Source organism: Actinosynnema sp. CA-299493 (assembly GCF_050946825.1).
Classification (GTDB): Bacteria; Actinomycetota; Actinomycetes; order Mycobacteriales; family Pseudonocardiaceae; genus Actinosynnema.
Window position 1 is genome coordinate 3,082,695 of record NZ_CP191993.1, and the last position, 56,207, is coordinate 3,138,901.

Annotated in this window: 55 protein-coding genes, 2 pseudogenes and 1 riboswitch (1 of these 58 only partly in view); of the genes and pseudogenes, 33 read left to right on the forward strand and 24 right to left on the reverse strand. The window is 72.3% G+C overall.

The window, feature by feature from the left end:
- Positions 1 to 656: the start of an FAD-binding and (Fe-S)-binding domain-containing protein gene (locus tag ACQPYE_RS14395; protein WP_498722912.1), read on the reverse strand. It extends 1,990 nt beyond the left edge of the window; 656 of the gene's 2,646 nt are visible here — the first part of the coding sequence; it begins with the start codon at positions 654 to 656; its stop codon lies beyond the left edge, outside the window.
- A gap of 90 nt (positions 657 to 746) precedes the next feature.
- Between ACQPYE_RS14395 and fabG the strand changes: the two genes are divergently transcribed.
- From fabG to ACQPYE_RS14440, 9 genes are all read left to right on the forward strand, one after another.
- Positions 747 to 1,451, forward strand: coding sequence for a 3-oxoacyl-ACP reductase FabG (gene fabG / locus ACQPYE_RS14400; RefSeq protein WP_498721673.1), 705 nt, complete (start codon positions 747 to 749; stop codon positions 1,449 to 1,451).
- A gap of 76 nt (positions 1,452 to 1,527) precedes the next feature.
- Positions 1,528 to 2,295, forward strand: a complete 768-nt coding sequence (gene fabI / locus ACQPYE_RS14405; protein ID WP_498721674.1) for an enoyl-ACP reductase FabI — start codon at positions 1,528 to 1,530, stop codon at positions 2,293 to 2,295.
- A gap of 157 nt (positions 2,296 to 2,452) precedes the next feature.
- Complete coding sequence (locus ACQPYE_RS14410; RefSeq protein WP_498721675.1) at positions 2,453 to 3,481, forward strand: ferrochelatase; 1,029 nt, start codon at positions 2,453 to 2,455, stop codon at positions 3,479 to 3,481.
- Positions 3,478 to 3,951, forward strand: coding sequence for a YcxB family protein (locus ACQPYE_RS14415; RefSeq protein WP_498721676.1), 474 nt, complete (start codon positions 3,478 to 3,480; stop codon positions 3,949 to 3,951). The genes ACQPYE_RS14410 and ACQPYE_RS14415 overlap by 4 nt, the downstream gene beginning before the upstream one ends.
- A gap of 32 nt (positions 3,952 to 3,983) precedes the next feature.
- The gene (locus tag ACQPYE_RS14420) at positions 3,984 to 4,781 is read left to right on the forward strand and encodes an Rv1486c family protein (protein WP_498721677.1); all 798 of its coding nucleotides are present in this window, start codon (positions 3,984 to 3,986) and stop codon (positions 4,779 to 4,781) included.
- 460 nt (positions 4,782 to 5,241) lie between these two features.
- Positions 5,242 to 7,035: a glycoside hydrolase family 6 protein gene (locus tag ACQPYE_RS14425; protein WP_498721678.1), complete on the forward strand. Its 1,794-nt coding sequence runs from the start codon at positions 5,242 to 5,244 to the stop codon at positions 7,033 to 7,035.
- Between the two features lie 114 nt (positions 7,036 to 7,149).
- Positions 7,150 to 7,302, forward strand: coding sequence for a hypothetical protein (locus ACQPYE_RS14430; protein WP_498721680.1), 153 nt, complete (start codon positions 7,150 to 7,152; stop codon positions 7,300 to 7,302).
- Between the two features lie 224 nt (positions 7,303 to 7,526).
- Positions 7,527 to 8,912 (forward strand): sigma 54-interacting transcriptional regulator, encoded by a 1,386-nt coding sequence (locus ACQPYE_RS14435; protein ID WP_498721681.1) that lies wholly within the window; start codon positions 7,527 to 7,529, stop codon positions 8,910 to 8,912.
- Positions 8,909 to 10,843 carry a vWA domain-containing protein gene (locus tag ACQPYE_RS14440; RefSeq protein ID WP_498721683.1) on the forward strand — a complete coding sequence of 645 codons (1,935 nt, stop codon included), beginning with the start codon at positions 8,909 to 8,911 and terminating at the stop codon, positions 10,841 to 10,843. Before ACQPYE_RS14435 ends, ACQPYE_RS14440 begins: the two co-directional genes overlap by 4 nt.
- Positions 10,844 to 11,030: 187 nt before the next feature.
- Here ACQPYE_RS14440 and ctaD read toward each other — a convergent pair whose 3' ends face one another.
- A complete protein-coding gene (gene ctaD / locus ACQPYE_RS14445; RefSeq protein WP_498721684.1) occupies positions 11,031 to 12,794 on the reverse strand; it encodes an aa3-type cytochrome oxidase subunit I in 1,764 nt (587 codons plus the stop codon).
- 241 nt (positions 12,795 to 13,035) lie between these two features.
- Between ctaD and mshC the strand changes: the two genes are divergently transcribed.
- Positions 13,036 to 14,274: a cysteine--1-D-myo-inosityl 2-amino-2-deoxy-alpha-D-glucopyranoside ligase gene (gene mshC, locus ACQPYE_RS14450; RefSeq protein ID WP_498721685.1), complete on the forward strand. Its 1,239-nt coding sequence runs from the start codon at positions 13,036 to 13,038 to the stop codon at positions 14,272 to 14,274.
- Positions 14,275 to 14,357: 83 nt separating this feature from the next.
- Here the strand turns inward: mshC and ACQPYE_RS14455 are convergent, their stop codons facing one another.
- Positions 14,358 to 16,163 (reverse strand): S8 family peptidase, encoded by a 1,806-nt coding sequence (locus ACQPYE_RS14455; RefSeq protein ID WP_498721687.1) that lies wholly within the window; start codon positions 16,161 to 16,163, stop codon positions 14,358 to 14,360.
- 184 nt (positions 16,164 to 16,347) lie between these two features.
- Complete coding sequence (locus tag ACQPYE_RS14460; RefSeq protein WP_498721688.1) at positions 16,348 to 16,869, reverse strand: GbsR/MarR family transcriptional regulator; 522 nt, start codon at positions 16,867 to 16,869, stop codon at positions 16,348 to 16,350.
- Positions 16,870 to 16,962: 93 nt separating this feature from the next.
- On the opposite strand from ACQPYE_RS14460, the gene ACQPYE_RS14465 reads away from it, so the two are divergent.
- From ACQPYE_RS14465 to ACQPYE_RS14480, 4 genes are read left to right on the forward strand one after another with little or no spacing between them, the layout of a single operon-like run.
- Positions 16,963 to 17,880, forward strand: coding sequence for an ABC transporter ATP-binding protein (locus tag ACQPYE_RS14465; protein WP_498721689.1), 918 nt, complete (start codon positions 16,963 to 16,965; stop codon positions 17,878 to 17,880).
- Positions 17,877 to 19,469, forward strand: a complete 1,593-nt coding sequence (locus ACQPYE_RS14470; RefSeq protein ID WP_498721692.1) for an ABC transporter permease — start codon at positions 17,877 to 17,879, stop codon at positions 19,467 to 19,469. Before ACQPYE_RS14465 ends, ACQPYE_RS14470 begins: the two co-directional genes overlap by 4 nt.
- 52 nt (positions 19,470 to 19,521) lie before the next feature.
- Positions 19,522 to 20,079, forward strand: a complete 558-nt coding sequence (locus ACQPYE_RS14475) for an ArsR/SmtB family transcription factor (protein WP_498721693.1) — start codon at positions 19,522 to 19,524, stop codon at positions 20,077 to 20,079.
- Positions 20,076 to 21,308: an MFS transporter gene (locus ACQPYE_RS14480; RefSeq protein WP_498721694.1), complete on the forward strand. Its 1,233-nt coding sequence runs from the start codon at positions 20,076 to 20,078 to the stop codon at positions 21,306 to 21,308. Before ACQPYE_RS14475 ends, ACQPYE_RS14480 begins: the two co-directional genes overlap by 4 nt.
- 246 nt (positions 21,309 to 21,554) lie before the next feature.
- Here the strand turns inward: ACQPYE_RS14480 and ACQPYE_RS14485 are convergent, their stop codons facing one another.
- Entirely contained in the window at positions 21,555 to 22,451 is an 897-nt protein-coding gene (locus tag ACQPYE_RS14485) for a PAC2 family protein (RefSeq protein WP_498721695.1), read from the reverse strand.
- A 489-nt stretch (positions 22,452 to 22,940) separates the two neighbouring features.
- Here ACQPYE_RS14485 and ACQPYE_RS14490 point away from each other — a divergent pair, with 489 nt between their 5' ends.
- A complete protein-coding gene (locus ACQPYE_RS14490; RefSeq protein WP_498721697.1) occupies positions 22,941 to 23,606 on the forward strand; it encodes an HAD family hydrolase in 666 nt (221 codons plus the stop codon).
- Here ACQPYE_RS14490 and ACQPYE_RS14495 read toward each other — a convergent pair.
- The 3 genes from ACQPYE_RS14495 to ACQPYE_RS14505 form a co-directional block, all read right to left on the reverse strand.
- The gene (locus ACQPYE_RS14495) at positions 23,595 to 24,326 is read right to left on the reverse strand and encodes a CbtA family protein (RefSeq protein ID WP_498721698.1); all 732 of its coding nucleotides are present in this window, start codon (positions 24,324 to 24,326) and stop codon (positions 23,595 to 23,597) included. The two genes, ACQPYE_RS14490 and ACQPYE_RS14495, sit on opposite strands and share 12 nt — an antisense overlap.
- A gap of 11 nt (positions 24,327 to 24,337) precedes the next feature.
- Positions 24,338 to 24,523 carry a CbtB domain-containing protein gene (locus ACQPYE_RS14500; RefSeq protein WP_498721699.1) on the reverse strand — a complete coding sequence of 62 codons (186 nt, stop codon included), beginning with the start codon at positions 24,521 to 24,523 and terminating at the stop codon, positions 24,338 to 24,340.
- 31 nt (positions 24,524 to 24,554) lie between these two features.
- A riboswitch (cobalamin riboswitch) is annotated at positions 24,555 to 24,738 on the reverse strand.
- Between the two features lie 45 nt (positions 24,739 to 24,783).
- Entirely contained in the window at positions 24,784 to 25,434 is a 651-nt protein-coding gene (locus ACQPYE_RS14505) for a (2Fe-2S)-binding protein (RefSeq protein ID WP_498721700.1), read from the reverse strand.
- 33 nt (positions 25,435 to 25,467) lie between these two features.
- On the opposite strand from ACQPYE_RS14505, the pseudogene ACQPYE_RS14510 reads away from it, so the two are divergent.
- Positions 25,468 to 25,680 (forward strand): annotated as a pseudogene (locus tag ACQPYE_RS14510) (nucleotidyltransferase domain-containing protein); the annotation flags it as partial.
- A gap of 82 nt (positions 25,681 to 25,762) precedes the next feature.
- On the opposite strand, the gene ACQPYE_RS14515 reads toward ACQPYE_RS14510, so the two are convergent.
- A complete protein-coding gene (locus ACQPYE_RS14515) occupies positions 25,763 to 26,938 on the reverse strand; it encodes a GNAT family N-acetyltransferase (protein ID WP_498721701.1) in 1,176 nt (391 codons plus the stop codon).
- Between the two features lie 85 nt (positions 26,939 to 27,023).
- On the opposite strand from ACQPYE_RS14515, the gene ACQPYE_RS14520 reads away from it, so the two are divergent.
- Genes ACQPYE_RS14520 through ACQPYE_RS14535 form a run of 4 tightly spaced genes read left to right on the forward strand, consistent with a single transcriptional unit; the run spans position 27,024 to position 28,459 of the window.
- Positions 27,024 to 27,476 (forward strand): N-acetyltransferase, encoded by a 453-nt coding sequence (locus ACQPYE_RS14520; RefSeq protein WP_498721702.1) that lies wholly within the window; start codon positions 27,024 to 27,026, stop codon positions 27,474 to 27,476.
- A 10-nt stretch (positions 27,477 to 27,486) separates the two neighbouring features.
- On the forward strand, positions 27,487 to 27,867 hold the full coding sequence (locus tag ACQPYE_RS14525; RefSeq protein WP_498721703.1) for a hypothetical protein: 381 nt from the start codon (positions 27,487 to 27,489) through the stop codon (positions 27,865 to 27,867).
- 44 nt (positions 27,868 to 27,911) lie between these two features.
- A complete protein-coding gene (locus ACQPYE_RS14530; protein WP_033434999.1) occupies positions 27,912 to 28,175 on the forward strand; it encodes a phosphoribosyl-ATP diphosphatase in 264 nt (87 codons plus the stop codon).
- A complete protein-coding gene (locus ACQPYE_RS14535; protein WP_498721704.1) occupies positions 28,172 to 28,459 on the forward strand; it encodes an antibiotic biosynthesis monooxygenase family protein in 288 nt (95 codons plus the stop codon). Before ACQPYE_RS14530 ends, ACQPYE_RS14535 begins: the two co-directional genes overlap by 4 nt.
- Here ACQPYE_RS14535 and ACQPYE_RS14540 read toward each other — a convergent pair.
- The 4 genes from ACQPYE_RS14540 to ACQPYE_RS14555 are packed head-to-tail and all read right to left on the reverse strand — an operon-like array spanning position 28,447 to position 31,153.
- Positions 28,447 to 29,076, reverse strand: coding sequence for a phosphoribosyltransferase (locus ACQPYE_RS14540; RefSeq protein ID WP_498721705.1), 630 nt, complete (start codon positions 29,074 to 29,076; stop codon positions 28,447 to 28,449). The two genes, ACQPYE_RS14535 and ACQPYE_RS14540, sit on opposite strands and share 13 nt — an antisense overlap.
- A 38-nt stretch (positions 29,077 to 29,114) precedes the next feature.
- Positions 29,115 to 29,891, reverse strand: coding sequence for a thioesterase family protein (locus tag ACQPYE_RS14545; RefSeq protein ID WP_498722913.1), 777 nt, complete (start codon positions 29,889 to 29,891; stop codon positions 29,115 to 29,117).
- A gap of 43 nt (positions 29,892 to 29,934) precedes the next feature.
- Positions 29,935 to 30,801 carry a RecB family exonuclease gene (locus tag ACQPYE_RS14550; RefSeq protein WP_498721706.1) on the reverse strand — a complete coding sequence of 289 codons (867 nt, stop codon included), beginning with the start codon at positions 30,799 to 30,801 and terminating at the stop codon, positions 29,935 to 29,937.
- Positions 30,802 to 30,856: 55 nt separating this feature from the next.
- Positions 30,857 to 31,153 carry a hypothetical protein gene (locus ACQPYE_RS14555; RefSeq protein WP_498721707.1) on the reverse strand — a complete coding sequence of 99 codons (297 nt, stop codon included), beginning with the start codon at positions 31,151 to 31,153 and terminating at the stop codon, positions 30,857 to 30,859.
- Positions 31,154 to 31,173: 20 nt separating this feature from the next.
- On the opposite strand from ACQPYE_RS14555, the pseudogene ACQPYE_RS14560 reads away from it, so the two are divergent.
- Positions 31,174 to 31,584 (forward strand): annotated as a pseudogene (locus ACQPYE_RS14560) (TetR/AcrR family transcriptional regulator C-terminal domain-containing protein); the annotation flags it as partial.
- A 104-nt stretch (positions 31,585 to 31,688) separates the two neighbouring features.
- Positions 31,689 to 32,819: a site-2 protease family protein gene (locus tag ACQPYE_RS14565; RefSeq protein ID WP_498721708.1), complete on the forward strand. Its 1,131-nt coding sequence runs from the start codon at positions 31,689 to 31,691 to the stop codon at positions 32,817 to 32,819.
- On the opposite strand, the gene ACQPYE_RS14570 is transcribed toward ACQPYE_RS14565, so the two are convergent.
- Positions 32,794 to 33,471: a response regulator gene (locus tag ACQPYE_RS14570; RefSeq protein WP_498721709.1), complete on the reverse strand. Its 678-nt coding sequence runs from the start codon at positions 33,469 to 33,471 to the stop codon at positions 32,794 to 32,796. The two genes, ACQPYE_RS14565 and ACQPYE_RS14570, sit on opposite strands and share 26 nt — an antisense overlap.
- Positions 33,468 to 34,589, reverse strand: coding sequence for a sensor histidine kinase (locus tag ACQPYE_RS14575; RefSeq protein WP_498721710.1), 1,122 nt, complete (start codon positions 34,587 to 34,589; stop codon positions 33,468 to 33,470). The genes ACQPYE_RS14570 and ACQPYE_RS14575 overlap by 4 nt, the downstream gene beginning before the upstream one ends.
- Positions 34,590 to 34,697: 108 nt before the next feature.
- Here ACQPYE_RS14575 and ACQPYE_RS14580 point away from each other — a divergent pair, with 108 nt between their 5' ends.
- Positions 34,698 to 35,276: a hypothetical protein gene (locus ACQPYE_RS14580; protein WP_498721711.1), complete on the forward strand. Its 579-nt coding sequence runs from the start codon at positions 34,698 to 34,700 to the stop codon at positions 35,274 to 35,276.
- Positions 35,277 to 35,477: 201 nt separating this feature from the next.
- Positions 35,478 to 36,305 carry a tRNA (adenine-N1)-methyltransferase gene (locus ACQPYE_RS14585; RefSeq protein ID WP_123742247.1) on the forward strand — a complete coding sequence of 276 codons (828 nt, stop codon included), beginning with the start codon at positions 35,478 to 35,480 and terminating at the stop codon, positions 36,303 to 36,305.
- A 71-nt stretch (positions 36,306 to 36,376) separates the two neighbouring features.
- Here ACQPYE_RS14585 and ACQPYE_RS14590 read toward each other — a convergent pair whose 3' ends face one another.
- Positions 36,377 to 37,168, reverse strand: a complete 792-nt coding sequence (locus ACQPYE_RS14590) for an Rv0361 family membrane protein (protein WP_498721712.1) — start codon at positions 37,166 to 37,168, stop codon at positions 36,377 to 36,379.
- Positions 37,169 to 37,407: 239 nt separating this feature from the next.
- On the opposite strand from ACQPYE_RS14590, the gene arc reads away from it, so the two are divergent.
- Positions 37,408 to 39,207, forward strand: coding sequence for a proteasome ATPase (gene arc / locus ACQPYE_RS14595; RefSeq protein ID WP_498721713.1), 1,800 nt, complete (start codon positions 37,408 to 37,410; stop codon positions 39,205 to 39,207).
- 640 nt (positions 39,208 to 39,847) lie between these two features.
- Here the strand turns inward: arc and ACQPYE_RS14600 are convergent.
- Together ACQPYE_RS14600 and ACQPYE_RS14605 are read right to left on the reverse strand one after the other, a co-directional pair.
- Positions 39,848 to 40,492, reverse strand: coding sequence for a response regulator (locus ACQPYE_RS14600; protein WP_498721714.1), 645 nt, complete (start codon positions 40,490 to 40,492; stop codon positions 39,848 to 39,850).
- Positions 40,489 to 41,595, reverse strand: a complete 1,107-nt coding sequence (locus ACQPYE_RS14605) for a sensor histidine kinase (RefSeq protein ID WP_498721715.1) — start codon at positions 41,593 to 41,595, stop codon at positions 40,489 to 40,491. Before ACQPYE_RS14605 ends, ACQPYE_RS14600 begins: the two co-directional genes overlap by 4 nt.
- A 113-nt stretch (positions 41,596 to 41,708) precedes the next feature.
- Between ACQPYE_RS14605 and ACQPYE_RS14610 the strand changes: the two genes are divergently transcribed.
- The 3 genes from ACQPYE_RS14610 to ACQPYE_RS14620 all read left to right on the forward strand — a co-directional run bounded on the left by ACQPYE_RS14610 (position 41,709) and on the right by ACQPYE_RS14620 (position 44,803).
- The gene (locus ACQPYE_RS14610; protein ID WP_498721716.1) at positions 41,709 to 42,617 is read left to right on the forward strand and encodes an ABC transporter ATP-binding protein; all 909 of its coding nucleotides are present in this window, start codon (positions 41,709 to 41,711) and stop codon (positions 42,615 to 42,617) included.
- A complete protein-coding gene (locus ACQPYE_RS14615; protein ID WP_498721717.1) occupies positions 42,614 to 43,381 on the forward strand; it encodes an ABC transporter permease in 768 nt (255 codons plus the stop codon). The genes ACQPYE_RS14610 and ACQPYE_RS14615 overlap by 4 nt, the downstream gene beginning before the upstream one ends.
- Before the next feature lie 501 nt (positions 43,382 to 43,882).
- Entirely contained in the window at positions 43,883 to 44,803 is a 921-nt protein-coding gene (locus ACQPYE_RS14620; RefSeq protein WP_498721718.1) for an aldo/keto reductase, read from the forward strand.
- On the opposite strand, the gene ACQPYE_RS14625 is transcribed toward ACQPYE_RS14620, so the two are convergent.
- Entirely contained in the window at positions 44,775 to 45,071 is a 297-nt protein-coding gene (locus ACQPYE_RS14625; RefSeq protein ID WP_498721719.1) for a DUF6191 domain-containing protein, read from the reverse strand. The genes ACQPYE_RS14620 and ACQPYE_RS14625 overlap by 29 nt on opposite strands.
- Positions 45,062 to 45,556, reverse strand: coding sequence for an NUDIX hydrolase (locus ACQPYE_RS14630; RefSeq protein WP_498721720.1), 495 nt, complete (start codon positions 45,554 to 45,556; stop codon positions 45,062 to 45,064). The genes ACQPYE_RS14625 and ACQPYE_RS14630 overlap by 10 nt, the downstream gene beginning before the upstream one ends.
- A 104-nt stretch (positions 45,557 to 45,660) precedes the next feature.
- Here ACQPYE_RS14630 and ACQPYE_RS14635 point away from each other — a divergent pair, with 104 nt between their 5' ends.
- The 5 genes from ACQPYE_RS14635 (at position 45,661) to prcA (ending at position 51,705) form a co-directional block, all read left to right on the forward strand.
- Positions 45,661 to 48,138, forward strand: a complete 2,478-nt coding sequence (locus ACQPYE_RS14635) for an FtsX-like permease family protein (protein WP_498721721.1) — start codon at positions 45,661 to 45,663, stop codon at positions 48,136 to 48,138.
- Positions 48,139 to 48,190: 52 nt separating this feature from the next.
- Positions 48,191 to 49,684 (forward strand): depupylase/deamidase Dop, encoded by a 1,494-nt coding sequence (gene dop, locus ACQPYE_RS14640; RefSeq protein WP_498721722.1) that lies wholly within the window; start codon positions 48,191 to 48,193, stop codon positions 49,682 to 49,684.
- 84 nt (positions 49,685 to 49,768) lie between these two features.
- Entirely contained in the window at positions 49,769 to 49,963 is a 195-nt protein-coding gene (locus ACQPYE_RS14645; RefSeq protein ID WP_053716644.1) for a ubiquitin-like protein Pup, read from the forward strand.
- A gap of 34 nt (positions 49,964 to 49,997) precedes the next feature.
- Positions 49,998 to 50,846 carry a proteasome subunit beta gene (prcB, locus tag ACQPYE_RS14650; RefSeq protein WP_498721724.1) on the forward strand — a complete coding sequence of 283 codons (849 nt, stop codon included), beginning with the start codon at positions 49,998 to 50,000 and terminating at the stop codon, positions 50,844 to 50,846.
- A gap of 55 nt (positions 50,847 to 50,901) precedes the next feature.
- Complete coding sequence (prcA, locus tag ACQPYE_RS14655) at positions 50,902 to 51,705, forward strand: proteasome subunit alpha (RefSeq protein WP_498721725.1); 804 nt, start codon at positions 50,902 to 50,904, stop codon at positions 51,703 to 51,705.
- Between the two features lie 146 nt (positions 51,706 to 51,851).
- On the opposite strand, the gene ACQPYE_RS14660 is transcribed toward prcA, so the two are convergent.
- Genes ACQPYE_RS14660 through ACQPYE_RS14675 form a run of 4 tightly spaced genes read right to left on the reverse strand, consistent with a single transcriptional unit; the run spans position 51,852 to position 56,108 of the window.
- Positions 51,852 to 52,304, reverse strand: coding sequence for an acyl-CoA thioesterase (locus tag ACQPYE_RS14660; protein WP_498721726.1), 453 nt, complete (start codon positions 52,302 to 52,304; stop codon positions 51,852 to 51,854).
- Positions 52,305 to 52,344: 40 nt separating this feature from the next.
- Positions 52,345 to 53,886: a glycerol-3-phosphate dehydrogenase/oxidase gene (locus ACQPYE_RS14665; protein WP_498721727.1), complete on the reverse strand. Its 1,542-nt coding sequence runs from the start codon at positions 53,884 to 53,886 to the stop codon at positions 52,345 to 52,347.
- Positions 53,879 to 55,384, reverse strand: coding sequence for a glycerol kinase GlpK (glpK, locus tag ACQPYE_RS14670; RefSeq protein ID WP_498721728.1), 1,506 nt, complete (start codon positions 55,382 to 55,384; stop codon positions 53,879 to 53,881). Before glpK ends, ACQPYE_RS14665 begins: the two co-directional genes overlap by 8 nt.
- 13 nt (positions 55,385 to 55,397) lie before the next feature.
- Complete coding sequence (locus ACQPYE_RS14675; protein WP_498721729.1) at positions 55,398 to 56,108, reverse strand: MIP/aquaporin family protein; 711 nt, start codon at positions 56,106 to 56,108, stop codon at positions 55,398 to 55,400.
- Between the last annotated feature and the right edge of the window lie 99 nt (positions 56,109 to 56,207).

The window sequence follows — 56,207 nt, forward strand, 5'->3', positions numbered from 1 at the left end:
GTGCCCTCCGAGCCCACCAGCGCCCTGGTCAGGTCGGGCAGCGCGTCCAGCCGGTAGCCGGACACCCGCCGGTCCAGCGCGGGGAACCACGCCGGGTCCACCTCCGGCAGGTCCAGCGGCGGGGGAGTGCGCGTGTCGAACCGCCGGCCGTCGGCCAGCAGCACGTCCAGCGCGTGCACGTTGTCGCTGGTCTTGCCCCAGGCCACCGAGTGCGCGCCGCACGCGTCGTTGCCGATCATGCCACCGAGCGTGCAGCGGGAGTGGGTGGACGGGTCGGGCCCGAACACCAGCCCGTGCGGCCGGGCCGCGTCGTTGAGCCGGTCCAGCACCACCCCGGGCTGCACCACCGCGACCCGCTCGACCGGGTCCACCGAGATCACCCGGTCGAGGTACCGGGAGAAGTCGATCACCAGGCCCGCGCCCGCCGAGTTGCCCGCGACCGAGGTGCCCGCGCCCCGGTTGGTGATGGGCACGCCGTGCTCGACCGCCACCCCGACCGCCGCCACCACCCCGTCCACCGAACGGGGCCGCACCACGACCACCGGCACGTGGCGGTAGTTCGACGCGTCGACGGAGTACAGCGCGCGGTCGCCGGGGTCGGCGAGCACGTCGCCCTCCACCACGGCCCGGAGTTGCTCGACGAAACCGGTCACCACCCGATTGTGATCCACCTCCGGCCAATGGTGGCGTACTTCGGGGTAGGGGATAGCCTCGCCCGGCATCAACCAGCAGCGATGGGAGCAAGCGTGTCGAGGTCCGTTCTGGTCACCGGCGGCAACCGGGGCATCGGTCTGGCGATCGCGCGGGCGTTCGCGGCGCAGGGCGACAAGGTCGCCGTGACGCACCGCGGGTCCGGCGCGCCCGAGGGCCTGCTCGGCGTGAAGTGCGACGTGACCGGCTCCAGCGAGGTGGACGCGGCGTTCGCCGAGGTCGAGGCCGCGCACGGGCCGGTCGAGGTGGTCGTGGCCAACGCGGGCATCACCGACGACACCCTGCTGCTGCGGATGACCGACGAGCAGTTCACCCGGGTCCTCGACGCCAACCTGACCGGCGCGTTCCGGGTCGCCCAACGCGCGTCCAAGGGCATGCTGCGCAAGCGCTACGGCCGCATCGTGTTCATCTCGTCCGTCGTCGGCCTCATGGGCGGCGCGGGCCAGGTCAACTACGCGGCCAGCAAGGCGGGCCTGATCGGCGTCGCCCGGTCGATCGCCCGCGAGCTCGGCACCCGCAACATCACCGCGAACGTCGTCGCGCCCGGCTTCATCACCACGGACATGACCGACGCGCTGCCGGAGGACCGCAAGAAGCAGATCCTCGCCCAGGTGCCGTCGGGCCGGTACGGCACGACCGACGAGATCGCCGCCGCCGTCACCTTCCTGGCCTCCGACGCCGCCGCCTACATCACCGGCGCGGTGCTGCCGGTCGACGGCGGCCTCGGCATGGGCCACTGAACCGCCGGACCACGGTGCCGCCGAACCACCGGGCGGGCACCACTACCAAGCACAACACCTCGGAGGACGGGTTTCAGTGACGGGACTGCTCGAAGGCAAGCGGCTGCTGATCACCGGCGTGATCACGGACGCGTCGATCGCCTTCCACGTGGCCAAGGTCGCCCAGGAGCAGGGCGCCCAGGTCGTGCTCACCGGCTTCGGCCGGATGAGCCTCGTGGAGCGGATCGCCAAGCGCCTGCCGCAGGCCGCGCCGGTGGTCGAGCTCGACGTGCAGAACCAGGAGCACCTGGACACGTTGGCGGACCGGCTGCGCGAGCACGTGGACGGCCTGGACGGCGTGGTGCACGCGATCGGCTACGCCCCGCCGTCGTGCCTGGGCGCGCCGTTCATGGACGCGCCGTGGGAGGACGTGGCCACGGCCATGCACGTCTCGGCGTACTCGTACAAGGCGCTGGTGAGCGCCACCCTGCCGCTGCTGGGCAGCGGCGCGTCGGTGGTCGGCCTCGACTTCGACGCCCGCCAGGTGTGGCCCGCCTACAACTGGATGGGCCCGACGAAGGCGGCGTTCGAGTCGATCAACCGCTACCTGGCCCGCGAGCTCGGCCCGAAGGGCATCCGGATCAACCTCGTCTCGGCGGGTCCGGTGCGCACGATGGCCGCCAAGTCGATCCCCGGCTTCCCGGCCCTGGAGGCCATGTGGGGCGAGAAGGCCCCGCTGGGCTGGAACGTGGACGACCCCGAGCCGGTCGCCAAGTCGGTGTGCGGCCTGCTGTCCGACTGGTTCCCCGCCACCACCGGCTCGATGGTGTTCGTCGACGGCGGCGTGCACTTCCTGGGCCTGTAGGCCCCTCCCCGGTAGCCGACTCGCGCCTGTTCGACATGGCTTCGGCCAGCGTGGGGTGCCCGTAAGGGGCCCATGTCAAACAGGCGCGAGCCGGCGTGCGCTCGAATCACGCCGACCCGGTTGTGCGGCCCGGCCCCGGCGGCGCGAGGATGTCCGGGTGAGTTACGACGCGCTGCTCTGGCTGTCCTTCGGCGGACCGGAAGGACCCGACGACGTCCGCCCCTTCCTCGAGAACGTGACCCGTGGCCGCGGCGTCCCGCCCGAGCGGTTGGACGAGGTCGAGCAGCACTACCAGCACTTCGGCGGCGTGTCGCCGATCAACGCGCTCAACCGCGCCGCGATCGAGGCCGTGCGCGGCCTGGTCGACCTGCCGATCTACTTCGGCAACCGCAACTGGCACCCGATGGTCGAGGACACCCTGGCCGAGATGAAGGCCGCCGGCGTCCGGCGCGCCCTCGTCTTCCCGACCAGCGCCTACGGCGGCTACTCCGCGTGCCGCCAGTACGACGAGGACATCCTGCGCGCCCGCGCGGCGGTCGAGGACGCGCCCGAGCTGGTCAAGCTGCGCCAGTTCTTCGACCACCCGCTGTTCGTGGCGTCGTTCGCGGACGCCGTGCGCGCCGCCGCGGCCGAACTGCCCGGCGACGACTACCGGGTGGTGTTCACCGCGCACTCCGTGCCGGTGTCGGCGGACCGGGCGGCCGGACCGCCCGAGGACGGCGGCCACCTCTACTCCCGCCAGGTCGCCGAGGCGTCACGGCTGGTCGCGGAGGCCGTCGGCGTCGCCGACCACGACGTGGTGTGGCAGTCGCGGTCCGGGCCGCCGCAGGTGCCGTGGCTGGAGCCGGACATCGTGGACCACCTCGACACCCTCCACGACAAGGGTGTGCGCAACGTGGTGGTCTGCCCGATCGGGTTCGTCAGCGATCACCTGGAAGTGGTGTGGGACCTCGACACCGAAGCCCGTGAACGCGCCCAGGAGCTGGGCATGGGCTTCGCCCGCGCGGCCACGCCCAACGACGACCCCCGGTTCGCCGAGCTGGTGGCGGAACTCGTCGCCGAGCACGTGGCGGACGCCCCGGCGCGCAAGCTCTCGGACTTCCCTACCCGCGGCTGCACGGTCGACGGGGCGTTCTGCGCCACCCGGTGCTGCGAGCCCGTGAAGCGGCCTGGTGCGGGCCGGTGAGCGTGGACTTCAGCTGGTCGCCGCGGCCCGCCGACTGGCGTGACGCGCTGCGCACCTCCGTGCCGCTGTACCGGTGGGCGCCGTGGTTCGCCGCGGCGCTCGGCGCGCTGGGCGTGGTCGTGCTGGTGATGGGCATGACCTGGGCGGGCGTGTTCGGCCTCGCGCTCGCTGTGATCATCATCGCACTCGTCCCGGTGGGCACCGCGGTGAACTTCCACAACCACCCGCTGGCGGCCAAGGCGGTGACCGGCACGGCGGACGCGCACTCGTTGCGGATGTCCGTCGGCGAGGCCGCGCGCAGCGAGCTGAGCTGGGCCGAACTGCCCGGTTGGGTGGAGACGGCGCGTGGCTTCGTGCTCCGGACCGGCACCACCGCCGTGTACGCCGTGCCGCACCGCGCGTTCGCCGACGCCGAGGCGGTCGAGGAGTTCCGGTCCCTGCTGGTGGAACACGTCGGCCCGGCGGCCTGAGCCGGCGGAGGGCCCGCGTACCCTCGGCAGGCGTGTCTTGTGCGAGTGCGACGCTGGTGGTCTGGACGTCAGCCTGGCTGCATGGTGCGGCCGCGGCCGACGACGTCCTCGACGCCCTGGGGTTCTGGGCCGGGCTGCACGAGGTGGTGGCCGATGACGACGGCACCGCGACGGCGCTCGACCTGCCCGGTCCCGACGAGGCCCCGGTAGGCCCCGCGCTGCTGCTGGCGTCGTTGCGCCGCGCGTCCGCGACCACCGCCCGGCTGGTCATCCCCGTGCCCGGTGACGTGCGCGGGCTCGGCGCCAACGGGCCGCTCGGCAAGTCCGCGTTGCGCGCGGGCGAGGCCGCCGTGCTGCCGGAGGTGGGCGTGGGGCTGGTGCCGAAGCTGGTGGCCGACGGCGTCGTGCGGTGGACGGTGTTCGACCTGCCCGGCGCGCCCGCCGGCGAGCACGTGCCGATCGGCGAGGCCGAGCACGGCCTGTCCTCGGCGATGCGCGAGGCGGCCACCGCGCTGGTGACGTTGGACGTGGCGCGGCACCGGCCGAACGTGCGGACCGAGATCGCCGCGCTGGCCGCGGAGCACACGGCGCTGGAGTGGCCCGCCGGGATGCCTCCTCGTGCCCTGCGCGTGCTCCAGCGCGCCTCCGAGGTCGCCGCGATCCTCACCGTGGCGGCGTCCGACGCGCCGGGCGGCGCCGTGTCGGCGACCGCGACGAGGGCGCGGGACGAGGCGCTGCGGCCGCTGTCCGAAGCCGTGCGGCTGGCTCGGCTCGCGGCCGTGGACGAAGCCGTGCGAGTGCTTTCGGATCAGGGCGCCGGCCGCCATTAGGCGGCATCCGCCGTCGAATATTCGACAGCTATTCGGTGACCTTCGAAATAGCGGGTAGTCCCGTTGTGGGCGACCCAATCGAATATTCGACTGTGAACGTACGACCGAACCGCGCCGACCCTGGGCTGAACAGGCGATCAGGATGACGACCGTTCGCGGTCCGAATCGATTCCGGCCGATCGGGAAGCGACAAATCCGGCGGCTGTCCGAGTACCGTTAGCGCAGCTCAGCGGCTTGGAGCAGGGTACGTGCCCGGGTATAGCGGCGGATTATGTCCAGGTCAACCCCTCGTCAACACGAGGTGTCGTGCGTTACGGTACGTCTGGGAGCGCTCCCAGGCAGCTGTTTCGGTCTCGCGTCGAATCCCGATTCGGCGAAATCGCTGGGAGCGCTCCCAGATGGCGGGTTGCTCGCAAGGAGGCGATGCATGAGTCTGCGCACATTCGTACGCTCCCGGAAGTTGACCGGGGCATTGGCGGTGACCTCGGTGGCGGCGTTGTCCGTTGCCGGGGTGGTGGCTTCGACCGCCACCGCCAACGCCGCACCCGGTTGTCGGGTGGCGTACCAGATCACGAACCAGTGGCAAGGCGGATTCGGCGCCAACGTCACGGTCACCAACCTCGGTGACGCCATTTCCGGCGGTTGGACGCTGGAGTGGGACTTCGCCGCCGGCCAGCGGGTCCAGCAGGGGTGGAGTGGCACGTTCTCCCAGTCCGGGACGCGCGTGACGGTCCGCAACCCCTCTTGGGCCGGCAACCTCGGAACCGGCGCGTCGGTGACGCCGGGCTTCAACGGCTCGTGGACCGGGTCCAACCCGGTGCCGACGCAGTTCAGGCTGAACGGCACGGTGTGCACGGGGTCGGTCGACACGACGACCACGACCACCACCACCAGCACGACGACCAGCACCACGACCAGCACGACGACGAGCACGACGACCACCACGGGCAACCCTGGCGGTCCGAAGGTCGACAACCCGTACGTCGGCGCGGGCGTGTACGTCAACCCGCAGTGGTCGGCTCGCGCCGCCGCCGAGCCCGGTGGCTCGCGGATCGCGAACCAGCCGACGGGTGTGTGGTTGGACCGGATCAGCGCGATCGCCGGCAACGGCTCGCCGACCACCGGTTTCATGGGTCTGGCGGACCACCTGAACGAGGCCGAGAAGCAGCGCGCGGCCCGTTCGGACGGTCAGCTGGTCTTCCAGTTCGTCGTCTACAACCTGCCCGGCCGCGACTGCGCCGCGCTGGCCTCGAACGGTGAGCTGGGCCAGACGGAGATCGGTCGCTACAAGACCGAGTACATCGACCCGATCGTGAGCATCGTGTCGCGGCCGGAGTACGCGAAGCTGCGCATCGTCCCGGTCATCGAGATCGACTCGCTGCCGAACCTGGTCACCAACGTTTCGCCGCGCGCCACGGCTGTGGCGAACTGCGACGCGATGAAGGCGAACGGCAACTACGTCGAGGGCGTGTCCTACGCCATCGGCAAGCTCGGCGCGGTCGCCAACGTCTACAACTACATCGACTCCGGCCACCACGGCTGGATCGGGTGGGGCGACACGGTGCCGGAGTACGACAACTTCTACGCCGCCGCCAAGCAGTTCGCGGCCCTCCTGGGCAAGAACGGCGCCACGAAGGACAAGATCCACGGCTTCGTCACCAACACGGCGAACTACTCCGCGCTGGAGGAGCCGTACTGGACGGTCGACGACCTGGTCGGCGGTCGCCCGGTGAAGGAGTCGGCGACCTGGGTCGACTGGAACGACTTCAACGGTGAGCTGGGCTTCGCCACGGCGATGCGCGCCGAGCTGGTCAAGCAGGGCTTCGACAGCAGCATCGGCATGCTGATCGACACCTCGCGCAACGGCTGGGGCGGCCCCAACCGGCCCACCGCCAAGTCGACCGCGACCAACGCGAACGACTACGTGAACCAGTCTCGCATCGACCGTCGTGCCCAGAAGGGCAACTGGTGCAACCAGGCCGGTGCCGGTCTCGGTGAGCGGCCGAAGGCCGCGCCGAAGCCGAACATCGACGCCTACGTCTGGATCAAGCCGCCGGGTGAGTCCGACGGTTCGAGCACCCAGATCCCGAACGAAGAGGGCAAGGGCTTCGACCGGATGTGCGACCCGACCTACGGTGGCAACATCCGCAACGGCAACAACCCCTCGGGTGCCCTTGCCAACGCGCCGCTCTCGGGCCACTGGTTCTCGGCCCAGTTCCAGGAGCTCATGGCCAACGCCTACCCGGCGCTGTGACCATCGGCTGACTGGCACGACAACTGAATAGCTCTGCACACCGTAGGCGGCGTCCGTTCCTGGGCGCCGCCTACGGGCGTTCATCCATTTGTGGTCGTCTTCACCGTGGCACGGGTGGACGTCGAGGAGATCACCGGTCGGTTGTCCCTGCGGTTCGGCCCGGCGGTGGCCGAGTGGTGCGCGCGCGGTGCCCTGGCCCCGATGGTCGCCATCGCCCACCTGGACGACGACGCGGCCAGGACGGACCTGCTGACCCTGGCCGCCTGACCACCGACCTGCGCCCACCGACCTGCGCCCGGTCATCGCCGACCGCTCTGCCGGGTCCCGCCCGGCCGTCGATGCTGCGCAGGGGTCCCCGCCCAAGGGACCCCTGTTTTCATTCTCCCAGAGGGGTCCGACAATTCTGGCCCCGTCGGGGCGTTCCGGCGGAAAACCCGAGGTGGAGTGGCTTCACGTCGACCGACGGCCGATCAGTGCGTAACTTCGGTGGAGTGACCTCTGACCTTCCCACCACCGCAGGCGCCCTCCGCGAGGCCGGTTACGTGCCGCGCGGGGTCAAGGCCGAGATCCGGGAGAACCTCCTGGCCGCCCTTCGCGACGGCCGCGACCCCTGGCCCGGCATCGTCGGCTTCGACCGCACCGTCCTGCCGCAGCTGGAGCGAGCCCTCCTCGCGGGGCACGACGTGGTGCTCCTCGGCGAACGCGGGCAGGGCAAGACGCGCCTCCTGCGCACCATCGTCGGCCTGCTGGACGAGTGGACCCCGGTGATCGAGGGCGCCGAGCTGAACGAGCACCCGCTCGACCCCATCACCCCCGAGTCGAAGCGCCGCGCGAAGGAGCTCGGCGACGAGCTCCCCGTCACCTGGAAGCACCGCGACGAGCGGTTCGCCGAGAAGCTCGCCACCCCGGACACGAGCGTCGGCGACCTGGTCGGCGACGTCGACCCGGTCAAGGTCGCCCAGGGTCGCAGCCTCGGCGACCCGGAGACCATCCACTACGGCCTGCTGCCCCGCTCCCACCGCGGCGTCATCGCCGTCAACGAGCTCCCCGACCTGGCCGAGCGCATCCAGGTCGCCCTCCTCAACGTGATGGAGGAACGCGACATCCAGATCCGCGGCTACACGCTGCGGCTCCCGCTGGACGTCCTCCTCGTCGCCACCGCCAACCCCGAGGACTACACCAACCGCGGTCGGATCATCACGCCGCTCAAGGACCGCTTCGGCGCGGAGATCCGCACCCACTACCCGCTGGAGATCGAGGCCGAGGTCGAGCTGGTCCGCCAGGAGGCCCACCTGGTCGCCGAGGTCGGCGACCACCTGCTGGAGGTCATCGCCCGGTTCGTGCGGCACCTGCGCGAGTCGTCCTCGATCGACCAGCGCTCCGGCGTGTCGGCCCGCTTCGCGGTCGCGGCGGCGGAGACGGTGGCCGCCAGCGCCCTGCGCCGCAGCGCGCTGATCGGCGAGAACCCGCCCATCGCCCGCCCGATCGACCTGGAGTCGGTGACCGAGGTGCTGCGCGGCAAGCTGGAGTTCGAGGCCGGCGAGGAGGGCCGCGAGCAGGAGGTGCTGGTCCACCTGCTGCGCCGCGCGGTCGCGGACACGGCGCGGTCCACGTTCGCGGGCATCGACTTGAGGCCGCTGGCCGAGCTGGTGTCCGACGGCCACCCGGTGGCCACCGGCGAACGGGTGCACCCCGGCGACCTGCTGGCCGCGCTGCCGGAGCTGCCCGTGCTGCACGACGTGGCGCAGCGGGTCGGCGCGGGCCCGAAGGACCCGGCGGGACGCATCGCGTCGGCCGTCGAGCTGGCGCTGGAATCGCTCTACCTGACCCGTCAGCTGTCCAAGGACAGCGACGACGACCGAACGGTGTACGGATGAGCAGCTACCGGTACGGCCGGTACGTCGACGGGCCAGACCCGCTCGCCCCACCGACCGACCTGCGCGCGGCCATGGACGAGATCGGCCGCGAAGTCATGGAAGGCGCGTCACCCGACTCGGCGCTGCGCGAGCTGCTGCGCCGGGGTCTGCCCGGTACCCGCGGCCTGGACGACCTGACCGCGCGGCTGTGGCAGAAGCGCGCCGCCCTCACCCGCCGGCACCGACTGGACGGCACGTTGCAGGAGGTCCAGCGGCTGCTGGAGGAGGCGTTGGCCGCCGAACGGGCCGCGCTGTTCCCCGACCCGGACGACGACGCGCGGTTCCGCGAGGCCCAGCTGGACGCGTTGCCGCAGTCGACCGCGGCGGCCGTGAGCGAGCTGGGCGAGTACGACTGGCGCTCGCCGCAGGCCCGCGAGTCCTACGAGGAGATCCGCAACCTGCTCGGCCGCGAGCTCATGGACCAGCGGTTCCAGGGCATGAAGCAGGCCATGGAGAACGTCCGGCCCGAGGACGTCCAGCGCATCCAGTCGATGCTGGACGACCTCAACGCGCTGCTCGCCGCGCACGCCGCCGGTGAGGACACGGCCGAGCCGTTCGAGCGGTTCATGCGCGAGCACGGCGAGTTCTTCCCGGAGAACCCGGGGTCGGTGGACGAGCTGATCGACGCGCTGGCCGCCCGGTCCGCCGCCGCCCAGCGCATGATGAACTCGATGTCCGAGGAGCAGCGCCAGGAGCTGTCGACGTTGTCGCAGCAGGCGTTCGGCAACTCGGGCGTCGGCACGCAGCTGTCCCAGCTCGACGCCCTGCTCCAGGGACTGCGGCCGGGCGAGGACTGGAACGGCTCCGCGAGGTTCCGCGGCAACAACCCGCTGGGGCTGGGCGAGGGCGCGCAGGCGATGGCGGACCTGGCCGAGCTGGACGCGCTGGCCGAGCAGCTCTCGCAGGGCTACCCCGGCGCGCGGCTGGAGGACATCGACCTGGAGGCGCTGGTCCGGCAGCTCGGCGGCGAGGCGGGCGTCGACGCGCGGCGGCTGGCCGAGCTGGAACGCGAGCTGCGGTCGCAGAACCTGCTGGAACGCGCGCCGGACGGTTCGCTGCGACTGACGCCGAAGGCGTTGCGGCGGTTGGGCGAGACGGCGTTGCGCGGCGTGATCGACAGCGCCCGCGAGCGGGGTCAGCGGGACAACTCGTCGGCCGGCGCGGCCGGTGAGCTGATCGGGTCGACGCGGCCGTGGCAGTTCGGGGACACCGAGCCGTGGAACGTGCCGCGGACCGTCACGAACGCCGTGCTGCGGTCGGCGGGCGGCCCGGTCCGGCTCGACGTGGTCGACGTCGAGGTGAGCGAGACCGAGCAGCGGTCACGAGCCGTCGTCGCGTTGTGCGTGGACACGTCCTGGTCCATGGTGCAGGACGGCCGGTGGGTGCCGATGAAGCGCACCGCGCTGGCGCTGCACCACCTGGTGCGGACCCGGTTCCGCACCGACGCGCTGGAGCTGATCACGTTCGGCCGGCACGCCGAGACCGTCGACATCGGGCAGCTCACCGCGTTGGAAGGGGTGTGGGAGCAGGGCACGAACCTGCACCACGCGCTGCTGCTGGCCGGTCGGCACGTCCGCAAGCACCCCGACGCGCAGCCGGTGGTGCTGGTGGTCACCGACGGCGAGCCGACCGCGCACCTGGAGGCGACCGGCGACGCCGAGTTCCACTACCCGCCGCTGCCGCGGACCATCGGCAAGACCCTGGTCGAGGTCGACGCCCTGGCCCGGCTGGGTGCGGCGATCACGGTGTTCCGGCTGGGCGACGACCCGAGGCTGACCCGGTTCGTCGACACGGTGGCCCGGCGGTCCGGCGGCCGGGTCGTCGCGCCCGACGAGGACGGCCTCGGCGCGGCCGTGGTGAGCGATTACCTGAGGTCCCGCAAGCGCCGCTGACGGCGTCCGCGCGGGCCACGGCGGCTCCGCGCTCCACCTGGTCGTGGAGCGCGGAGCCGCCGTGGCCCGGAAACCGGCTCAGCCGGACAGCGACAGGTCGGTGGAGTCGGCCAACGCCCGATAGTCCGCGTCGTCGCCCGCGTGGACGACGAGCGGGCCACGTCCACCGGCGATGAGCAGAGCGGGCTCAGTCGTCCTTGCGCTCGCGGTCGGTCGACGCCAGTGCCGTCTCCGTCGCCTTGTCCGGGGGAACCTGGCGCTTGCCCGGTCGGGTGAGCGAGAAGTGCGACTCGTCCCGCATCCGCTCCACCATGTGCGGGTAGTGCAGCTCGAACGCGGGCCGCTCGGACCGGATGCGGGGCAGCTCGGTGAAGTTGTGCCGCGGCGGCGGGCACGACGTCGCCCATTCGAGGGAATTGCCGAAGCCCCACGGGTCGTCGCGCCCGGCCGGGTCGCCGAACCGGTAGCTGCGCAGCACGTTCCACACGAACGGCAGCACGGACGCGCCCAGCAGGAAAGCCCCGATCGTGGAGATCATGTTCATCAGGGTGAAACCGTCGCTGTGCAGGTAGTCGGCGTAGCGGCGGGGCATGCCGACGTTGCCGAGCCAGTGCTGGATCAGGAACGTGCCGTGGAAGCCCAGGAACGTGGTCCAGAAGTGCAGCTTGCCCAGCGGCTCGTTCAGCATCCGCCCGGTCATCTTGGGGAACCAGAAGTACAGGCCCGCGTAGGTGGCGAACACGATCGTGCCGAACAGGACGTAGTGGAAGTGGGCCACCACGAAGTACGTGTCGGTGACGTGGAAGTCCAGCGGCGGCGAGGCCAGGATGATGCCGGTCAGCCCGCCGAGCAGGAACGTGACGAGGAACCCGATGCTGAACAGCATCGGCGTCTCGAACGTCAGCTGCCCCTTCCACATGGTGCCGATCCAGTTGAAGAACTTGATGCCCGTCGGCACCGCGATCAGGAACGTCATCAGCGAGAAGAACGGCAGCAGCACCGCGCCGGTGGCGAACATGTGGTGCGCCCACACCGCCACCGACAGCGCCGCGATGGCGAACGTGGCGTAGACCAGCCCTTTGTAGCCGAACAGCGGTTTGCGGCTGAACACCGGGAAGATCTCCGACACGATGCCGAAGAACGGCAGCGCGACGATGTACACCTCGGGGTGGCCGAAGAACCAGAACAGGTGCTGCCACAGGATCACGCCGCCGTTGGCGGGGTCGAACACGTGCGCGCCCAGGTGTCGGTCGGCGGCCAGGCCCATCAGCGCGGCGGTGAGGATCGGGAACGCCAGCAGGATCAGGATGCTGGTGACGAAGATGTTCCAGGTGAAGATCGGCATCCGGAACATGGTCATGCCGGGCGCGCGCAGGCAGCACACCGTCGTCACCATGTTCACGCCGCCCAGGATCGTGCCGAGGCCGGACACCGCCAGGCCCATGATCCACAGGTCGGGTCCGACGCCCGGCGCGTGCACCGCGCTGCTCAGCGGCGTGTAGGCGGTCCAGCCGAAGTCCGCCGCGCCGCCCGGCGTGAGGAACCCGGCCATCACGGTCAGCCCGCCGAACAGGAACAACCAGTAGGACAGCGCGTTGAGCCGGGGGAACGCCACGTCCGGCGCGCCGATCTGCAGCGGCAGGATGTAGTTGGCGAACCCGAACAGGATCGGCGTCGCGTACAGCAGCAGCATGATCGTGCCGTGCATGGTGAACAGCTGGTTGTACTGCTCGTTGGACAGGAACTGCAGCCCCGGCCGGGCCAGCTCGCCCCGGATGAGCAGCGCCATCACGCCGCCGACCATGAAGAACACGAACGACGTGCCGAGGTAGAGCAACCCGATCTGCTTGGGGTCCGTCGTGCGGAACAGACCCAGCAGCACCGAGCCCTTCGACCGCCGCCGAGCCGCGCCCGGGTGGGCGATCACGGGTTCCGGCTTGAGCGCGGTCATGCCGCCTCCCTCGTCCGACGACGTGAGCCAGACCACATCGTCCCCCCGTCCGCCGCACGGGGCAAACGCACGGCCCCGCTCGACGATGCGCGCTGCCCGCGGGGCCGGGTGCCGGCACGCCCGGCGCGCCGAGGGTCATGTCCAGGCTCGTCGCGACCCCTTCCCAGGTCGGAGGGCACGCCCGCGTTCCGGGGCGTGGACGTTTCGTCCCCGGTCCGATCGGCGAGTTAGGGTCGGTCACATGCAGACCTGGTCATCCACTCCTGTCCCGCGGGTAGCGGGGGAGCCGCGTCCGTTGCGGCTGTTCGACACCGCCACCGGTGAGGTGCGCCCGACCGCCCCCGGCGCCACCGCCAGGCTGTACGTCTGCGGCATCACCCCGTACGACGCCACGCACCTGGGCCACGCGGCCACCTACCTGGCGTTCGACCTGGTCCACCGGGTGTGGCTGGACAACGGCCACGACGTGCACTACGTGCAGAACGTGACCGACATCGACGACCCGCTGCTGGAGCGGGCCGAGCGGGACCAGGACGACTGGGTGGTCCTCGGCATGCGGGAGACCGCGCTGTTCCGCGAGGACATGGTGGAGCTGCGGGTGCTGCCGCCGCGCGACTACGTGGGCGCGGTCGACGCGATCCCCGAGGTGGTCGAGGTCATCGGGAAGCTGCTGGCCGGTGGCGCGGCGTACCGGGTCGACGACCCCGAGCACCCGGACGTCTACTTCGACCACACGGCGACCGGGCGGTTCGGCTACGAGTCGAACTACGACCTGGAGACGATGGGCAGGTACTTCGCCGAGCGCGGGGGCGACCCGGACCGGCCGGGCAAGCGCCACCCGCTGGACGCGCTGCTGTGGCGCGCCGCCCGGGAGGGCGAGCCGTCGTGGCCGTCGGAGCTGGGCCCCGGCAGGCCCGGCTGGCACATCGAGTGCAGCGCCATCGCGCTGAACCGGCTGGGCACGTCGTTCGACGTGCAGGGCGGCGGGTCGGACCTGATCTTCCCGCACCACGAGTTCTCCGCCGCGCACGCCGAGGCGGTGACCGGCGAGCACCCGTTCGCGCGGCACTACGTGCACGCGGGCATGATCGGGCTGGACGGCGAGAAGATGTCCAAGTCGCGCGGCAACCTGGTGTTCGTGTCCAAGCTGCGCGCGCAGAAGGTCGACCCGAACGCGGTGCGGCTGGCGTTGTTCGCGGGCCACTACCGCACCGACCGGCCGTGGAGCGACGGCCTGCTGGCCGAGGCGGAGGCGAGGCTCGCGACGTGGCGGCTCGCGGCGGCGTTGTCGACGGGGCCGAGCGCGCTCGCCACCGTGGCCCGCCTGCGCGACCACCTCGGCGACGACCTCGACACGCCGAAGGCGTTGGCGGCGATGGACGCGTGGGCGGCCGAGGCCCTGTCGACCGGCGGCTCGGACCAGGAGGCCCCGACCCTCTTCCGCGACGCGGCCGACGCGCTGTTGGGCGTGGCGCTCTAGCCTTCCTCGGCCGTGGTGCACGGGGCCGCCTCCTGGGAGGCGGCCCCGCCGCGTTCAGAACCGTTCAGAGCCGTTCAGAGCGCTCAGACGTCGAGCGTCCAGCTGTTGATGTAGCCCGTGTCCAGGGACGCCGCGTCCCGGACGCGCAACTGCCACGTGCCCGCGGCGGCCTCGGAGGAGGCGTTCACGGTGAAGGTGCGGTTGATGTTGTCGGCGCTGCCGCCGCTGCGGTTGTGCAGGTTGTAGACCGAGCCGTCCGGCGCGACCAGGTCGACGACCAGGTCACCGATGTAGGTGTGCACGATGTTCACGGCCACCGAGGTCGTGGCGGAGGCGTTGGTCGCGCAGTTCACCGCGATCGTGCTGCTCACGGTCGAGTTGTCGCCGATCGCCACGTCGGTGTCGTTGGTCACCGCGTCGCAGGACCCGCCGGTGGACGTGACCGTCCACGAGAACGCGGTGCTGCCGGTGCGCGACGCCGCGTCGGTCGCGGTCACCGTCACCGAGGACGTGCCGGTGGCCGTCGGCGTGCCGCTGATCAGGCCCGAGGAGCTGATCGACAGGCCGGCGGGCAGGCCCGTGGCGGTGAACGCGTACGGCGCGGTGCCGCCGCTCGCGGACAGCTGGAGGCTGACCGGCGTGCCGACGACGGTCGACTGGTTGCCCGGGTTGGTCACCGACGGGCCGCCGGGGGTCGACGTGCCGGTGAACAGCAGCTTGTTCGGCGAGCCGGTGCCCGGGCTGGTGATCTTGTCGGCCGTGGCGGCGGCGATGATCGCCGACTGCACCGCCGGCGGGGTCGCGGTCGGGTTGTCCGCCAGGTACAGCGCGGCGGCGCCCGCCACGTGCGGCGACGCCATCGACGTGCCGCTGATGGTGTTGGTGGAGGTGTCGTTGGTGTTCCACGCCGACGTGATGCCCTCGCCGGGCGCGAAGACGTCGGTGCAGGTGCCGAAGTTCGAGAACGACGCGCGCCCGTCGGTGCGGGTCGAGGCGTTCACGCTCAGCGCCTCGGCGACCCGCGCCGGCGAGTAGTTGCACGCGTTGGCGTTGGAGTTGCCCGACGCCACCGCGTAGGTGACGCCCGCCGCGATGGAGTTGCGCACCGCGGTGTCCAGGGCGGTGTCGACGCCGCCGCCGAGCGACATGTTCGCGACGGCCGGCTTGACGGCGTTCTGGGTGACCCAGTTGACGCCGTTCACCACGCCCGCCGTGGTGCCGGAGCCGGCGCAGTTGAGCACCTTGACCGCGATCAGCTGCACGCCCTTGGCGACGCCGTGCGCGGTGCCGCCGACCGTGCCGGCGACGTGGGTGCCGTGGCCGTTGCAGTCGGTGTTGTTCGTGTCGACGGTGTTGGTGCCCCAGGTCGCCCGGCCGCCGAAGTCGGAGTGGGTCGTCCTGATGCCGGTGTCGATGATGTACGCCCGCACGTTGCTCGCGGTGGTGGCGTAGTTGTAGGCGCTGTCCAGCGGCAGGTTGCGCTGGTCGATGCGGTCGATGCCCCAGGACGGCGGGTTCGGCTGGGTCGCGTCGACCGAGATCGGCAGGTCGGCCTGCACGAACGCGACGCGCGGGTCGGCGGCGAGGCGCCGGGCCTGCGCCGCGGACATGGAGGCGTGGAAGCCGTTGAGCGCGTGCTGCCAGGCCACGCGGACCTGGCCGCCGTACTTGCCGACCAGAGAGGACGCGGTCGAGGCGGACGCGGACCTCGGCGAGGCCGACTCGTGCAGGGCCACGATGTAGGAGCCGGGGACGGCGTCGGCGCGCTCCGCGCCGAGCACGTCGCCCTCGGCCGCCGCCACTCCGACGTTCGAGAAGGCCAGCGCGGCCGCCGACACGGCGGCTAAGCCGAGCACGGCCAGTCTTCTGGTGGTACGGGCGTCTCCCATGGAGGGTTCTCCCTTGTGGGCAGGGCTGCGCGGCCGTGCCGGGCGGGTGCGCCGGTCGGCCGTGCGATGCAGGGGATGGGACGTCCGCGCGAACGGGGTGGAGCGACCTGGTCACATGCATGGTCGGGAGAAAACCGACCCTCCAGTAGCGCCGATAGTCGTAACTACGTCGAATCGGGACCGATCAGTACGGTTCGGAGGGCCGGTCGGGTGAACCCGGCGCGCCCAGACGCTCGTCCCGGTACGTCCGCCAGTGCCGGAGCATGTTCGGCAGCTCGGCGTGGAAGAACTCGAAGAACATGAGGGTCTCGGAGATCCGCCTGCCGGCGGGCGTGTCGGCGCCGAGCGCGCTGATGCCCTCCCGGAGGGGGCCGGTCATGCGGCGGAGCATCTCGTCGCGGCGGAACAACGCCTCGTACCAGAGGTCGTCGAGCACGCGGTAGATGTCGCGGCGCGTGCCCGTCTCCCGCTCCCGGCTCACGAGGCCGACCTGGGTGAGGTAGCGGACCGCGCCGGAGATGGCGGCGGGGGAGACGCGCAGCAGCTCCGCCAGCTCGGCGGAGGTCAGCTCGCCGGAGTCGGAGGCCAGCAGCGCGACGAACACCCGGGCGGGCATCCTCGCCATGCCGGACTCGGTGAACACCGAGGAGAAGCGCTCGATGAAGCGCAGCACCGCCTGATCGTCCCGCTCGCCCACCTGTGCCACCGCCGGATCATCCCTTCGGGTCCGCTGATCGGGTGGCAGTTTATACGCTTCCTTAACTTCACGACTTTGTGAAATCACTGTAACTTTCCGCGCATGACTGCTGCGATATCCGTGTCGGGCCTGGTCAAGACCTTCGGCCCGACGCGAGCACTGGACGGTCTCGACCTGACCGTCCGCGAGGGGGAGGTGCACGGCTTCCTCGGCCCCAACGGGTCGGGCAAGTCGACCACCATCCGGGTCCTGCTGGGTCTGCTGCGCGCCGACGCGGGGTCCGCGTCGCTGCTGGGCGGCGACCCGTGGCGCGACACCGCCGAGCTGCACCGCAGGCTGGCCTACGTGCCCGGCGACGTGAGCCTGTGGCCGAACCTGACCGGCGGCGAGGTCATCGACCTGCTCGGCAGGCTGCGCGGCGGGCTGGACGAGAAGCGCCGCGCCGACCTCCTGGAGCGCTTCGAGCTGGACCCGCGCAAGAAGGGCCGCGCCTACTCCAAGGGCAACCGGCAGAAGGTCGCCCTGGTCGCGGCGCTGGCCTCGGACGTGGAGCTGCTGATCCTGGACGAGCCGACCTCCGGGCTGGACCCGCTGATGGAGGCCGTGTTCCAGGAAGCGGTGCACGAGCTGCGCGGCGAGCGGACCGTGCTGCTGTCCAGCCACATCCTGGCCGAGGTCGAGGCGCTGTGCGACCGGGTCAGCATCATTCGCAACGGCCGCACGGTCGAGACCGGCACGTTGGCCGAGCTGCGCCACCTCACCCGCACCAGCGTCTCCGCCGAGCTGGTCGGCGTGCCCGCCGGCCTGGCCGGGCTGCCCGGCGTGCACGACCTGGTGGTCGACGGGAACCGGGTGCGGTTCGAGGTCGACACCGACCACTTGGACGCGGCGCTGCGCGCGCTGGTCGGCAGCGGTGTGCGGACGCTGACCAGCCAGCCGCCCACGTTGGAGGAGCTGTTCCTGCGCCACTACGAGGACGAGCTGCCCGCCGGGCAGGCCGAGGGGGCGGTGTCGTCGTGACCGGCCTCGGCTCGCTGGTGCGCCTGGCGCTGCGCCGCGACCGGCTGCTGCTGTCCGCCTGGGTCATCGGGCTGGTCGGCATCACGCTGTCCACCGCGTCGACCGTCGGCGAGCTGTACGGCTCGGTCGAGTCGCGGCAGCAGCTGGGCGCGACCGCCGGCGGCAACCCGGCGTTCCTGGCCATGCTCGGCCCGCTCTACGACGCGTCGACCACCGGTGGCGTGCTGGCCTGGCGGTGGGGCGTGTTCGGCGCGCTGCTGGTCGGCTTGATGTGCGTCTTCCTGGTCACCCGGCACACCAGGGCGGAGGAGGAGACGGGCCGGTTGGAGCTGATCGGCTCGGGCGTGGTCTCCCGGCACGCGCCGCTGGCCGCCGCCGTGGTGGTGGCGCTGCTGGCGAGCACGGTGATCGGCCTGCTCGTCGCGCTCGGCCTGACCGGTCTCGGCGAGTCGGCGTCCGGGTCGTTCGCGCTCGGCCTCGCGTTCGCGTCCGTCGGCTGGGTGTTCACCGGTGTCGGCGCGGTCGGCGCGCAGCTGTCGGAGAGCGCCCGCACGGCCAACTCGATCTCCGGCGCGGTGCTCGGCGTCGCCTACCTGCTGCGCGCCGTCGGCGACGCGGCGGGCGACGAGGGTCCGACGTGGCTGACCTGGCTGTCGCCGCTGGGGTGGCTGGAGCGGACGAGGGCGTTCGCGGGCGACCGGTACTGGGTGCTGGTGCTGCCGGTGGCGACGTTCGCGGTGCTGGTCGCGGTCGCGGCCGTGCTGGTGACCAGGCGCGACCACGGCGGCGGCCTGCTGCCGACCCGGCTGGGCCCGGCCCGCGCGCCCAGGTCGCTGGGCAGCGCGTTCGGCCTGGCCTGGCGGTTGCAGCGGGGCGCGCTGCTCGGCTGGACGCTGAGCCTGTTCGTGCTCGGCGCCGTGTACGGGTCGGTCGCGCGCGGCGTCGAGCAGATGCTGGAGGCCAACCCGGCGTTGCGGAAGATCATCGCGCAGATGGGCGGCGCGGGCGCGGTCGTGGACGTCTACCTGGCGTCGATCATCGGCATCATCGCCCTGTTCAGCGCGATCTACGGGGTGCAGTCGACGTTGCGGCTGCGCACCGAGGAGACCGCGTTCCGCGCCGAGCCGGTGCTGGCCACGCCGGTCAGCCGGTTCGCGTGGGTGGGCGGCCACGTGCTGTTCGCCACCGTCGGCACGGCCGTCGTGCTGGCCGCCGCGGGGTTGGGCGCGGGTCTGGTGCACGGCGCGCGCGTCGGTGACGTCGGCGGCCAGGTCGTGCGGCTGATCGGCGCGGCGTTGACGCACGTCCCGGCGGTGTGGGTGGTCGCGGGCCTGGCGCTGGCGCTGTTCGCGCTGGTCCCGAAGCTGGCGTCGGCGAGCTGGGCGGTGATCGTGGTGTTCCTGGTGCTCGGCCAGCTCGGGCCGCTGCTCCAGCTCGACCAGTGGGCGATGGACCTGTCGCCGTTCACGCACGTCCCCAAGGTGCCGGGCGCGGAGGTGACCGCGACCCCGTTGCTGTGGTTGACGCTGGTCGCGGCGGCGCTGGTGGCGGTCGGGTTCGCCGGGTTCCGCAGGCGGGACGTCGGCTGATCATCTGAAAGAATCCTTTCGAAAGAACTCTTTCAGGTATACCGTCGGGGCCATGGATCTCCCCGGGCCCCGACGGGTCACCGATGTCGACGCGTTGAAGGCGCTGGCGCACCCGCTGCGCGTGTCGTTGCTGCACCACCTGCTGGCGGTCGGCCCGCGCACGGCGAGCGAGTGCGCCGAGGCGGTCGGGTCGACCGCGTCCAACTGCAGCTGGCACCTCCGGCAGCTGGCGAAGTCCGGTTTCGTCGAGCGGGTCGAGGCGGGCGACGGGCGGGAACGGCCGTGGCGGGCCACCTCGGTCGGCTACGACGTCGGCGCGTTCGACGACGACCCCGAGGTGCGCACCCAGCAGGACGCGCTGATCGCGATGGGGCTCAACGAGGACAACCGGCTGGTGCGGCGGTTCCTGGACCGGCAGCACGAACTGCCGGCCGAGTGGCTGGCGGCGTCCGCGATGCACGGCTACACGGTCACCGTGACCGCCGAGGAGCTGTCCGGCCTGCTCGGCTCGATCGACGACCTCCTGCGGCCGTACCTGGCGCCGGTGCGCCAGGACGTGCCCGAGGGCGCGTTGCCCGCGCACGTCGGCATCCGGGCGTTCCCGCGATGAGCGGCCCGACGACCGGCCTGGTGAACGGCCGGGTGAACGGCCCGCTGGGCGTGCCCGCGTTCCGCCGGCTGTGGGTCGCCGGGTTCGTCTCCGAGATCGGCGACTGGGTCCTGCTGGTCGCGCTGCCGGTGTACGTGTACCAGCGCACCGGCTCGGCGGCGGCGACCGCGACGACGTTCGTGGTGGCGTTGCTGCCGAGCCTGGCGCTGTCGCCGCTGGCCGGCGTGCTGGCCGACCGCTGGGACCGGCGCAAGCTGATGCTGCTGGTCAGCCTCGCGCAGGCGGTCTCCCTGCTGCCGCTGCTGACCGGCGACCTGGTGCTGGTGAACGTGGTGACGGCGGTGCAGGCCGGGTTGGCGGCGTTGTTCGAGCCAGCCAAGAACGCGTTGCTGCCGACGTTGGTGCCGCGCGACCAGGTGCCGGCGGCCAACGGGCTGGTGGGCTTGAACGCCAACCTGGCGCGGCTGGTCGGCGCGTCGCTGGGCGGCCTGCTCCTCGGCTGCACCGGGCTGCCCGGCGTGGTGCTGGCGGACGTGGCGTCGTTCCTGCTCGCGGCGGCACTGCTCGCGACGCTCGGCACCGCGGACCCCGTCCGGCCGGCCGGGAAACCCGCGTGGCGCGCCTGGCTGGACGGCCTGCGCGAGATCCGCGGTCCGTTGCGGCCGATGGTCGCCGTGGTCGGGTCGATGGCGATCGGCCAGGGCCTGTTCGTGGTGCTGTTCGTGGTGTTCGTGACCGACCGGCTCGGCGGCGGCGCGACCGAGGTGGGCCTGCTGCGCGGCGTCCAGGCGGTCGGCGGGCTGCTCGGCGGCCTGCTGGTCGGCGCGCTGGCCCGCCGGCTCGCGCCCGGCAGGCTCCTCGGCGTGTCGCTGGTCGGCTTCGCCCTGGTCGCCGCGCTCGGCTGGAACGGGCCGCACGTGACCACCGCCCTGGTGTTCTACCTGGCCGCGTTCGTGGTGGTGGGCGTGCCGGGCGTGGTCGCGGGCGCCGGGATGATGTCGGTGCTCCAGCTGCACGCGCCCGACGAGGTGCGCGGCCGGGTGATGGCGACGTTCGTCAGCCTCTACGACGGAGGTCAGGCGCTCGGTATGGTGCTCGCCGGCGCCCTCACGCCCGTGCTCGGCCTGTCCGTGCTGCTCAACGGCCAGGCCGCCTTCTACCTGGTGGCCGGTGTGCTCGCGCTGGCCACCCTCGACACCCGGACCCCGGTCAGCCCTCGAAGAACGTGATGGCGAGCCGGGCCGGCCGGTCCGGCCCGCGCGAGCTCTCCAGCACGATGATCCGACCGCCCACGACGGTGAACACCGCCACGGAGACCACCTCGCCGCCCACCGAGCACCACTTCCTGCTCGGGCGTGGCGCCGTCGGCCTGCTCGGGCACGTGCGCGTCGACCGGCCGAGCTGGAACGGCTGAGCCGCGCTCATCGAGGTGACCGGCGGCCGAGCAGCAGGACGGGCGGCCCGGCCGAGCCGGGTCACATCCCGGTCGGCCCGCGTCCCGGGCCGCGACCACGCCGCCGCAGGTACCGCTCGAACTCGGCGGCGATCGCGTCACCGCTCGCCTCGGTGATCTGGATCTCCGCGTCCCCGCGCTCCTCCAACGCCCGCACGTAGTTGCGCACGTCCTCGTCCTCGTCGGCCATCTCGCTGACCGTCCGCTCCCACTCCTCGGCCTGCTCGGGCAGCGCGCCGAGCGGCACCTCGACGTCCAGCACCTCCTCGACCCGGTGCAGCAGCGCGAGCGTCGCCTTCGGCGAGGGCGGCTGGGAGACGTAGTGCGGCACGGCCGCCCAGAACGACAGCGCGGGCACCCCCGCCTGCACGCACAGGTCCTGGAACACGCCGACGATCCCCGTCGGGCCCTCGTACCGGGACCGCTCCAACCCGTACTTCGCCGCCGCCGCCTCGTCGTACGCGGTCCCGGTCACGGGCACCGGCCGGGTGTGCGGGGTGTCCATCAGCAGCGCGCCCAGCGTGACCACGGTGGTCACGCCCAGGTCCTCGATGTGGCCGAGCAGCTCGGCGGCGAACTTCCGCCACCGCATGTTCGGCTCGATCCCGTGCACCAGCACCACGTCGGTGGACGACCCGGGCGGGCGGCAGACCGACAGGCGCGTCGTCGGGAATTCAACCCGTCGGGTGACGCCGTCCACCATGCGGACCGTGGGCCGGGTGACCTGGAAGTCGTAGTAGTCGTCCGGATCGATCTCCACCAACGGCGTCGCGTCCCACGTGAGCTGCAGGTGTTCGATCGCCGTGCTGGCGGCGTCGCCTGCGTCGTTCCAACCCTCGAACGCCGCCACCATGATCGGGTTGGTGAGCGGCTCGCTGGGGTCGAAGGGGCTCTGGGCGGCCTGGTCCGGATCGGTCACGCGGCCAGACTACGACCACCGCCGCGGACCCGACGCCGTAGGCTTGGCGCATGTCGGTTCGTGTCACGCAGCCTCTCCGGGGCGCGCCGGCCGACTGCCTCCGCGTCGCGGACCGCGCGCCGGGTGCCGGCCGACGGTCAGACGCTCCGATCCCGGACGATTTCGCAGGTCACCGGGGTCGCGTCAAGATCCTGTACGTGACGTGGCCCGACGCCGCGCGCCAGGCGGGGCGGGCCGCCACGGAGCCGGCGCGGCCGTCGTGGAGGCCGACACCTTCGGGGCCGATCGCCTGGACCTGGTCAGGTGCGGCGGCCCGGAAATGAGCCGCGGCGGCCCGGAGGAAGATCACCTCGGGGTGCCGAACCCGCCTGTGACGCCCGCCTCCGATCACACTCCGTGCCCACCGCTGCGGGATACTTACGTCGAACAGGTGAACGGCGTGGTCGTGGCGCCCGCCCGGGAGCGAAGTACTTTCAACGAAGGACGCACATGACGGTCGAGGCTGTGCTGTGGGACATGGACGGCACGCTGCTGGACTCCGAGAAGCTGTGGGACATCCCGCTCTACGAGTTCGTCGAGAAGCTGGGCGGCACGCTGTCGCTCGCGACCAGGCAGGCGATGGTCGGGTCGAGCGTGCCCCGGACGATGTCCATGCTGTTCGCGGAAGTGGGCGTCGAGCGACCCTCCGAGGCGGAGGTCGCCGACGGCGCCGCGTGGATCATGCGGCGCACCGAGGAGGTGTTCCGCGCCGGCCTGCCGTGGCGGCCGGGCGCGCGTGAGGCGTTGCGCGCGGTCCGCGACTCGGGCGTGCCGATGGCCCTGGTGACGTCGACCGAGCGGCAGTTGACCGAGGTCGCGCTGGACACCATCGGGCGCGACCTGTTCGACGCCACGGTGTGCGGCGACGAGGTGGACCGCCGCAACAAGCCGCTGCCCGACCCGTACCTGAGGGCCGCGCGGCTGCTCGGCGTCGACCCGACCCGGTGCGTCGCGGTCGAGGACTCGCCGACCGGCGTCGCCTCCGCCGTGGCCGCCGGCTGCACGGTCCTGGTCGTGCCCTGCGACGTGCCGGTGGAGCAGGGCGAGCGCCGCGTGTTCCGCGAGTCCCTGGTGGGCGTGGACCTCGGGACGCTCGCCCCGCTGCTAGACCGCTGACACCCGCTTCGCCCGACGCGTGGCCGGGTCGACGAGCAGGCCGAACACGACGCCGAGACCGAGCCACAGCGTGGCCGTCTCGGCGAGCGACGCCAGCCGGAACTCCCACAGCACGCTGCCCGGCACGTCCGACGGCACCGCGTCCGGCGTCGCCGGGAACACGACCAGCAGCACGACCACCGCCGCCACCACGGCCGACGCCACGGCGGTGGCCCGGACCGGCGCGCCGAGGTGGCCCAACCGGGACGCCAGCAGGCTCGCGCCGACCGCCACCAGCAGCCCGGCCGCGATCAGCCCCAGGTAGAGCACCGTGCGGTACTCCACCGTGCCCGGGTCGCCCACCGCCGGCGGGTTCGCCGGGTACTTCACCGCCGGCAGCAACGCCGCCGCGCCGAACGCCGCCGCCGACAGCGCCACCGCCCGGACGAACGGCGCCTTCGACGTGAACCAGCGCCGCGAGCCCGCGTAGGCGGTGGCGAACAGCGCGCCGACGGCGACACCCACCACCACCGCGGCGATCACACCGCCGACCACCTGCGTGCCGCGGCTGAACAGCTCGCCGTGCCCGTGGCCCGCGTCGGGCCGCGCCCGCTCGACGGCCAGCGCCGCCCGGATCGGCGCCTCGACCACCAGCACCCCGACCAGGCCCGCGAGCAGCCCGGCCACCGCGCCCGCGCCGACACCGCGCAGCAGCAGGCCTTTGTAGGTGTTCGTCGACATGTCGGCCGCGCCTAGTGGCACGGGACGCCGAGCGCGTGGCGCCCGTCGTGGAAGAACTCGTGCACGGTCTCGGCGGCGTGGCCGAGCGCGATGCCGTTCTCCTGCAGGACCAGCCAGGTCACGGTCAACGCGACCAGTGCGACGGCGTAGGCCCACCTGGGGAGGGGAGTGGGAAGGGGGTGCGCGGGGCTCGTCATGACGGCCTCCTCCATACCTCGTGGAAGGTCAACAACAACTCGTGCCGCAGCCGGTCTCCTGACTCCCGGATCGACGCCGTCCCCGCGTCTTCCCAGCCGCTGCGCGCGGCCAGTGACGTTCTCGGCGGGTTGGCTCCCCGGTCACAGTGGCGAGGACCGCGCCGGATTCACACCGGCTTCCCGTCCACTGCGGCGCTGCGACCGTAGAGGCGGAGCGCGGGCCGGCACAACCGACCAGACGAGTTGTCGTGTTCCGCGCCTCAGCGCGGCGGCAACGGGCAGTCCCCGCACGTGCCGCCGCCGTCGAGCCGGTAGTACAGGCAGCAGCTGCGCCGCCGGAACGCGATCTCGCCGGGGAACGGGATGAACTCGCCGGTGCCCTTGAGCGGCGGGTCGGCGAACAGCTCGTCGACCAGCGCGGCGCAGTCCACGCCGCTGCGGCTGATGGTGCGCAGCGCGCCCGCCATGGACGACCCCGCGTTGCCCCACAGCAGGCCGCGGGCCACCGACGTGACCGCGTGCACCGCCTCCACCACCGGCTCCAGCGACTCGGCGACGCCGACGCCGCCGACCGGGTCCTTGAGCCGGACCTGGAACCCCTCCGGGGTGTAGCGCCACCACAGGTTGTCGGGGCGGATGTCGGGCACGACTCCGCCGACCGCGCGCGCGGCGACGACCGGGCTCAGCAGCCGCGCGGTGTAGCCGAGGAAGAACAGCGACGCGGCCACCCGCCGCTCCCGGGTGCGGTACCGGGCGGAGATCAGGTCGAGGGTGTCGGGCAGGGCGGTGCCGTGCGACAGGGCCGCGCCGTCGTGCCAGGTGTCGTCGGGGCGGCCGACGTCCAGGGCGAAGAACGGGCTGAGGCCGCGGATCTGCCGCAGGGTGGCCAGGACTCGGGCGAACTCGGACACGTGTCCTAGTCTGCCGTGGACGCACTGGGGTGCGGATCGCGCGCCCAGGGCACCCACACCCCGGACAGCGACTGGGACCTCGCCGTCTGCTACCGGGGCGACTTCGACCCCGCCTACCTGCGCGCGATCGGCCGGCAGGGCGAGGTCTCGGAGATCGGCGGCTGGGGCGGCGTCTTCAACGGCGGCGCCTGGCTCACCGTCGACGGCCGGCGCGTCGACGTCCACTACCGCGACCTCGACGCGATCGTGGCGGGACTGCGGCCGGAGCCCGAGGCGTTGGCGCGGTCGATCGCGCGAGCGCGGGAGCTGTTCCGGGCCGCCACCTGACCTACACCAGGTAGAACGTCATCAGGTCGCCGCGCACCGGCGGGAACAGGGCGTGCACCAGCTCGGCGTCCGGGCCCGGGTACACGTCCGGGAAACGCGCGGTCAGGCCCTCGATCCCGTGCGGGCCGAACAGCAGCGACGCCAGCAGGTCCGGCGCGACCCCCGCGCCACCGGCCGCGCCCGGCGCCTGCATCCGCCCACCCGCCACCACCGGACCGACCTCGCCCGCCGCGAACGGCAGCCGCACGTGCGACCGGTAGAACGAGACGACCGCCTCGCCCTCCCGATCGGCGAACCCGGCCGCCGCCAGCCGCCGCCCGAACACCGGCCGCAAGCGCTCCAGCACCGCGATCGGGTCGCCGACGCGCACGTAGTACGAGTTCGCCTCCGCTGCGGCTGGCCCGAGGAACGGCTCCAGCGCCTCACCCGCTACCGACCCCGGCCGCTCGGTCACCTCGGCGGCCTCGGTCAACGCGAGCAGCGCGTGCGCCGCCGCCTCGTCCACGGCCGCCACCTCGCCCAACCGCCCGCCTTCCTCCGGCGGGGTGGTGCGCCCCGTGGCGACCGGCACGCCGTCGCGCTCCACCAGCCACTCGGTGCTGCCGTCCCGCGCCACCAACCACCGCCACAGGGCGGGGGAGTGCGGCATCCGCAGGTCGGCCCGCGCCTGCTCGGCGTCCTGGAGCCGGGCCATCGCCGGGATGTCCTCGACACCGGCCTCGCGCACCGCGTGCCCGCCGCCGTCGGGACGGCTCGTCACCGGCCGGGTGGCGGAGATCGGGATCGCGTAGGTGTAGCCGAACTGGCGGTAGAAGTAGGGGATGCCGAGCATCACGTTCACCAGTTGGCCGCGCGCGGCGGACCGTTCGTGCGCCCAGCCCATCAGCGCGCGCACCAGCCCGCGGCCCTCGTAGTCGCGGTGGGTGGCGACCAGCTCGACCTGACCCGCCGGGAGTTCCACCCCGTCGAGAACCAGCGTCTCGTCCAGCAGGGTCGCGGTGGACACGACCCGGTCGCCGTCCACGACGACCGCGCACGCCTCCCAGCCCGCGTCCGGGTCCTCGACCACCAGGCGGTGGTCGACGGCGTCCTCCGGCTCACCCCGGTCGGCCAGCAGCGCGCCGATCTGGTCGAGGTCTTCCGGGCGCGCGGTCCGCAGCACCAGCCCACCGGTCATCGGTGCAGTGTGTTCGGTGTGCCCGAAATCGCGCCATCGGTTTTTCGGTGGCGGTCGCGCCCCCGGCCGACGCAGAATCCGCGCCATGCCGTGGCTCCCCGCTGACTTCGCCCACCCCACCCACGTCCCGCTCGACGACGAACACCACCTGCGCCCCATTCGCGAGTCCGATGTGGACGTCGACTACCCCGCCGTGATGGGCTCGCGGCAACGGCTGTGGTCGCTCTACGGCGAGCAGTGGGGCTGGCCGCCCGCCCACATGACCCACGAGCAGGACCGCGTCGACCTCGCCCGGCACGAACGGGAGCAGGACGCGCACCAGTCGTTCAACTACGCCCTCTTCAACGCCGACGAGACCGAGCTGTTCGGGTGCGTCTACATCGACCCGGTCGAGGACGAGGAGCACGTCGACGCACGGATCTCGTGGTGGGTCGTGGACGACCGCGTGGGCACCGACCTGGAGCGCGCGCTGGACGCGTTCGTGCCGAGGTGGATCGCCGAGGTGTGGCCCTTCACCGGCCCGCACTACGGGATCTAGGGTTCGCCCGGTGACGCCGTTGGCGAAGTGGACCATCGTCTCGATCTGCCTCACCGTGCTGGCCGCGCTCGTGCCGTGGGCGACCTACGGCGACGTCGACGTCGAGCTGTCGCGCCTGCCGCTGTGGTGGGCCTACCTCGGCGCGGCGGTCGTGGCGCACGCGTCGGCGAAGGTCGCCTGGCCGGTATCGGCGGTGTTCGCCGTGGTGGCGGTGGTGGCGGCGGCGGTCGTCGCGACCGGCTACGACGAGGCGTCCCACGTCTTCGGGCACGTCGCGCCGATGGCCGGGCCGCGTCCCGGGCCGGGCGTGGTGTTCGCGGTGGCGTCGGCGGTGGCCCAGGCGGCGGGTCTGCGGGCGCGGGTCCGCGCCGCGCGGTCGGTGCACGCCTGACCTGGGTGCCTGCGGCCGTTCGGGGGATGGGAGGATCACACCCCGTGAAGACCTTCGACGAGCTGTTCGCCGAGCTGAGCGAACGCGCACGCACCCGCCCTGAGGGCTCCGCCACCGCCGCGGCTCTGGAGGCCGGGGTGCATGCGCAGGGCAAGAAGGTGCTGGAGGAGGCGGGCGAGGTCTGGATCGCCGCGGAGCACGAGTCCGACGAGCGCTTGGCCGAAGAGGTCTCCCAGCTGCTGTACCGGGTGCAGGTGCTGATGCTCGGCCGCGGCCTCACCCTCGAAGACGTCTACAAGCACCTGTGATCCTGGAAGTCGCCGCGCTCGACGTCCGCCCCGGCCTGGAGGCGGACTTCGAGCGGGCCTTCGACCAGGCGCGGGAGGTCGTCGCGAGGTCGCCCGGGTTCGTCTCGCTCGACCTCCAGCGGTCGGTCGAGCACCCGTCCCGGTACCTGCTGCTGGTGCGGTGGGAACGGTTGGAGGACCACACGGTCGGCTTCCGCCAGGGTCCGCTGTACCCGCGGTGGAAGGCGTTGCTGCACCACTTCTACGACCCGTTCCCGACCGTCGAGCACTATCACGCGGTCTGACGGCGCAGCAGTTCGACCACCTGGTCGTCGGTGGTCTGGTCGAAGTGGCCGTAGAACCGGCCGACCGCCCGGAAATCCGTCCGCGGGTGCGGGCAGACCACCAGGTCGGCGTCCGCGCTCACCGCGCGGATCCCGTCGGCCGAGCCCACCGGCACCGCGAGCACCAGGCGGCGCGGGTCCTGCTCGCGGGCTTCGCGCAGCGCGGCGCGGGCCGTGACGCCGGTGGCCAGGCCGTCGTCCACGACCAGCACGTCACGGCCTTCGAGCCGCACGGGGCCGTCGCGGTACAGGTCCAGCCGCCGTCGAGCCTCCCGCCGTTCGGCCTCGCACGTCTCGGCCAGGTCCTCGCGGGTGAGGCCGAGCGCGCGCAGCGCCTCGTCGTCGAAGATCGGCTCACCGGCCGCGGTGACCGCCCCGATGCCGTACTCGGGGTGGCCGGGCGCGCCGATCTTGCGCGCGACGGCCACGGCCAGCTCACCGCCCAGCGCCGAGGCGACCTCGAACGCCACCGGCACGCCACCCCGGGCGAGCCCGAGCACCAGGGGATCGGTCCACGACTCGCCGGCCAGCGCCCGGGCGAGCACCCGTCCGGCGTCGAAGCGGTCCGCGAACCTCATCCCCCCATGGTGCTCGCGTCACGTGCCGGTGGCGACTGTCAGCGCTCCCGCACGAACAGCGACTGCGCGCTGCGCCCCACGGGCCCGTGCTCGTCGTGCAGGACGCTGCTCGCCACGCCGACACCCGACGGTCCGATCACCGTGCGCGCGTCCAGGGCGAACCACTCGCCGACCGGTTCGCGGTGCAGGTGCACGGTCAGGTCGGTGTTGATCGCGTACCACGTGCGGAGGTCCAGCCGGCTGGACACGCCGCTCGCCGAGTCGGCCGCGGTGAACAGGCGTTGCGCCGGGGTGGGTTCCTCGCCGGCCACCACGCGCACCCGCGACCGCGCCCACACCACCGCGTCGCCGGGCGTGAAGACGCCGCCGCTGACCGAGCGCCACTCCATCGCGGCCAGGTAGCCGCTTCGCCAGTGCTCCGGGACGTCCATCGGCTCGCACCCGGCCGGCGGGACCGGCGGCGCACCCGCGTCGGACGCCACCGCCGCCGTGTCGCCCGCCACGATCCGCCACGCGTTCGCCCGCAGCGCCGGGCGGCCCTCGTGGGCCAACTCCGCCGACAACAGCTCCACCGAACGCCCCGGCCGCACCACCGACGCGGTCACCGTCAGCTCCGCCACCGGCACCGGGCCGAGCACCTCGAACGCCACCCGGGACAGCACCGCCTCCGGCCGCGGGGCGCACCGCTCCAGCGCCCGCACCAGCAGCGCCGACGGCGGCCCCAGGTGCTGGCTGCCGTTGCCCCACGGACCGGTGGTGTGCCCGGTGGAGGCGAACCGGTCGTCGTCCAGTCGTTCGTAGAACGCGTCCATCAGCAGAACCCCATCAGCGTCGAACCCGCGGCGGTCGCGGCTTTCGTCAGTCGGCCCGGTCCAGCGCGGTCTCCGTGCCGGCGTCCGGCTCCGGCCAGCCCGGGTACGGCGGCGGCGTGCCGTCGAACGCCGGGCACAGCGCCTTGTGGTCGCAGTAGTCGCACAACCGACCCGGGTTCGGCCGGAAGTCGCCGGACTTCGCCGCGCGCAGGATGGCGTCCCAGATCGCCTCCAGCGTGCGCTCGAACCGGGTCAGCTCCGCCTCGTCGGGCTGGTAGGCCAACGCCTGCCGGTCGGCCAGGTACATCAGCCGCAGCTGCCGCGGCACCACGCCGCGCAGCCGCCACAGCACCAACGCGTAGAACTTCATCTGGAACAGCGCCTTGGCCTCGCCGACCTCGCGCGGCGCGGCGCCCGTCTTGTAGTCGACCACCCGGATCTCGCCGGTGGGCGCCACGTCCACGCGGTCGACGTACCCGCGCAGCAGCACCCCCGAGGGCAGCTCCCACTCCACCAGCAGCTCACGGGCGTCGGCGTCGAACCGGCGCGGGTCCTCCAGCCCGAAGTAGCCGTCCAGCAGCTCCTCCGCCGACGCCAGCCACCGCTCCTGCTCGGGATCGCCCTCGGCGAACAGCTCGGCGAACTCCGGCCGCTCGGCCCGCACCCGGTCCCACGCCGGACCGACCAGCGCCCGCGCCGTCTCCGGCAGCCGTTCGTCGGCGGGCAGGCCGAACAGGTCCTCCAGCACCGCGTGCACCACCGTGCCGCGCACCTGCGCCCTGGTCGGCTTCTCGGGCAGCCGGTCGACGGCGCGGAAGCGGTAGAGCAGCGGGCACTGCTTGAAGTCGCCCGCTCGCGAGGGCGACAGCGCTGGCCTGCGCACGGGGCGCTCGGTGATCGTCGGCACTGCCATGGCCCAGAACCATAGGCCAACCCCCCGACAAGATCAGGTCCGAACCGCGCGGGAGCTACCCGGCGGCGTGCGCGTAGTCCGGCAGGTCGATCTTGTTCGTGATGCCCTTGCCCGCCTTCGGCATCAGGCCGAGCAGGAACTCGTTGCCCAGCAGCCCGTTGCGCGCGCGCAGGGCGAACCGGCTCGCCGGCGCCAGGAACCTCCCCGTCCGGTCGCCGCCCTTCTGGCACCGCCGGGCGTAGTCGCCCATCCGGTCCTCGTAACGCCGGAACGCCGCCTCGTGGTCGCCGTTCGCCGTGGCCGGCTCGCCGGCGAGCACGTACGCGCCGACCACGGCGGTGCCCGTGCCCATGCCGCCGGTGGTGGCGCCGCAGGCGGACGTGGGCGCTCGCGCTGCTGCCGGGCTTCGTGCGCCACCCGTGGGTGCTGGAGGCCACCATGGGTCCGCGCGTGGTCGGTCCGAACGAACTGGCCTGGATGGAGACCGCCCTGGCCGTGCTCGACGGCGCCGGCCTGGGCGGCGCCGAGCGGATGGACGTGCTGGCCGTCCTCGCCGGGCACGTCCGCAACATCGCCCAGCAGGGCGCGACGACACCGGACGGCGACGCGGGCACGCGGTTCGGCGCGATCCTGGTCGAGGTGGTGCGCGAGCGCGGCGACCGGTACCCGGCGGTGCGGGCCGCGCTGGCGGAGGCCGCCGGGGGAGGGGAGGACGAGGCGCTCGGCTTCGGCCTCGACCTCATCCTCGACGGCCTGCGCGCCCGGCTCGGCGACCTGTCCTGACCTGAGCCGGCCCGCCCCCCGTTCGACCTGATCCGACCCGACCCGCCCGACCCGGCCGCTGATCCAACACAGTCCTGATACACCCGGCCGCCTAGGCTCTGCACGTGGCGACGACGGGTGGTTGGCGACGGCAGGTCGGCCGGGACGGTGGGCTGCCGCTGTTCCGCGTGGCCGGCATACCGGTGCTGCTCGCGCCCTCGTGGTGGCTGGGCTCGGCGGCCATCGTGGTGCTCTACGCGCCGCTGGTCGGCCGCATCGCGCCCGGCACGGGCGGCCTCACCGGCGTGCTCCTCGCCGCCACCTTCGCGATCTTCCTCGGGCTCTCCGTGCTGGCGCACGAGCTCGGCCACAGCCTGGTCGCCCTGCGCCTGGGCCTGCCGGTGCGCCGGCTGCGCCTGTTCCTGCTCGGCGGCGTGTCCGAGGTGATGCGCACGCCGACCCGCCCCGCCCACGAGGGCGCCATCGCCGCCGCCGGCCCGATCGTCTCCATCATCCTGGCGGGCGCGTTCGCGGTGGCCGCCTCCACGATCCCGCAGCCCGACGCGGCCTGGCTGCTGATCGCCCAGACCGCGTTCGCCAACGCCGCCGTCGCGGTGTTCAACCTGCTGCCCGGCCTGCCGCTGGACGGCGGCCGGATCCTGCGCGCGGGCGTGTGGGCCGTCACGGGCCGCCGCGCGACCGGCACCAAGGCCGCCGTGATCGGCGGCGGCGTGGTGGCCGCGCTGCTCGTCGTCTGGGCGGTCTGGGGCGTGCTCGACGGCGCCGAGGACCGCTGGCTGCGCTTCGGCGTGTGCCTGCTGACCGCGTGGTTCGTGGTGGCCGGCGCGCGCGGCGAGTTCACCGCCGAACGCCGCAGCACCTGGCCGGACGGGCTCACGCTGGGCGAACTCGTCCGACCCGTGCTCCAACTGCCCGCCGAGAGCCCGGTGTCCGGCGCGCTCACCGCGTCCGCCGGCCGGGGCGTGGTCCTGGTCCGCGCGGACGGCGTCGCCGCCGGCCTGCTCGACCGCGAGCTGGCCCGCCGGCTGGCCAGCACCTCGCCGCACGCGCCCGCCGAGCAGGCCGCCGTGCCGATCCGGCCGGAGACCGTGCTGCTGGAGAACGAGACCGGCGCCGAGGTGGTCGAACGCGTGCACGGCACCGCCGCCTGGGAGTACCTGGTCGTCGACCTTGAGGGACGGCCCGCGGGCGTGCTGCGCCGCGAAGACCTCAAGGCCGCGCTGCACCGCCGCTGACCTGGCCGTCCTCGCCCTGGCCGCCGATCAACCCGGCCTCCTGCGCCAGGATCGCCGCCTGCACCCGCGACCGCAGGCCCAGCTTCGTCAGCACCCGCGACACGTGCGTCTTCACCGTCGTCTCGCCGATGTGCAGCTTTCGCCCGATCTGGTGATTCGACAGCCCTTCACCGAGGCAGTGCAGCACCTCCACCTCGCGGTCGGTCAACGCGTCCAACCCGGCCGGTCGCGCCCGCGGCACGGCCGAGGCGAACTCCCGCATCACCCGCCGCGTCACGCTCGGCGCCAGCACGCCGTCACCGGCCGCGACCTGCCGCACCGCGTCCACCAGCGCGGACGCCTCCACCGACTTGAGCAGGAACCCCGCCGCGCCCGCCCGCAGCGCGCCGCGCACGTACTCGTCCAGGTCGAACGTCGTCAGCACCAGCACGTCGCACACGCCGCTGAGCTGCCTGGTCGCCTCGATGCCGTCCACACCGGGCATCCGGATGTCCATCAGCACCACGTCCGGCGCCAGCCGCTTGGCCAGCCGCACCGCCGTCGCGCCGTCCGCCGCCTCGCCGACCACCTCGACGCCGTCCGCGTCGCCGAGGATCATCACCAGGCCGGCCCGGATCGCCGCGTGGTCGTCGGCCACCACCACCCGGATCACAGCGGGAACTCCGCCCGCACGACCCAGCCGCCGGCCCCGTCGAGACCCGCGGTGAACACCCCGCCGACCAGGTGGGCGCGTTCCGCCATGCTCACCAACCCCGTTCCCGTCCCCGTGCCGCGCGGACCGTCCACCACGTCGTTGCGCACGACCACCACCAACCGCATGACCTGCCGTTCCAGCGCCACCGACGTGCGCGCGCCCGGCGCGTGCTTCACCGCGTTGGTCAACGCCTCCTGCACGATCCGGTACGCCGCGACGTCCACGCCCACCGGCAGCTCGCCCACGTCCGCGCCGCGCAGCTCCACGTCCAGCCCCGCCGCGGCGGCCGACTCGACCAGCCTGCCCGCGTCCGCCAGCCGCACCGCCACCGGCTCGTCCACCGGCTCGTCGGCCCGCAGCACGTCGATCATCGTCCGCATCTCCGCCAGCGCGCGCACGCTGTTCTCCCGGACCGACTTCAACACCGCGCGGGCGGTCTCCGGGTCGCCCGAGCGCAGCGACAGCACGGCCTCGGACTGGATCGCGATCGCGGACATGTGCCCGGCCACCACGTCGTGCAGGTCGCGGGCCATCCGGTTGCGCTCGGCGTTCACCGCGGCCCGCCGGTCCAGCTCGGCGATGCGGGCGACCTGCTCGGCGCCCTCCCGGTGCCGCCGCACGTTCGTCGCCCACCACACGGGCACCACGAGCAGCGAGAACACCTGCAACCCCGTGTAGAACGACAGCCGCCAGTCGCCGATCACCGCGACCGTCGCCGTGACGCCGACCGTCGCCGCCGCGACCAGGCCCACCAGCACTAGTCGCAACCTGCGCGAACCGTCCAGGGCGGCGACGAACAGCACGTCGATGCCGACCATCATCACGGGCATGCTCACCCCGAGGTGGAGGTCCGCCGCCGCGGCCGCGCCGACCACGCCCAACGCCGCCACCGGCGCCCGGTGGCGGAACAGCTGGCCGACGCACGCCACCGCGAGCACCGCCACCCGCAGGCCGATCGGGGTGTGCGCGTCCCGGTCGCCCGTCACCTTGTCCAAGCCGAGCACGTAGGCCAGCAGCCCCACCGCGAAGAAGGCCGCCACGACCAGCGCGTCGCGGCGGTTCGGGCGGAGCTCCACCCCGTCATCACAGCACAGGGCCGGGCCCGGGGCGTCCTACGAACTGATGACCCGGGATCGGTCGGCCCGCCGACGCGCGCAAGATCCGCGGACGGCAGCATTGAGGACGTGGTTGAACCGTTGGTCGTCCTCATCGTCGCGTGTGAGATCGGGTTCTGGGTGGTGCTGGGCGCGGGGTTGCTCGCCCGGTACGTGCTGCGGATGCGCAGGTTGGGGGCGGTGCTGCTGGCCTGCACACCCCTGGTGGACGTGGTGCTGCTCGTCGCGACCGTGTTCGACCTGAGGTCCGGGGGCGAGGCGTCGAGCGTGCACGGGCTCGCCGCGATCTACCTGGGGGTGAGCGTGGCGTTCGGGCACACCATGATGCGGTGGGCCGACCAGCGCGTCGCCCACCGGTTCGCCGGTGGTCCGCCGCCGGTGAAGCCGCCGAAGCACGGCCTGGCGAGGGTGCGCCACGAGTGGCGCGAGTGGGGCAAGTTCGCGGTGGCGTGGGCGATCGCCTGCTCGGTGATGCTGCTGCTGATGTACGTCGTGGGCACGCCGGAGCGCACGCAGGCGCTGTGGGGGCAGATGGGGAGCATCACGCTCGTCGGTGTGATCTGGCTGGTGGGCTGGCCCGCGTACCACACGGTGACCGAGCTGGTGAAGGGCCGGCTCACGCGGGAGGTCGCCGACAAGGGGGAGTGAACGCGTGGCCGCACGCTGGTGGGCGGCCACCGGAACGCGTGGCGCGCGCTGGTGGCCGGCTACCCGGCACGCGTGCGCGCGCTGGTGTGGCGAGCTACCGGAACGCGTGGCCGGGCGTCGGTAGGCCGCTACGGGCCGTGTACGGCGCCCGTGCGACCATCGTGCGCTGTTGACACGCGTTTAAGCAGGAGGTTCGCCGCGGTGAGCACCGCCAGTGGTCCGTTCCAGCCGGGAGACCGGGTGCAGTTGACCGATCCGAAGGGACGGCACTACACGATCGTGCTCGAACCGGGCAAGGAGTACCACACGCACCGCGGCGCGTTGTCGCACGACAAGCTGATCGGGCAGCCCGAGGGGTCCGTGGTCGTCTCGGTGGGCGGCACGTCGTTCCTGGCGCTGCGCCCCCTGCTGTCGGACTACGTGCTGTCCATGCCGCGCGGCGCCCAGGTGATCTACCCTAAGGACGCCGCCCAGATCGTCATGTACGGCGACGTGTTCCCCGGCGCGCGGGTGCTGGAGGCCGGTGCCGGCTCGGGTGCGCTGACCTGCTCTTTGTTGCGCGCGGTCGGCGAGAAGGGCAGCGTGACGTCGTACGAGGTCCGCCAGGACCACGCCGACCACGCCATCCGCAACGTCGAGCAGTTCTTCGGCGAGCGGCCGGGCAACTGGTCGCTGACCGTGGCCGACGTGAACGAGCACGAGGGCGAGGTGGACCGGGTCGTCCTGGACATGCTCGCGCCGTGGGACGTGCTGCCCGCCGTGTCGCGCAGCCTCATCCCCGGCGGCGTGCTGGTGGTGTACGTGGCGACCACGACGCAGCTGTCGAAGGTCACCGAGGCGATCCGGGAGCAGCAGCACTGGACCGAGCCGCACGCGTGGGAGACCCTCGTGCGGCCGTGGCACGTGGTGGGCCTGGCCGTGCGGCCGGAGCACCGGATGATCGGGCACACCGCGTTCCTGCTGACCACCCGCAGGCTCGCCGACGGGGTCACGCCGCCCCGGCCGCAGCGCCGGCCGTCCAAGGGCTGACCACAGGGTTCTGACCAGCGAGAACGGCCCCGCGCTCGGCTGAGCGCGGGGCCGTCGTGCGACTGGGGGCGTTACTCGCAGGCGACCCAGCCGTCGTCGGTCTTCGTGAAGTCGATCTTGGTTTCCTGGTCCTTCATCATCGTCTTCATCTCGTCCGGCACGTTCTCGTACTTGATGAGGACGTTGGCCACCGCCGCGGTGTCGGACTTCTCCTCGACGCTCTGCACGGAGAGGGTGATCTTCACGTCCTTCGCCGCCTCGATCGACTTCTTGGCCTCTTCGCGCATCTCCTCCGGCAGGCCCTCCAGCTGCTTCTCGATCTCCGCGCCGAGGGTCGCCGGGTCGTAGAGCTTCTTCATGTCGTCGACCTCGTCCTGCTTGTCGGCGCAGGTCAGGGCGCGGACCTTCTCGAAGTCCTTCGCCGTGACGGCGGCGGCGAACGAGTCGGCGGCGTCCTTGGCCGTGCCGTTGCCGCCACCGCCCATCGTCACGACCAGGACGACCACGACGGCGATCACGGCCACCGCGCCGACGGCGCCCAGGATCCACGGGAGGGGGCTCTTCTTCGGCGGCGTGCCGTAGGGGTCGCCGAAACCACCCGGTTGGCCGTAACCGGGTTGGTTGAACTGGCCGGGTGGGCCGTACGGCGGCTGGCCGGGGCCGGGCTGCCCTTGCTGCGGGTAGCCGCCGGGCGGCGGGCCGTAGCCCGGTTGCTGCCCACCCTGTGGGAACCCCTGGGCAGGCGGCGGGTACCCGCCGGGCTGCTGGCCGTACCCCGGCTGCTGGCCGAATTGGCCTGGTTGCTGGCCAAATTGACCCGGCTGCTGACCGTACGGACCCGGCTGCTGCGGCGGGACGGACATCACGTTCTCCTAGAACTTTCCGCTGGTGGCAGTGGACACTGCCCGGACTGCGCGCGTGCGACTCGTTATGGGACGCACGGTAGCGGGTAGGAGGTTCCGGCAGACACCGGTATGGAGCAGTTGATCCGGCCGAGCGGGCGGTTGTGTGATCACACGACGCTCGGGAACCCGCTGGGTGGCGGCTTTTGTCGGTGATCGCCGGTACCGTTGTCGTACGAACACGGGAGGAGGGTGCCGACATGCAGCACGGTCATCCCGGCAGCCAGCCCGATGAGGGTGGCGAGCTGAACAAGGGCAACAACTCTGGTGAGCTGACAGCGCAGATCAGGTTCCTGGAGGACGAGATCGCGTTGCTGCGCCGCAAGTTGACGGAATCCCCACGACACGTCCGCCTGCTGGAGCAGCGGTTGGCGGAGGCGACGGAGCGCGTCAGCCAACTGACCGAGCGCAACACGAAGCTCATCGACACCCTTCGAGAAGCGCGGAGCCAGCTGCTCGCGCTGCGTGAGGAAGTAGACCGCCTCGCGCAGCCGCCCAGTGGCTACGGCGTGTTCCTGGCCAGGTTCGACGACGGCACGGTGGACGTGTTCACCTCGGGCCGCCGCATGCGGGTCTCGGTATCGCCCGCGGTCGAGACGCCGTCGCTGGTCCTCGGCCAGTCGGTGCGCCTGAACGAGGCGTTGACCGTGGTCGAGGGCGGCGACTTCGAGCGCACCGGCGAGGTCTGCACGCTGCGTGAGGTGCTGTACTCCGAGATCGCGGACAGCTCGATCGGCCGCGCCTTGGTCGTCGGACATGCCGACGAGGAGCGGGTCGTCTGGCTCGCTCAGCCGCTGATGGACTCGCCGCTGAAGCCGGGCGACTCCCTGCTGGTCGACTCGAAGGCGGGCTTCGCCTACGAGCGCGTGCCGAAGGCCGAGGTCGAAGACCTGGTGCTGGAGGAGGTGCCCGACGTCCGGTACGAGGACATCGGTGGCCTCTACCGGCAGATCGAGCAGATCCGCGACGCCGTGGAGATGCCGTTCCTGCACGCCGACCTGTTCCGCGAGTACAAGCTGCGCCCGCCCAAGGGCGTGCTGTTGTACGGCCCTCCCGGCTGTGGTAAGACGCTCATCGCGAAAGCGGTGGCGAACTCCTTGGCCAAGCAGGTCCACGCCGCCAGGGGCGAGGACCACCGCGAAGCCAAGAGCTACTTCCTCAACATCAAGGGCCCCGAGCTGCTCAACAAGTTCGTGGGCGAGACCGAGCGGCACATCCGGCTGATCTTCCAGCGCGCCCGGGAGAAGGCCTCCGAGGGCACGCCGGTGATCGTGTTCTTCGACGAGATGGACTCGATCTTCCGCACCCGCGGCAGCGGCGTGTCGTCCGACGTCGAGACCACGATCGTGCCCCAGCTCCTCAGCGAGATCGACGGCGTCGAGGGCCTGGAGAACGTGATCGTGATCGGCGCTTCCAACCGCGAGGACATGATCGACCCGGCGATCCTGCGGCCGGGCCGGCTCGACGTCAAGATCAAGATCGAGCGTCCGGACGCCGAAGGCGCGAAGGACATCTTCAACAAGTACCTCACGCCCGACCTGCCGATCCACGCCGACGACCTCGCCGAGTTCGGCGGCGACCCGGTGGCCTGCATCGACGGCATGGTGCAGCACACGGTCGAGCGGATGTACGAGGAGTCCGAGGAGAACCGCTTCCTCGAGGTCACCTACGCCAACGGTGACAAGGAGGTCCTGTACTTCCGGGACTTCAACTCGGGCGCGATGATCCAGAACATCGTCGACCGCGCGAAGAAGGCGGCCATCAAGAGCCTGCTGGACACCAAGCAGCCGGGCTTGTCGGTGCGCCACCTGCTGGACGCGATCGTGGACGAGTTCGCCGAGAACGAGGACCTGCCCAACACGACCAACCCGGACGACTGGGCCAGGATCTCGGGCAAGAAGGGCGAGCGGATCGTGTACATCCGCACGCTGGTGACCGGCAAGAACCAGGAGTCGGGCCGCGCCATCGACACGGCCACGAACACCGGTCAGTACCTGTAACACCTGCTACCGCCTCAACCAACCCGCCTGGAGAACCCGTCCGGCCACCGCGCCGGACGGGTTCTCCGCGTTCCGGGCCGTGAGCTGGGCCCGGACACCTCGTCCCAACCGTTGACCAGGGCGCTGACCTCGGCGTTCACCTCATAACCGGTGACCAGGCACAACTCGCCGCACCACCGCTGCGGGCCGAGCACGGCCAACCTTCCGGTGTCTCTACACCACCACCAGCCGATCGCCCCTGAACTCCCGATCCACGCTTCCCGGGTCGGCGACCAGACCTCTCTCGAAGCCCAGCTGTTCTCCCGTGGCGGCGTCCCACAGCGGTCACCGCACGCAACCGGCGCACGCCCAGGCGTTCCTGGGCACGCCCAGCGGCCGTGTACTCCCGTTCCTCCTTTGTCACTCGATCGGGTTGTCCGGCGATCCACTTCTCGGCCGTGGCCCGCCGCAAAGCAGCGCGCCGGGGTCGCGGTCCGCCTCGTGCCAGTTGGGCTCGCTTGATCAGCGTCGCCGCCCAGTCACTGTCCCCCGGTGCGGTAGTTGACGGACACCGCGCTTACATGGGCTCCGTGGTCGGCACCACCGCACAACCTGGCAGAGCCGGTGCGGCGGCGGGAGATTGCGATCGGGTGGCCGATCGTCAAGACCGGGCGGTGACCAGGCCGGACTCGTAGGCGGCGATGACCAGTTGTGCCCGGTCGCGGGCCCGGAGCTTGTGCAGCAGGCGGCCGACGTGGGTCTTCACCGTGCCGGCCGACAGGTACAGCTCGGCCATGATCTCGGCGTTGGAGAACCCGCGGGCGATCAGCAGCAGCACCTCCTGCTCGCGTTCGGTGATCCCGTCGAGGCGGATCGCGCGGGGCGCGGGCGTGCGGGAGAACTCGGCGACCAGGCGACGGGTCACCGAGGGCGACAGCAGGGCGTCGCCGGCGGCCACCACCCGGATCGCGGCCAGCAGGTCGACCGGAGGGGTGTCCTTGAGCAGGAACCCGCTCGCGCCGGCCCGCAACGCCGAGTACACGTACTCGTCCAGGTCGAACGTGGTCAGGATCAGCACCCGGGCCGCGCTGAACGAGCTGATCTCGCGGGTGGCCGCGATCCCGTCCACGTTCGGCATCCGGACGTCCATCAACACCACGTCCGGCGACGTCGACCGCACCACCGCCACCGCCTCGGCGCCGTCACCGGCCTCTCCGACCACCCGCAGGTCGTCCGCCGAGTCCACGAGCACCCGGAAGCTGCCGCGCAGCAGCGCCTGGTCGTCCACGACCACCACGTCGATCACGACAGCGGCACCTCGGCGCGCACCGCGAACCCGCCGCCGGCCAGCGGGCCCGCCGAGAACGTCCCGTCGTAGACCGCCACCCGTTCCCTCATCCCGATCAACCCGTGCCCCCCGCCGCCACCGGCCAACACCCGTTCACCCGGTCCGTCGTCGACCACGCGGACCTCGACCGAATCGTCCCCGACGACGATCGACACCTCGCAAGCGGCCGGCGCCGCGTGCTTGACCACGTTCGTGACCGACTCCTGCACGATCCGGTACACGGTCAGGCCCAGCCCCTCGGGCAGCGAACCGGACACCGACAGCGAGACGTCCACCCCGGCCAGCGACGCCCGCGTCACCAGTTCGGGCAAGTCGGCCAGGCCGGGCATCGGGGCCAGTTCGGCCTCCGAGTCCTCCGACCGCAGCACACCCAGTAACCGCCGCATCTCGACCAGGGTGCCGCGCGAGGCTCTCTCGATGACCTGGAGCGCCTCCTGTGCCTGCTCCGGCTGCGACGGCGCCACGTGGGCGGCGACACCGGCCTTGACCGTGATCAGGCTCAGGCTGTGCGCGACCACGTCGTGCAGCTCGCGGGCGATGCGCATGCGTTCTTCGGCGACGGCCTTGGACGACGCCTCGGCGGCTTGGCGCGCCTCGTAGGACCGGCGGATCCGGGTGGTGCGCCCCAACGCCCAGGCGGCGCACACCACCAGCGCGAGGAACACCGACAGCCCGGCGGACTCCGGCCACGCCTCGCCGATGAACACCGCCGCCCACGCCGAGCCGAGCGTGACGGCCAGCGCGCCCACGGCCACCCGTGAGGAGCAGGCCGAAGCCACCATGTACATCGCGAACGCCGTGGCACTGTAGGGCTCCAGCGTGATGTGGGTGACGGTGGCGACGTTCTGCGCCATGAGCACGATGCCGAGCGTGAGCAGGGGCCGCTTGCGGCGCAGCGCCAACGGCGCGCCGACCAGGAGCGCCAGCGGGTAGCCCAGCCACGGCGGCACGGTGCTCATCCGGGCGAAGTCCAGGTACACCATGACCAGCACCACGGCCGTGGCCGTGTCCAGCGCGTAGAGGTAGGCGGTGGGCAGCATCCGCAGGACTCGCGACGTCACGACCAGGACGGTAATCGGCGCGGGCCGCCGCCGGCGTCGGACCACGGTCCGACCTCGAATCGCAGACCTCGGTCCGATCCGCCCACCACCCCACCCCCGGCAAGCTCCTCCCCATGATCGAAGTAAGGCACCTGACCAAGCGCTACCGCGCCACCCGGGCCGTGGACGGCCTCTCGTTCGAGGTGAAACCGGGCTACGTCGCGGGGTTCCTCGGCCCCAACGGCGCGGGCAAGTCCACCACCATGCGGGCGATCCTCGGCCTGGACCGGCCGACCAGCGGCGAGGCGCTCGTCGACGGCCGCCGTTACGCCGGGATCCGCCGGCCCATGCACCACGTCGGCGCGCTGCTCGACGCGGGCGCGGTGCACGGCGGCCGGTCCGCCTACGACCACCTGCGCGTGCTGGCCCGCAGCAACGGCATCAAGGACAGCCGGGTCGTCAAGACCCTGGAGCAGGTCGGCTTGGCGGGGGCGGCGAAGAGACGTGTGGGCTCGCTGTCGCTCGGGATGAAGCAACGCCTCGGGGTGGCGGCGGCCCTGCTCGGCGACCCCGGCGTGCTGCTGTTCGACGAGCCGGTGAACGGCCTCGACCCGGAGGGCATCCGCTGGATCCGGCACCTGATGCGCGACCTGGCCCGCGAGGGTCGCACCGTGCTCGTGTCGAGCCACTTGATGAGCGAGATGGCCCTGACCGCCGACCGGGTGATCGTGATCGGCCGGGGCAAGCTGATCCTGGAGGCGTCCATGCAGGACCTGCGGGAGAAGTTCAAGAAGGACGTGCTGGTCCGCACCCCGGCGTCGGAGGCACTGGTGACCGCCCTGGCCGCCGCGGGCGCGAGAACCCAGTCCGAGGGGGGAGCACTGCTCGTGCAAGGGCTGGAGGCCCCCGGCATCGCCGACCTCGCCGCGCGCAACGGCATCCCGATCCACGAACTGACACCGCGCAGCGCGTCCCTGGAGGACGCCTACCTCGAACTGACCGAGGACAGCGTGGAGTACCGCACCAAGGAGACCGCCCGATGACCGACGTGCTGAACTCGGAGTGGCTGAAGCTCCGCTCGGTCCGCTCGACCACCTACGTCCTGATCGCCCTCGCCCTGTGCCTGCTGGTCGGCACGCTGGTGTCGTACCTGATGACGGCCGACTGGGACACCTCGCCGCCGGACCTGCAACAGAAGTTCGGCGCCGCCGACCCGGGCGTGATGGTGATCCCGTTCGCCCAGTTCTGCCTCGGTGTGCTGGGCGCCCTGGCGATCACCTCGGAGTACGGCAGCGGCATGATCCGCACCGCCCTCGTCTCCGTGCCGGGGCGCAAGGCCTACCTGCTGGCCAAGACGGTCGTGGTGGCCGGCGCGTCGCTGGTGATCGGCCTGGCGACCGTCCTGCTCGCCTACCAGACCGGTGAGCTGATCACCGGCGACCGCCCCGAACCGATCTCGGCGTACGGCTCGTTCACCGACGCCCTGCCGACCCTCCTGGCGAACACCGCGTCACTGGTCCTGATGGCCCTGATCGGCCTGGGCCTGGGCTTCCTGCTCCGCTCCACAGCGGGCGCCCTGGTCTCCCTCTGCGCCCTGCTCTTCGTCCTACCGTCACTGACCCTGATCCTGCCGTCCCCCTGGAACGAACGCGTGTACTCCGTGATGCTGCCCGTCCTGGCACCCCAACTATCCGCCGAATCCCCAGGCGCCCCACTATCCCCACCAGCCGCCGGCCTGGTCATGCTGGCCTACCTGCTCCTCGCCCTGGGCTCCGGCCTGCTCACCCTCCTCCGCCGGGATGCCTAGATGAGTAATGCGTCAGTCGGTGGCGGATGGCCTTGAAGCGGCGGCTCGCCCGGGTGCGACTTGCGGTTGCGGTAGGAAGGCCGGATCAGTCGGGCTCCGCGTTCGGCGAGGAAGCGGTCCGGTTCGCGGAAGACGTAGCCCTTGTCGGTGATGATCGGCAGGCCGGGGTGGTCGGCGGGCAGCTGGGGCTCGTGGTCGCACCGGCTGTGGGCATCTCCCGTCCGTCGATCTTCGGATCGGTCGGAGCACAGGTGATCGGCAGCCTGGCTAGGAGCGCAGGCCAGGTGCAGGTGCAGGCCCCGGGACCAGCGGGAGTGGGATCGGCCGCGTTCCACCGGGGTGGAGTCGACGATCCAGACTGGATCGTCAGACCGAAGACGATCGCCACTCCGGACGCACCTCAGAGCACAGTGCACCGGGCGAGGGAACGACAGGCGGCGGTGTAGGAAGCATCAACCCGGCGACCGGCGGCACGGAAGATCGCCGGTTACCGTGTCGGGCGTGCCCGATTTCGCTCTCGGCTTGGCCGCGCTCGGCCGACCCGCCTACATCAACCTCGGCCGTGAGCACGCGTTGCCCGACGACCGGGACGTGGACGCCATGCGAGCCCACTGCCACGCCGTCCTGGACGCAGCCCACGCGGCAGGTGTGCGGCGGGTCGACGCGGCCCGCTCCTACGGCCGTGCGGAGGAGTTCCTGGCGCAGTGGTTGGCCGCACGGGGCCACCAGGACGTGCAGGTGTCGAGCAAGTGGGGTTACGCCTACGTCGCCGACTGGCGCCGGGACGCGGACACGCACGAGGTGAAGGAGCACTCCGTCGAGCGGTTCACCCGGCAGTGGCGGGAGACCGAGGAGCTGCTCGGTGCGCACGTCGGCCTCTACCAGGTGCACTCGCTGACGTCCGACAGCCCGCTGTTCGGGGACCCCGACCTGCTCCTCGCCCTCGGCGGCCTGCGCGACTCCGGCGTCCGCCTCGGCTTCTCCACCTCCGGCCCGCGCCAGGGCGAGACGATCCACCGCGCGTTGGAGCTCACCGTCGAGGGACGGCGGCTGTTCGACAGCGTCCAATCCACCTGGAACGTCCTGGAAACCTCCGCGGGGGCGGCGCTGGCGTTCGCCAAGGAGTCCGGCGCGGAGGTGTTCGTCAAGGAGGGCATGGCCAACGGCAGGCTCGCCGTCGACCCGCCACCACCCGTGCGCGAACTGGCCGAAGAGCACGGTGTCGGCCCGGACGCCATCGCGTTGGCCGCCGTGCGCGCGCAACCGTGGGCCGACGTGGTGCTCTCGGGCGCGGCGAGCCCGGACCAGCTGCGCGCCAACCTCGGGGCACGGGACGTCGACCTGGCGCCGGACGTGCTCGCCGACTGCGCCGAACCCGCCGAGCGGTACTGGGCTACTCGGGCTTCGCTGGCTTGGGAATGAGCCTGACGCTGCCCGAGTCGAGGTCCACCGGCCCGCGCGGTGGCGCGCCCGCCTCCTCGTCCTCGCCCAGCATCAACGTCACCTGGCGCTGCCGCAGCTCGACGTGCTTGCTGCCGTTGAACAGGGTGGTGAACTCCTCCATCGCGGTCGCGGACACGGCCGGGTGACCCTTGCGCCGGCGGACCCACCGCCACAGCCGCTCGCCGGAAGCGAGGGCGAGCAGCAGCAAGGCGAGGCCGGGGATCGACATCGCGAACATCATTCCCATGTGAACCACTCCCGGATCAGGACCCGGCCGTCCGGCACGACCGGCCAGCCGGGGTCCTCCGCCAACGCCCGCACCTCGTCCGCCCCCATCCAGCCGCCCCACGCCACTTCCTCCGGCTGGTGGACGAACGGCCCATCGCTGCGCACGTCGTAAACGTGCGCGACGTAGCGGATGGTTCCGTCCACGAACGTCGTCCTGAACCGGAACGCCGGCGTCGCCGAGATCCCCAGCTCCTCGGCCAACTCCCGCGCCGCGCACTCGTCCGGCGTCTCACCCGCCGCGACGACGCCGCCGCACGTCGGGTCGTACAGCCCGGGGTAGACGTCCTTGGTGTCGGTGCGCCGGTGCACGTACAACCGGGTTCCGTCGAGGGAACGCACGACGATCACGGCACACGCGTGCCACAGGCCTTCCGCGCGCATCCGGGGGCGTGTCGCCGTGCCGATGGGCGTGCCGTCCGGGTCCACCACCACTACGTGCTCCACGCCAAGATCCTCCTCTGGTAGTACCGGGTCGTGCTACCTCGGGCCGACGCCTGCCGACGCCCGTTGTTCCTACCGTCGTGGCGTTCGCGTCACGAGGAGGAGTTGTGCCCACATCCCTGCGGCTCGCGGTCGCCGAGTTCCGCAACCGGCCCGGTCGCGCCGCGCTGCCCGGCGTCGCCCTGGTGGTCGGCGTCGCCTGCCTGCTGGCCGCCCTGATGCTCAGCGACGCGATGGTCCGCGCCACGAACGAGGGCGCGCCCGCCGTGCCCGCCGGCGTCGACCTCGTCGTCCGCCCACCGCTCTTCGGCACGGCCGCGGTTCTCGACCAGGCGACCGCCGATCGGGTGGCGCAGGTCGCCGGGGTGACGGTGGCGCAACCGATCCGCGAGGTCCGCGCCGACCTGCTGCTCGACGGCGGCCGGGCGGGCGACCGCCGCGCCACCGCCGACATCGAGCCGGACCGCGCCGAGCTGCACCGCGTGCCGATCCTGGAGGGCCGCTCGCCGGGCTCGGACGGCGAGATCGCGATCGACCGGGTCACCGCCTACGAGCACGGCCTCAAGCCGGGCGCCGCGGTCAAGGTCGCCGACGCGGCGGGCAGGCCCCTGGACGTGGTCGTCCGGGGCATCACCAAGCGCGGCTCGCTGGGCGAGGAGCCGATGATCGTGGTCGGCGAGGGCCTGGCCGCCAAGCTCGGCGGCACGCCCCGGGTCGAGGCGATCTACGTGATCGGCGGCGACCGCGCCGCCGTGGCCCAGGCGGCCGGCGCAGGGCTCCCGGTGGACACCAGGGCGGAGATCGCCGCGGAGCCGCCCAACAACGACCTGGCGGCCGTGCTGCTGCCGTTCAGCATCCTGGCGCTGGCCACGTCCGTCTTCGTCGCCTCCGCCACCTACCGCGCCGTCTACGCGCAACGCCAGCGGCACACCGCGCTGCTGCGCTGCCTCGGCGCGCACCGAGGCCCCCTGGTCTGGGCGAACCTCTTCGAAGCGCTGCTCACCGGCGCGGTCGCGGGCGCGGTCGGCGCGGTGCTCGGCGGGTCGGTGGCGTGGCTGCTGGCCAGGCTCTTCGACGGCACCGGCCTGTCCTCGCTGCTCGGCGCCGTGGAGCTGAGCCCGCCGCTGCTGCCCGCGGTCGGCCAGCTGGTGATCGGCGTCGTCACGGCGGCGACGCTCAGCGCGTTCGCCGCGGTCCGGCCCGCGCTGGCCGCCGCGCGCATCTCGCCGCTCGCGGCGCTGCGGACGTCCGAAGGCCAGACACCCGACCAGGCCGTGGTGCGCCGTCGCCGGATCTTCGGCATCGTCCTCGTGGTGGCCGCGGCCCTCATGGGCGCGTTGGGCGTGTTCGCCCAGGGCTCGTTGGCGGCGATCTTCCTGGTCCTGTTCTCCGGCATCACCGCCGTGTTCGGCCTGTTCGGCGTGCTCGGGCCGGTGGTCGTGCCCGCGCTGGGCCGGATCTTCGGCACGGTCGCGAGCCGCTTCGGCGGCGCGCAGTGGAAGCTGGCCGCGGCCGAGGTGCGGCGGGTGCCGCAGCGGTCGGCGTCGGTGGCGATGCCGCTGCTCCTGGCCGCCGCCATGGTCACGTTCTTCGCCGTCACGGTGGGTTCGGCGCAGCGCATGGAGGACGAGTTCAGCAACGAGCCGCGGCCGGACGCGGTGGTGGCGGACTCCGGCGGGCGCGCGCTCGCCGGCGGTGTCGGCGCGGCGGCCAACCGCCCGGAGGCGGCGGTCACGGTCGTGCTGCACGGCGTCGAGGGCCGGCAGCGCGACGCCGAGGGAGGCACGGTGCCGACCCAGGTCGTCGGCGTCGACCCGGAACCCCTGCGCGAGTGGCTGAGCAGGCAGAACGCGAACGCCGACGACTTCGGGCCCGGCACCGTCCTGGTCGAGGAGTGGTACGCCGAGCGGTTCGGCGCGCAGGTCGGCAAGCCGTTCACGGTCGAGGGACTGCCCGGCGGGCCGCGCACCGCCACGGTCGTCGGCACGTTCACCGGATCGGTGCTGGACGACGCCGACGTGGTGCTGGCCGAACCGGACCTGGCACCCGCCTCCAAGGTGCTGGTGGCGTTCGAACCGGGCGCGGACCCGGCCGCCTACGAGGCGGGCGTGCGGACGGCGCTGGCCGGCTCGCCCACCGTTCTGGTGAAGACGAAGGCCGAGACGACCGCGCAGAACCAGCGCTACCTCGACCTGGGGATCGTGATGCTGATGGTGCTGCTGGGGCTGTCCGTCGCGGTCGCCGTGACCGGTATCGGGACCGCGTTGACGATCTCCGTGCAGGAGCGCCGCAAGGAGCTGGCGCTGCGGCGCGCGCTCGGCGTGACCAAGGGTGGCCTGCAAGGTGGCGTGGTGGCCGAAGCGGTGCTGTTGGCGCTGGTAGGAGTGCTGGGCGGGGGTGTGTTCGGGCTCGTCTACGCGGAGTTGACGCTGGCCGCCGTCGGTGTGTTCGTGTGGCCCACGGCGGCGGCGCTGCCACTGCTGGTCGGCGGCGCGGGCGTGGTGGTCCTGGCGGTGCTCGCGGCGTTCGGTCCGGCCCGGGGCGCGTCCCGGATCAGGCCCGCCGCGGGACTCGCGGCCGGCTGAAACGTGACCTGGGTCCGGGCGGTGTGTCGGTGGAAGGTCGTAGTCTGCGTACATGCGGCGGATCATGGGAACCGAAGTCGAGTACGGCATCTCGGTGCCGGGTGACGCGACGGCGAACCCGGTGCTCACCTCGACACAGGTCGTGCTGGCCTACGCGGCGGCCGCCGACATACCGCGGGCGCGCCGGGCGCGCTGGGACTACGAGGTCGAATCGCCGCTGCGCGACGCGCGCGGCTTCGACCTCGGCGCGCCCGGCGGGCACTCGGGCGACAGCGATGTCGAGGACCTGGGCGCGGCCAACGTCATCCTCACCAACGGCGCGCGCCTCTACGTCGACCACGCGCACCCGGAGTACTCCGCGCCCGAGGTCACCAACGCGCGTGACGCGGTGATCTGGGACAAGGCGGGGGAGCGGGTGATGGAGGAGGCCGCGATGCGCGCGGCCACCGTCCCCGGCCAGCCGCGGTTGCAGCTCTACAAGAACAACGTGGACGGCAAGGGCGCCAGCTACGGCACCCACGAGAACTACCTGATGCAGCGCAGCACGCCGTTCACCGCGGTGATCGCCGGGCTCACGCCGTTCTTCGCGTCCCGCCAGGTCGTGGTCGGCTCCGGCCGCGTCGGCCTCGGCGCGGCGGGCGAGGAGGCCGGCTACCAGCTGTCCCAGCGGTCCGACTACATCGAGGTCGAGGTCGGCCTGGAGACCACGCTCAAGCGCGGCATCATCAACACCCGCGACGAGCCGCACGCCGACGCGGACAAGTACCGCCGGCTGCACGTCATCATCGGCGACGCGAACCTCGCCGAGTACTCCACCTACATCAAGTGCGGCTCCACGTCGCTGGTGCTCGACATGATCGAGGCCGGCCGCCGGTTCGACGACCTGCGGCTGCAGGAGCCGGTCCGGGCGGTGCACCAGATCAGCCACGACCCCACCCTGAAGGTGAAGGTCGAGCTGGCGAACGGGCGCAAGTTCACCGGGTTGGACCTGCAGTTCGCCTACTACGAGCGGGCCTCGGCGTTCGTCGAGCAGGAGGGCCACGGCGACCGGGACGTGCTGCGCGTGTGGGGCGAGGTGCTCGACGCGCTGGCCCGCGACCCGCAGGAGTGCGCCGACCGCCTCGACTGGGTGGCGAAGCTGCGGGTGCTCGAAGGTTATCGCGCCCGGGACGGCCTGGCCTGGGGCTCGCCCCGGCTGTCGCTGGTCGACCTGCAGTACTCCGACGTGCGGCTCGACAAGGGCCTGTACAACCGGCTGGTCGCCCGCGGCTCGATGAAACGCCTGGTCAGCGAGGAGGAGGTGCGGGCGGCCGTCCTCTCGCCACCGGAGGACACCCGCGCCTACTTCCGCGGTCGCTGCCTGGAGCGCTACCCCACCTCGGTGGCCGCCGCGTCGTGGGATTCGGTGATCTTCGACCTCGGTCGTGAATCACTCGTCCGGATCCCCACCCTTGAACCGCTGCGCGGCACGAAAGCGCACGTCGGAGCCCTCCTGGAGGCCTCGGAAACGGCCGAGCAACTGGTGGAGGCGCTCACCCGGGGCTGATCACCAGACCCGAGTGGCAGGCGCACGGTGTCGTGCCTGGTGGGTAGTGTTTAACTCGCAGGACCCGAAGACCGGGAGGTCGACATGGCCCAGGAACAGGTTCAGCGCCAAGGCGGCGGTGACGGCGACGAGAACGGCGACGGCGCGGCCGGCGCCGGCCAGGAGCGTCGGGAGAAGCTCGGCGAGGACGTCGACGCCATCCTCGACGAGATCGACGACGTGCTAGAGGAGAACGCCGAGGACTTCGTCCGCGCGTACGTGCAAAAGGGCGGCGAGTAAGAAGCCGCCGGCGGGACAGGAGAGAAACGCACACATGGACCACAGCTCGACCGGGCACTACCCGGCCGCGTCGCTGCCCCCGGCCTACCTCAGGCCGGGGTCGTCGTCGTTCACCGATTTCCTCCGCGCCCAGGCCCCCGAACTGCTGCCGTCGAGCCGTCCGCTGCCCGAGGGCAGCGTGGTGCAGGCTCCGCACGGCACGACCATCGTCGCCCTCACGTTCAAGGGCGGCGTGGTGATCGCGGGCGACCGGCGCGCCACGATGGGCAACGTGATCGCCCAGCGCGACATGAAGAAGGTGTTCATCACCGACGACCACTCGGCGGTGGGCATCGCCGGCACGGCGGGCATCGCGGTCGAGATCGTCCGGCTCTACGCGGTCGAGCTCCGGCACTACGAGAAGATCGAGGGTGTCTCGCTGTCGTTGGACGGCAAGGCGAACCGGCTCTCCGCGATGATCAAGGGCAACCTCGACGCCGCGCTCGCGGGCCTGGCGGTCGTGCCGCTGTTCGCGGGCTTCGACACCGCCGCGCCGGACCCGGACCGCGCGGGCCGCATCATCTCCTACGACGTGACCGGCGGGCGGTACGAGGAGTCGCAGGGCTACCAGGCCGTCGGCTCCGGCTCGCTGTTCGCGAAGTCGGCGATCAAGAAGCTCTACGACCCCGACGCGGACGCCGAGGCCGCCACCAGGACCGCGATCGAGGCGTTGTACGACGCGGCCGACGACGACTCGGGCACCGGCGGTCCGGACGTGATCCGCAAGATCTACCCGGTGGTCGTGACGATCACCGCCGAGGGCGCGGTCCACCTGTCCGACGCGGACACCGCCACGCTGGCCGAGTCCGTCGTCGAGGGCCGTCGGGCCAAGCCGTCGGGCTGAGCGCCGTGTCGAACCACCACCCCACCCGCATCCGCCGAGCCCGGGAGCCGCAGCAGTGACGATGCCGTTGTACGCCTCACCCGAGCAGATCCTCCGCGACCGCGCGGAGTACGCCCGGAAGGGCATCGCCCGAGGCCGGAGCGTCGTCGTGCTCCGGTACGCCGACGGCGTGCTGTTCGTGGCGGAGAACCCGTCCGCGACCCTGCACAAGGTGTCCGAGATCTACGACCGCATCGCGTTCGCCGCGGTCGGCCGCTACAGCGAGTTCGAGAACCTGCGCCAGGCGGGCATCCGGTTCGCCGACATCCGCGGGTACCAGAACGACCCGCGCGACGTGACGTGCCGCTCGCTGGCGAACGTGTACGCGCAGACCCTCGGCTCGATCTTCGCCGAGCAGATCAAGCCGCTCGAGGTGGAGATCTGCGTGGCCGAGGTCGGCGTCGAGCCCGAGCAGGACACGCTGTACCGGCTGACCTACGACGGTTCGATCGTGGAGGAGCCGCAGTACGTCGTGATGGGCGGCCAGGCCGAGGCGACGGGCACCGCGCTCAAGGACGCCTACACCGAGGCCCAGTCGCTGGCCGACGCCGTGCGCACCGCGGTGAAGGCCCTCAGCGCCGGCAGCACCACCACCGGCAACGGCAAGCCCGACCTCCTCGACCGCGGCAAGCTGGAGGTCGCGGTCCTGGAACGCGCCCGGCCGCGTCGCGCGTTCCGCCGCATCACGGGCGCCGCGCTGGCGGCACTGCTGCCCGGTGACGACCCGGCGCCCGAGGCCGCGGCGGAGGAGCCGCCGGCCAAGGGCGGCAAGAAGTCCGTGACGGACGTGAACCTCCCGCCGAACGACGACAAGGCGTAGGTCCCACCCGAGACCCCGGAGGCCCCCGACACCACGTCGGGGGCCTCCGGCGCGTTCACCGGAGCCCTCGGGGCCCGGAGCCTGGCGGGTCCGACCTGAGGAGCGAAGGGGGCACTCGAACGCGTGAATGCCCCCTTCGCCTCACCTCACGCCCGCGCCAGGGGTGACGGCAGTTCGGTGAAGTCCGCGGTCCGCTCCAGGCCGGCCAGGACGGCGAGCAGGTCCTCCGCCGGCGCGACGAGCCTGCGGGCGTCCAGGTCCAGCCAGCCGCCCGTGGTCACGACGGTGGCGGCGGTCCGGCCGTCGGCCTTGACGATCTTGTTGTGCAGGCGGAACCGCGCGCCGTCCGGCGCGAGGCCGGCCAGGCGCAGCTCCACCGCGATCGGGTCGAGCAGGCGCGTCTCGGCGCGGTAGCGGAGGTCGTCGCCGTGGGAGATCGGGCCGATGCGGCGGGCGGCGAACTCGGTCACCGGGAACCCCGCCGACGCGAAGTACCGCATCCGGTTGTCCTCCGCCGCGTCCAAGTACGCGGTGGTGCGCATGTGGCCGTTCTGGTCGACGTCCGGCCAGCGCACGTGGGTGGTGGTGGTGAAGGGCATGCGCCGAGTATGCGGATCTCCACCGACACCACCCGCGGGGCTACGCGACCGCTTCGGCCAGCAGCCGCCCAGTCCGCTCGCGCACCGCCGGCGTGTCCAGCCCGCGCACCACCACGGTGGTCCGCCGCCGCAGCACGTCGTCCACCTCGGTCGCCCACTCGTACCGCTGCGCGTGCGCCACCTGCGCCCAGATGTCCGGCCCGTCCGGGTGCACCCGGTCCAGCAACGACGGGTCGTCCAGCGCCAGCGCCAGCACCTCGTGGCTCACCGTGCCGTAGTGCGTGGCCAGGTGCCGGAGCACGTCGTCCGGCACCGACGGCAGCTCACGGCCCAGCTGCGCGCTGACCCGCTCGGGCAGGGCCGCGCCCGGCAACGCCGCCGGCACGCCGTCGAACGCGTGCGACAGGTCCCGGCCCAGGGCCTCGCCGACCCGGGCCAGCACCGACGCGCCGATCCGCCGGAACGTGGTCCACTTGCCGCCCGCCACGCTGATCATCCCGCCACGCCCGCGGGTGATCACGGTCTCGCGCTTGGCGTGGCTGGTGTCGCCGGACCCGCCGGGCAGCACGCGCAGCCCGGCGAAGGCGTACGCCAGCCGGGAGCGGTCCAACGCCGACCCGACGATGCCGACCGACGCCTCACCGAGGATCTGGTCGACGTCGGCGGGCGAGCACCGCACGTCGGCCGGGTCGCCCTCGTACGGCTCGTCGGTCGTGCCCAGCAGCAGCTGGCCCTCCCACGGGATCGCGAACGACACCCGCACGTCGTCCACCGGGATGGTCATCGCCGCGCGCCACGGCGTGTCCGTCCTCAGCACCAGGTGCGAGCCCTTGGACAGCCGGATGCTCGGCCCGGCCGCCGGGTCCTCCAGCCGCCGCACCGAGTCCAGCCACGGCCCGGTCGCGTTGACCACCACCGACGCGTCCAGCCCGAACGACCCGCCGTCCACCTTGTCGCGCAGCTCGACACCGGTCACCAGCCCGCCGCGCTTGCGCAGCCCCACCACCTCGACGTGGTTGAGCAGCACGGCGCCGGCCTCGGCCGCCGCACGCGCCGCCGTGATGGCCACGCGCGCGTCGTTCATCTGGTGGTCGTAGTAGAGCGCCGCGCCCCGCAGACCCGATGTGCGCAGTTGGGGCACGTACTCGACGGCCCGCCGCGCCGACAGCACCTTGCCCACGCCGTCGCCGAACCCGGACAGGGCCGAGTACAGCACCACGCCCGCGCCGAGCACCGACCGCGAGTGCGGCCCGCCCCGGTACACCGGCACCAGGAACGGCAGCGGCCGGACCAGGTGCGGCGCCAGGTGGTCGCCCAGCGCGCGCCGCTCGGCGTGGTTCTCCCGCACCATCGGCACCGCGCCCGGACCCATCGCCAGGTACCGCAGGCCGCCGTGCACCAGCTTGGACGACGCGCTGGACGTGGCGCCCGCGAAGTCGCCCGCCTCCACCAGCGCCACCCGCAGACCCGACCGCGCCGCCGCCCACGTGGTGGCGATGCCCAGCGCGCCGCCGCCGATCACGACCAGGTCGAAGGCGCCGTGTCCCAGCGCCTCGCGCGCCCTGGCCCGTTGCTCACTCATCGTTGTCGTCCTCGTCCATCCAGCCGACGGTCCGCTCGACCGCCTTCTTCCACTTGCGGTAGCCCTTGTCACGCGTCTTCGCGTCCATGGTCGGCAGCCACTCGGCGGCCTTGTGCCAGTTCTCGCGCAGGGTCTCGGTGTCCGACCAGTAGCCGACCGCGAGGCCCGCCGCGTAGGCCGCGCCCAGGCACGTGGTCTCGGCGACGATCGGCCGCACCACCGGCACGTCCAGCACGTCGGACAGGAAGCCCATGAGCAGGTTGTTGGCCGTCATGCCGCCGTCGACCTTCAACGCGACCAGGTCGACGCCCGAGTCGGCGTTCATCGCGTCCACGACCTCGCGGGTCTGCCACGCGGTCGCCTCCAGCACCGCGCGGGCGAGGTGGCCCTTGTCGATGTAGCCGGTCAGGCCCGCGATGACGCCGCGCGCGTCGGACCGCCAGTGCGGGGCGAACAGGCCGGAGAAGGCGGGCACGAAGTACGCGCCGCCGTTGTCCTCGACCGAACGGGCCAGCGTCTCGATCTCGGCCGCGCTGGAGATCAGCCCCATCTTGTCCCGGAACCACTGCACCAGCGCGCCGGTGACGGCGATCGCGCCTTCCAGCGCGTACGCGGCCGGCTGGTCCCCGATCTTGTAGCCGACCGTGGTGAGCAGCCCGTTCTCCGAGACGACCGGTTTGTCGCCGGTGTTGACCAGCAGGAAGCTGCCGGTGCCGTAGGTGCACTTGCCCTCGCCGGGCGAGTAGCAGGTCTGGCCGAACAGCGCCGCCTGCTGGTCGCCGAGCGCGGACGCCACCGGGACGCCCTCCAGCGTGCCGGTGGCGTGGCCGTAGACCTCGGCGGAGGAGCGGATCTCCGGCAGCATCGCCTTGGGCACGCCGATCGCGTCGACCAGCTCGTCGTCCCAGTCCAGCGTCTCCAGGTTCATCAGCATGGTGCGGCTGGCGTTGGTGACGTCGGTGACGTGGCGGCCGGTGAGCTTCCAGATCAGCCAGGTGTCCATGGTGCCGAACAGCACCTCGCCGCGCTCGCCGCGCTCACGCAGGCCGTCCACGTGGTCGAGCAGCCAGCGGACCTTGGGTCCGGCGAAGTAGGTGGCCAGGGGCAGGCCGCACTTCTCCCGGAACCGGTTCTGCTCGCCCAGCTCCTTGACCAGCTGGTCGGTGCGGGTGTCCTGCCAGACGATCGCGTTGTGCACGGGCTTGCCGGTGGCCCTGTCCCACACCAGCGTGGTCTCGCGCTGGTTGGTGATGCCGACGGCGGCCAGGTCGCGCACGGTCAGCGACGCCTTCTGCAACGCGCCGTGCACGACGTCGAGCACGTTGACCCAGATCTCCTCGGCGTCGTGCTCGACCCAGCCGGGCCTGGGGAAGATCTGCCGGTGCTCCTTCTGCGCCACGGAGACGATCCCGCCGCCGTGGTCGAAGACGATGCAGCGCGAGGAGGTCGTGCCCTGGTCGATCGCTGCCACGAAGGACCGGGTGGAGTGGGTGCTCACGGTGGGACGCTCCTCAGTAGACGGCGATGTCGACGAGCCCGGCCAATGCTCCGCCGATCAGGGGACCGACGACGGGGATCCAGGCGTATCCCCAGTCCGATCCACCCTTTCCGGGGATCGGCAGGACGGCGTGCGCGAGGCGCGGGCCGAGGTCGCGCGCGGGGTTGATGGCGTAGCCGGTGGGTCCGCCGAGGGACATGCCGATGCCGACGACCAGCAGGGCGACGATCAGCGCGCCGGTGCCGGAGGTCTCCAGGCCCTTGGTCTGGCCGGTCGCCAGGATGACGAACACCAGCACGAACGTGGCGATGACCTCGGTGGTCAGGTTCTGCGCGCGGTGGCGGACCTCGGGGCCGGTGGCGAAGACGCCGAGCACGTCGCCGGTGTTGGCGCGGAACTGGCCGAGGTAGGCGAGGTAGCACAGGACGGCGCCGGTGAACGCGCCGAGGAACTGGGCGGTCAGGTAGAGCGGGACGGTGCCCCAGTCGCCGTTGTGGATGGCCAGGCCGACGGTGACGGCCGGGTTGAGGTGCGCGCCGGACAGCGGCGCGACCGCGTAGGCGCCCGCGAGCACCGCGAAGCCCCAGCCGAACGTGATCACCACCCACCCCGCGCCGTGGGACTTCGACTTCGCCAACACCACGCCCGCGACCACGCCGTTGCCCAGCAGCAACAACAACGCGGTGCCGAGGAACTCACCGATGAAGATCGACTGGCTGGTCATCCACGCGCCCTCTCTGGCCTGAATGCCGTTCGACAATGTCGTACGGTGCGCGTGAATCCTGTGCCGACGCTCAACAAGATGTCAACCCTTCCGGAACGC

Bases quoted from the DNA above. Each gene is read 5' to 3' on its own strand.
- ACQPYE_RS14440 (WP_498721683.1), top strand. From the start codon at position 8,909: ATGAGCAGCTACCGGTACGGCCGGTACGTCGACGGGCCAGACCCGCTC.
- ctaD (WP_498721684.1), bottom strand. From the start codon at position 12,794: ATGACCGCGCTCAAGCCGGAACCCGTGATCGCCCACCCGGGCGCGGCT.
- mshC (WP_498721685.1), top strand. From the start codon at position 13,036: ATGCAGACCTGGTCATCCACTCCTGTCCCGCGGGTAGCGGGGGAGCCG.
- ACQPYE_RS14455 (WP_498721687.1), bottom strand. From the start codon at position 16,163: ATGGGAGACGCCCGTACCACCAGAAGACTGGCCGTGCTCGGCTTAGCC.
- ACQPYE_RS14465 (WP_498721689.1), top strand. From the start codon at position 16,963: ATGACTGCTGCGATATCCGTGTCGGGCCTGGTCAAGACCTTCGGCCCG.
- ACQPYE_RS14475 (WP_498721693.1), top strand. From the start codon at position 19,522: ATGGATCTCCCCGGGCCCCGACGGGTCACCGATGTCGACGCGTTGAAG.
- ACQPYE_RS14480 (WP_498721694.1), top strand. From the start codon at position 20,076: ATGAGCGGCCCGACGACCGGCCTGGTGAACGGCCGGGTGAACGGCCCG.
- ACQPYE_RS14490 (WP_498721697.1), top strand. From the start codon at position 22,941: ATGACGGTCGAGGCTGTGCTGTGGGACATGGACGGCACGCTGCTGGAC.
- ACQPYE_RS14495 (WP_498721698.1), bottom strand. From the start codon at position 24,326: ATGTCGACGAACACCTACAAAGGCCTGCTGCTGCGCGGTGTCGGCGCG.
- ACQPYE_RS14500 (WP_498721699.1), bottom strand. From the start codon at position 24,523: ATGACGAGCCCCGCGCACCCCCTTCCCACTCCCCTCCCCAGGTGGGCC.
- ACQPYE_RS14515 (WP_498721701.1), bottom strand. From the start codon at position 26,938: ATGACCGGTGGGCTGGTGCTGCGGACCGCGCGCCCGGAAGACCTCGAC.
- ACQPYE_RS14520 (WP_498721702.1), top strand. From the start codon at position 27,024: ATGCCGTGGCTCCCCGCTGACTTCGCCCACCCCACCCACGTCCCGCTC.
- ACQPYE_RS14540 (WP_498721705.1), bottom strand. From the start codon at position 29,076: ATGAGGTTCGCGGACCGCTTCGACGCCGGACGGGTGCTCGCCCGGGCG.
- ACQPYE_RS14550 (WP_498721706.1), bottom strand. From the start codon at position 30,801: ATGGCAGTGCCGACGATCACCGAGCGCCCCGTGCGCAGGCCAGCGCTG.
- ACQPYE_RS14555 (WP_498721707.1), bottom strand. From the start codon at position 31,153: ATGGGCACGGGCACCGCCGTGGTCGGCGCGTACGTGCTCGCCGGCGAG.
- ACQPYE_RS14590 (WP_498721712.1), bottom strand. From the start codon at position 37,168: ATGTCCGTCCCGCCGCAGCAGCCGGGTCCGTACGGTCAGCAGCCGGGT.
- arc (WP_498721713.1), top strand. From the start codon at position 37,408: ATGCAGCACGGTCATCCCGGCAGCCAGCCCGATGAGGGTGGCGAGCTG.
- ACQPYE_RS14610 (WP_498721716.1), top strand. From the start codon at position 41,709: ATGATCGAAGTAAGGCACCTGACCAAGCGCTACCGCGCCACCCGGGCC.
- ACQPYE_RS14615 (WP_498721717.1), top strand. From the start codon at position 42,614: ATGACCGACGTGCTGAACTCGGAGTGGCTGAAGCTCCGCTCGGTCCGC.
- ACQPYE_RS14625 (WP_498721719.1), bottom strand. From the start codon at position 45,071: ATGGGAATGATGTTCGCGATGTCGATCCCCGGCCTCGCCTTGCTGCTG.
- dop (WP_498721722.1), top strand. From the start codon at position 48,191: ATGCGGCGGATCATGGGAACCGAAGTCGAGTACGGCATCTCGGTGCCG.
- ACQPYE_RS14645 (WP_053716644.1), top strand. From the start codon at position 49,769: ATGGCCCAGGAACAGGTTCAGCGCCAAGGCGGCGGTGACGGCGACGAG.
- prcB (WP_498721724.1), top strand. From the start codon at position 49,998: ATGGACCACAGCTCGACCGGGCACTACCCGGCCGCGTCGCTGCCCCCG.
- ACQPYE_RS14660 (WP_498721726.1), bottom strand. From the start codon at position 52,304: ATGCCCTTCACCACCACCACCCACGTGCGCTGGCCGGACGTCGACCAG.
- ACQPYE_RS14665 (WP_498721727.1), bottom strand. From the start codon at position 53,886: ATGAGTGAGCAACGGGCCAGGGCGCGCGAGGCGCTGGGACACGGCGCC.
- ACQPYE_RS14675 (WP_498721729.1), bottom strand. From the start codon at position 56,108: ATGACCAGCCAGTCGATCTTCATCGGTGAGTTCCTCGGCACCGCGTTG.